The sequence below is a fragment of the Microvirga sp. 3-52 genome, assembly GCF_018383585.1.
In the GTDB taxonomy this organism is placed as follows: Bacteria; Pseudomonadota; Alphaproteobacteria; order Rhizobiales; family Beijerinckiaceae; genus Microvirga.
The window spans coordinates 55,714-111,556 of the sequence record NZ_JAHAMK010000015.1 but is presented as its reverse complement, the minus strand read 5'-3'; the positions used below and the strand labels follow the sequence as shown (position 1 = coordinate 111,556).

Here is a 55,843-nt window from a genome sequence, read left to right as displayed (position 1 = left end):
TTCACCAAGGGCGTCGCCATTCCGGAGATGGTCTTCATCGCCTTCCAGCTCACCTTCGCGGCGATCACCCCGGCGCTGATCGTCGGCGCCTTCGCCGAGCGGATCAAGTTCTCGGCCGTGATGCTGTTCACGGGCCTGTGGGTCACCTTCGTGTATTTCCCCATCGCCCACATGGTGTGGTTCTCGGAAGGCTATCTCTTCGGCCTCGGCGCTCTCGACTTCGCGGGCGGCACCGTCGTCCACATCAACTCCGGCGTGGCCGGCCTCGTCGGCGCCCTCATGATCGGCAAGCGCATCGGCTATGGCCGCGACCTGCTCGCCCCGCACTCCCTGACGCTCACGTTCGTCGGCGCCTGCATGCTGTGGGTCGGCTGGTTCGGCTTCAACGCAGGCTCGAACCTCGAGGCCACCGGGGGTGCTGCTCTTGCGCTCCTCAACACCATCGTGGCGCCCGCCGCCGCCGGCCTCGCCTGGATGACCGTGGAAGCCATGGCCAAGGGCAAGGCCTCGCTGCTCGGCATCGCGTCGGGGGCGGTCGCGGGCCTCGTGGCCATCACCCCGGCGGCTGGCCTCGCCGGACCGATGGGCTCCATCGTGCTCGGCCTGGTCGCCGGCGCAGTCTGCTACTACGCGGTCACGGCGGTGAAGAACGCGCTCGGCTATGACGACGCGCTGGACGTGTTCGGCATCCACGGCGTCGGCGGCATCATCGGGGCCATCGGCACCGGCATCGTGGCGGCACCGTCGCTCGGCGGCTACGGCGTCGGCGAGTACTCGATCGGCGGCCAGGTCTGGACGCAGATCATCGCGGTGGTCGTCACCCTGGTGTGGACCGGCATCGGGTCCGTGGTGCTCTACAAGATCACCGACCTGATCGTCGGCCTGCGCGTCACGCAGGATCAGGAGCGCGAAGGCCTCGACCTCGCGGACCACGGCGAGCGCGCCTATAACTACTGAGCCGAACCCTGCAGCGCCCGAGGGAACGTCGAGACCCCAGCTCGGGTGCAGCAGCAACGAAGCCTTCCAGAGGCTCGAACGGAGAAGCCCCGGTCCTCACGGCCGGGGCTTTTCTTTGCGTTCGATTGGATGAACTCACCTCGTCATGACCGGGCGTGTCCCGGCCGTCCCGATCATGAAAAGCGCAGCGCCCCCAGCAATCGGGATCACCGGCGCAAGGCCGGTGATGACGTCGAGAGAGGGAGGATTCACCTCACCCGTTCTTGATCAACTGCCTCAGCTTCGCCCGCCGGGTCTCCTCCGGCTCCTGGAAGTTGGACGTGCCGTAGAACTCGCCCTTGCCGTCCATGAGGAACAGGGTCGCCGAATGATCCATGGTGTAGTCCTGGCCCTCCGTCGGGACCTTGCGGTAATAGATCTTGTAGGCGCGGGCGGCCGCCGCGATCTCCTCCTCGGTCCCCGACAGGCCGACGATGCGCGGATCGAAGGACGCCAGGTAGGTCTTCATCAGCTCCGGCGTGTCGCGCGCCGGATCCACGGTGATGAAGGCCGCCTGTAGTTTCTCGGCATCCTTGCCTAAGGCCGCCATGTCCTGCGTGAGGTCGTAGAGGGTGGTCGGGCAGACCTCGGGGCAATGGGTGAAGCCGAAGAACACCACGAAGGGCTTGCCCTTCAGGTTCTCCTCCGTAAACGGCTTGCCCTCATGGCTTACGAGCTTGAACGGTCCGCCGATCGGCACCTTGCCGGCGCTCTGCTGCTGTTGAGAAGGGAACAGTAGCAGGCCCGCCGTCACCACCAGCACCAGGAGACCGGTGGTGAAGACGAGGAGCGGCACGAGGAGACGTTTGAGATTCATCACCGGGCTCCCGTTCTAGTGCTTGTGCTCGGCCGGCGCCGCGCCGCCCATGCCGCGCACCGCGTATTCCACCTCGACGGAACCCGCCTTCTCGAAGACGAGCGTGCCCTTGACGCTCTGGCCTTCCTTCAGCGGCTCCTTCAGGTCCATGAACATGAGATGATACCCGCCCGGCTTCAATTCCACGGTGGCGCCCGGCTTGATCTCGAGCCCGCCCTCGACCGGCTTCATGCGCATGACGTCGCCCTCCATGCGCATCTCATGCACCTCGACCTTGGAGGCGAGCGGAAACGAGCCGCCGATCAGCCGGTCGGAATCGGCTCCGGTATTGGTGATGCGCAGATATCCGCCGCCGACCTTGGCGCCGCCGGGCGTCGCCCGCGACCAGGGCTGTTCGAGATTCAGCGGACCAGCCTTCACGGGCTGCGCCGCGGTGGCAATTCCTGCGACCCGCACGCCGGGCGCCGGCGATTTCAGGCCGTGCGGATCCTCGCCCGCGGCCGGCACCTGGGTCCATTCCTCGGTCGCGCCGTCGCATTCCTGCACCACGGGGAAATAGACCGTCGCCCCCGGCTGATAGGCGGCGGTGAAGCGGGCCTGGAACACGAACTCGTCGTAATGGGCATCGTCGAGGGAGCCCGTCCAAACGATGTCCGTCACGCCCTCGGATACCGCCTCGCCTTTGACCTGGTAGGCCTTCACATAGGAGCCCTTGGTGGTCTCCAGCTTCCAGCCGGCCTTCGGCATGGGCTTGACGGCCACGATGCCTTCCGGGATGCGGACGCGCACCTTGAGGGTCGCCTTGCCGTCGCAGCCATGGGGGATGCGTAAGGTCGCCTTGTAGGTGGAATTGGGCGCCGCCTGCCCGTTCTCGAAGGTGACATGGGCGAAGGCGGGCGAGGAAATCAGAAGAGCGGCAGCGGTCAGAGCGCCGCCGAAGCGTGACGAAGTCATCAGGAACGTCCTTGGGAGATGCTGTGGGATCGAATCGAACGGCAATCAGCCGAGGCGCGGCGGCGCGCGCGATCCCAGGGGCAGGACGTCGGAGGTGAGACGCAGGTGCGGTGGACCGGCCGGCCGCTGGTTCGCGACGGCAACGGGCGCGAACCGGTCGAGAAGGGACGTCAACGGAACCGGCTCGGCCACGCCCGAACCGTGACAGCTCAAGGTGCAGCAGAGGGTCTCGTGGGCTTTCTTCGGCCCGTGGTCCGGTGCGGAGAGGCCGTCGGAAGAACCATCCTGGACGCAGATGATCCCCTGCGCCTCGGCCGCCGCTGCCGCATGGAACGCGCCCCCGACGGAGAGAAGCAGGGCCTGCAGGACGAACGCATAGGCCATCACCGCCACGATGGCGGCGCGCGTCCAACCGGTCCGGGGCCCTTTGCGTGTCATGGCCGGGACACTGGTCTTTTGAAAGCTGAAGGTCAACAGCGGAAAAAAGCCCGAGGGCCTCGGAGGCGGCATCTGATCCCAGGCACGAGCCGCCTCTGCACGCCGGCACCGGCACGAGGCCGGCCATGACGGGACGGTTCGACCCGGTCGCACCACCCGCCGCCCTCCCCGCGACGGGAAGGGGCGGCGGGTGGCTTCGATGATGGAGCGGAGTCTCAGGATGAGGTCGGAGCCGCATGAGCCGGCATCCCGGCCCCACTTTTCCCGCACGATGCACTTACGGTTAAAGGACCCTTAACCCGGCTTCGCTAGCATCGGGCAACATTGTCCCGTCCTATGGTTTTTAGAGTGGTTTGATGCGTACGGCCCGCCGTTCTTCTTCCGCCTATGATGGCCTCTTCAGCGCCTTCCGAGCCTTCCTGGCCCGCCGGGCGCAAGAGCTGACGGGCCTGTGCCTGATCGCCGTTTCCGGAGCGGTCGCGGTGGCGCTCGCCACCTGGTCGGTCGACGATCCGAGCCTCAACAACGCCACCGATCTTCCCGTCCGCAACCTTCTCGGCTGGCCCGGTGCCATCGTGGCCGACCTGCTGATGCAGCTGCTGGGGCTCGGCGCCATCGCGGCCGTGCTGCCCCTGGCCCTGTGGGGCTGGCGGCTCATGAAATCGGGCGATCTCGGCCGCCTGCAGCTCCGCCTGGCCCTCTGGGTCATCGGCGCGGGTGCCGCGACGGCCCTTGCCGGCGCCCTGCCTCCGACGCAGAGCTGGCCGCTGCCGACGGGCCTCGGCGGCGTGGTCGGCGATGCAATCCTGGCCGGGGCGAAGGCCATCACGGGTCTCTCCAGCGGCTCCGCCAGCGCCGTGCTCGGCTTCCTGTTCGCCGGCATCGCGATCTTCAGCCTCACGGCCGCCTGCGGTCTCGGCGCGGCGGAGGAGCGGCACCACGAGGAGCCGGAGGAATTCGAGGACCGCCAGCCCGTCAGGCGGCGCAGGATCCAGGATTGGGACGAGGCCGAGGAAATCACCCAGGACGAGCCGGGCTGGGGCATCGTCTCGCTGGGCGCCCTCGCCCATGGCGTCATGAGCCTGCGCGCCAGTGCCCGGCGCTGGAAGGAAAACCGCCGCTCCGCCCTCGACGAGGACTGCGAGGACATGCCCGCCCAGGCGAAGCGCTCGTCCCGCCAGCCCGGCCTGCGGCGCGAGCCCGTTCTCGAGGGCGCCCCCGCCCGCCCGCGGCCCGCGCCGGCTTCCGTACCGATGCATGACGAGGACGAAGCCGGCTGGGACGGGGACGACGTCGCCCTGCCCTCACTGCGCCCGGCGGCCCGGCCCGAGCCGATGCCGGCGCGCGTCGGACCGGCGCATGCGGCACCGAAGCCCGGCAAGCGCATGGCCCGCGAGGCGCAGCCTTCGATGCTCGACGAAGAGAATTACCAGCTGCCCCAGCTCAACCTCCTGGCCGAGCCGAAACGGCCATCCGTCCCGACGATCTCGGCCGAGGCGCTGGAGCAGAACGCCGCTCTGCTCGAAGGCACCCTGGAAGATTTCGGCGTCCGGGGCGCCATCACCAAGGTCAATCCCGGTCCGGTTGTGACGTTGTATGAGCTGGAGCCGGCGCCTGGGACGAAGTCGTCGCGGGTGATCTCGCTGGCGGACGACATCGCGCGCTCGATGAGCGCGGTCTCGGCCCGCGTGGCCGTGGTGCAGGGCCGCAACGCCATCGGCATCGAGCTGCCCAACCACAAGCGCGANGAGCTGGAGCCGGCGCCTGGGACGAAGTCGTCGCGGGTGATCTCGCTGGCGGACGACATCGCGCGCTCGATGAGCGCGGTCTCGGCCCGCGTGGCCGTGGTGCAGGGCCGCAACGCCATCGGCATCGAGCTGCCCAACCACAAGCGCGAGACCGTGTTCCTGCGCGAGCTGCTCGCCTCCCAGGACTTCGAGACCTCGAAGCAGAAGCTCGCCCTGTGCCTGGGCAAGACCATCGGGGGCGAGCCCGTCATCGCCGATCTCGCCCGCATGCCGCACCTCTTGGTCGCCGGCACCACCGGGTCGGGCAAGTCGGTGGCGATCAACACCATGATCCTGTCCCTGGTCTACCGGCTCTCGCCGGCCGAGTGCCGCCTGATCATGGTCGACCCGAAGATGCTCGAGCTCTCGGTCTACGACGGCATCCCGCACCTGCTCACGCCCGTGGTCACCGACCCCAAGAAGGCGGTCGTCGCGCTCAAATGGGCGGTGCGCGAGATGGAGGACCGCTACCGCAAGATGTCCAAGCTCGGCGTGCGCAACATCGACGGCTTCAACGCCCGCGTGGTCGAGGCCAAGGCGCGGGCCGAGACCATCACCCGCACGGTGCAGACCGGCTTCGACCGCGAGACCGGCGAGGCGATCTACGAGGACGAGGTGATGGATCTCGATCCTCTGCCCTACATCGTGGTGATCGTCGACGAGATGGCCGACCTGATGATGGTGGCCGGCAAGGAGATCGAAGGCGCGATCCAGCGCCTGGCCCAGATGGCCCGAGCGGCCGGCATCCACGTGATCCTGGCGACGCAGCGGCCGTCCGTGGACGTGATCACCGGCACGATCAAGGCGAACTTCCCGACCCGGATCTCGTTCCAGGTCACGTCGAAGATCGACAGCCGCACGATCTTAGGCGAGATGGGNGTGATCCTGGCGACGCAGCGGCCGTCCGTGGACGTGATCACCGGCACGATCAAGGCGAACTTCCCGACCCGGATCTCGTTCCAGGTCACGTCGAAGATCGACAGCCGCACGATCTTAGGCGAGATGGGCGCCGAGCAGCTTCTGGGGCAGGGCGACATGCTGTACATGGCCGGCGGCGGGCGCATCACCCGGGTGCACGGGCCGTTCTGCTCGGACGAGGAGGTGGAGAAGGTGGTGGCGCATCTCAAGCGCCAGGGCCGGCCGCAATATCTCGAGGCGGTCACGGCCGAGGAGGACGAGGGCGGCGGGGCCGGGGCGGATGCGCCGGTGTTCGACCAGGGCGAGTTCGGCTCCCCCAGTGGCGACCTGTACGACCAGGCGGTGGCGGTGGTGCTGCGCGACAAGAAGGCGTCGACGAGCTACATCCAGCGCCGGCTGCAGATCGGCTACAACCGCGCCGCCTCGCTCATGGAGCGCATGGAGCACGAGGGCATCGTCGGTCCCGCAAACCACGCCGGAAAACGCGAGATNGAAGGCGTCGACGAGCTACATCCAGCGCCGGCTGCAGATCGGCTACAACCGCGCCGCCTCGCTCATGGAGCGCATGGAGCACGAGGGCATCGTCGGTCCCGCAAACCACGCCGGAAAACGCGAGATTCTGCTTGAAACCCCCGGGATGGGAGACGATTAAGGCTTCGTCGGAACCTTGGCCTCTGCCCTGCGTCATCAGTGACCGCTGCTTGGCCATTGGACATGGCCCAAGATGGTTCCGAAGGAGATCGAATCGGATGCGTCCCATCCCTCTTGCCAGCCTGGTGACGGCCCTCTGCGCGGGTGCCCTGCCGGCCATGGCCCAGACGCTTCCGATCGAGATGATCCTGGCTCCCGCCCGCCCCGCTGCCGCCCAAATCTTCACCGCTTCGCCGCCTCACCTGCCGACCTCCTTCTTTCATCGTGCCACGTCCCCGTCGGCCACTGCCCCGTCGTCCCGGCCGGTCATTCCCAGGCCGGCCAATGCGGAGCAGGTCCTGGCCGCGACCGCGCCCCTCCCGCCGAGCCGCGCCGCCATGGCGGAGGCTCGCGAAGCGCCCGAACCGGAACCCATCGCCATCGCGCCCAGGCCCATCGTGACCGCCGCCGTGGAGCCCGTGGCCCTGCGCCAGCCGCTTTCGAACAACGCGGTGGTGGAGCGGGCCAATGCCTATTTCACGAACCTGAGCACCCTGGTGGCCGATTTCACGCAGGTGGGCGGCGACGGCCGACGGCAGGGCGGCACCCTCTACCTCCAGCGTCCCGGCAAGGTGCGGTTCGAATACGATCCGCCGGCCGCCCTCCAGGTGATTGCCGACGGCCGGTCAGTGGCCGTGCGCGATCGCAAGCTCGCCACCCAGGACCTCTATTCGATCTCCCAGACGCCGCTGAAATTCCTCCTGCGCGAACAGGTCAATCTCGGCCAGGACATCAGGATCACGGGCATCGTCAACGATGGCGATTCGGTGCGAATCAGCCTGGAGGACTCCTCGACGCTGGGCGGCACCTCCCGCATCACCCTCTATTTCGACGGCCAGGTGGAAAACCTGAACCAGTGGCGCATCATCGATGCGCAGGGCTTCCAGACAATGGTGGTGCTGGGCAGGAGCGAACGCGGCCGCCGGATCGACCAGGATCTGTTCAAGATCCAGTACGACATCCTCGTCGGCGGGAATAAGTGAGAGCGTGGGATAGGCTTATCCGTGGCCGCGAATGCCTTAAAGGATACCACGGCCACCACATCATGGCCGGCCTCGTGCCGGCCATCCGGATGAAGAGAAGCGCGGCGCCTCACCGATCGAGATCACCGGCACAAGGCCGGTGATGACGGGGGGAGAGTGGGAAGCCGAGGGCTTCCCTCCTGTCGAGAGTGAGAGACGACAGCAACGCCCTTCCCTCCGGCGAAAATCTGTCGTAGCCGGAAGGGATTTTCCGAGGGCCTTCCCGTGCAACTGACCGTCTCGACCTGGAACATCAATTCCGTTCGCCTGCGCATCGACCAGGTGGGCCGTTTCCTGAAGGAGCGGCGTCCCGATATCCTGTGCCTGCAGGAAACCAAATGCCCGAACGACAAGCTGCCCCTGAAGGAACTGCAGGCCTTCGGTTACCCCTTCGTCGTCCATATGGGCCAGAAGGGCTATAACGGTGTTGCCATCCTGTCCCGCTATCCGTTCACGGAAACCGGCGTGATGGAGATGTGCGGCCGCCAGGATGCGCGCCACATCACCGTCACCTTGAGCCGGGAGGCCAAGGCCGCGGCAGGCCTGACGATTCATAATTTCTATGTCCCCGCCGGCGGCGATATCCCCGATCCGGGGCTCAACGAGAAGTTCAGGCACAAGCTCGACTTCATGGCCGAGATGCGCAGCTGGGGCGGCCGCTCGAAGCCCACCTCGGCGCCCGCGATCCTGGTCGGCGATCTCAACGTGGCCCCGCTCGAACACGACGTCTGGAGCCACAAGCAGCTCCTCGACGTGGTGAGCCATACGCCGGTCGAGACGGAAGCGCTCGAGGAGCTGCGCCAGGAGGCGGAATGGATCGACGCCATGCGGGTCCTGCGCCCGGAGCCGGAGAAGATCTACTCCTGGTGGAGCTACCGCTCGCCGGACTGGGCCGCCGCCGACAAGGGCCGACGGCTCGATCACATCTGGCTGTCGAAGGACATGAAGGACACCCTGCGGTCGATCGACGTCACCCGCGAGACCCGCGGCTGGGAGCGCCCCTCCGACCACGCGCCCGTCACGGCGGTGCTGGAACTGTAAGCCGGCCGGCCGGCAAGGATCCTCTTGCGGAAAGAACGCTCATGCATGGCATCGGGATTGTCGGGCTCGGCACGATGGGCCGGCGGCTCGCGGAAGGTTTCAACGCGAATGCCGCCTTCAGGATCGTCGGGGCCTACGATCCGGCGGCCACCGAAACGACGGTTCCGATGGTCGACAGCCTTGCCGGGCTCGTCACCGATCCATCCGTTCAATGCGTCTATGTGGCGACACCTCCTCTGACCCACGAGGATATCGTCAGATCGGTTGCGCGTGCCGGAAAGGCTCTCTTCTGCGAGGAGCCCCTGGCGGCCGCACCGGGAGCAGCCCGCGCCTGCGTCGACGTCGTGACCCAGGCGGGCATTCCGGCCGCGGTCAATTTTCCCTTTGCAACGGCTCCGGCGGCGGTTCGTCTCAAGGAACTGGTCGAGACCGGAACGCTCGGCGACGATCTCTCGGCCCATTTGACCCTGCGCTTCCGGCAATGGCCGAGGGGGTGGCAGCAGGGCGCGACCACGTGGCTGGCACGACCCGAGCAAGGCGGCTTCACGCGTGAGGTCGTCTCTCATTTCGTCTTCCTGGCCCTGCGCCTGTTCGGCCCGGGGCGGCTGATCGAATGCTCTGTCGAACGGGGAGAAACCGGGACGGAGACCCGCGTCCATGCGGTGCTTCGATTTGCGGCCGCGACCATGACCATCGACGGCGCCGTGGCCGGCAGCGAAGACGAGTTCAATCGCTTCGAGGTCAGAGGCTCCAGGAGTTCGGCCGTCATGAGCGAATGGTACCGCCTGACTCATGAGAGCGGGAATATCGCACCGTCGCGGGGAGATGCCGGGCAGATTGCGGAACTCGGCCTGCTCCTGGAAGGCCGCGCCAACCGGCTGGCCACCTTCGAAGAAGCCGCTCAGGTGGTTCTGCTCATCGAAGAGATGTTGGCATCCTAGAGCATCGGACCCAAAAGCGGACTGGCACTTTTGGGATCCATTCCGATGCTCATCCGTCTGAACGGGCGCATCGTGCGGACCCCGAGGGCCGCATCAGCGAAAACCGGGTCCGCACGATGCGCTAAACACCGACTAACCTTTATTCATTCGTCGCTCGACGTAAAAACTCTGCGCTGCTTTGACACGGGATGGGCAAGGCGAGTGTTCTATACTTGAAAATCTCTGCTATGGTCTTCCCATGACACAAGGGAATGCCGCCGCTCGCAACGAGCCGGCCACAGAGCAGGACGAGAGCGCGGTGGTCGAGGCGGTCGGCCGTATCGATGCGGTCTCCTCCATTCTGGAACTCGTGCTGGACAGCACCGGCCTCGGTTTCGGGGCCGTGGCCCGGGTAACCGAGACCTCCTGGACGGCCTGCGCGGTGCTCGACCGGATCGGCTTCGGCCTTCCCGTGGGCGGAACGCTGGAGGTCGCGACCACCTTCTGCTCGGAGATCCGCGCCTCCAGCACACCCATCGTGATTGATCAGGCCAGCACGGACCAGGTCTATTGTACGCACCGGACGCCCAGGATGTACGGCTTCGAAAGCTACATCGCGGTTCCAATCATCCTGCGCTCAGGCGAAATCTTCGGCACCATCTGCGCGCTCGATCCCAAGCCGGCCAAGCTGTCCGACCCCAAGACCCTGAAGACCCTGCGGCTCTTCGCCGAGCTGATCGGCTCGCAGCTCGAGCTCGACGAGACCCTGGCCGATCTCCGGTCGGAGCGGGAGCACCTGCACACCCTGTTCCGGCAGATGCCGAGCATGATGAGCGTCGTCCGCGGGCCCGATCATGTGCTGGAAATGGCCAATGACGCCTATCGCCGCTTCGTGGGCGAGGAGCGGGCACGGATCGGCCATTCCATGCGGGAGACCCTGCCGGAACTCGCGGGCCAGGGCTTCTTCGAGCTGCGGGACCAGGTTTACCGGACCGGGCGGCCGCATATCGGCCGCGGCCAGCGCGTGCTGCTGTCCAACGGCACCGACGGTTCTCCCGAAGAACATTTCCTCGACTTCATCTATCAGCCGATGAAGGACGCCGAGGGCCGTGTGATCGGAATCTTCAGCGAGGCCATCGACATCACCGATCACAAGCGGGCGCTCGACCACCAGGGCCTGCTGATCAACGAGCTGAACCACCGGGTGAAGAACACCCTGGCGACCGTGCAGTCCATCGCGTTCCAGTCGCTCAAGAACGCCGAGACCTTGGACCATGCCCAGGAGAGGCTGGAGAGCCGGCTGATGGCGCTCGCGCGGGTTCACGACGTGCTGACGCTGGAGAGCTGGGACAGCGCCGAGCTGCGCACCATCGTGCATCAGGCGATCTCTCCCTTCGAGAGCGTGGATCTGCAGCGCTTCGCCCTGTCCGGCCCCGCGATCAAGCTGCCTCCGCGCCAGGTGCTGCCCCTGTCGATGGCGGTCCACGAGCTTTTGACGAACGCGCTGAAATACGGTGCGCTTTCGGTGCCGTCCGGCTGGATCTCGATCTCGTGGGACCTCGCCGCGGACGGCAAGGAGGTGACGCTTCGCTGGGACGAGAATGGCGGGCCGACCGTACAGCCGCCATCCGCCCGCGGCTTCGGCACCCGTCTGATCGAGCGCGGCCTGGCTCAGGAACTCGGCGGATCCGTCCGGATCGACTTCGACCCGTCCGGGGTGATTTGCACCATCGCGTTTCCGCTCGCCGACGAGCGGGCATGAGGCGCGGGTCTGCTCCTTCGGGAATCGTCCTGGAACGGTAAAAGAGGCTCTTCTCCACGGCTTTTGACGGGTTGTTAACCGGTTTTTGCGAAGGCTTCCGCACGAATTTCCCTAAGGTAAATAACCGTGCAGTTCCTCGCCCATCGGAAGCTTTCCCACCTCACCACGGCCGCCATGGTGGCGTTCGTCGTGATGACCGCCGCCTCTCTCTTCGCGGTCGTGTCTCTTCAGACCCGTTCGGACGTCGAGACCAAGGCGCTGGCGCAGCTGCAATCCAATGTGCGCACCTTCGTGGGCATCCTGCGCGGCTCCATCGACAATCTTGCGGTGAAGAAGGATGCCGCGGGCGCCGTCACCGGGATCACCGTGAACGACGACGCGGTGTTCTACAGCGACGAGCTCGCCGACCGGATCGCCGAGGCGACGCAGGCTCCGGCGACCCTGTTCGTGAAGGACAGGACGAGCGGAAACTTCGTTCGCCGTGCCACCAACATGCGCAATCCGGACGGTTCCCGCGCCGTCGGCACCGCCATGGACCGCAACGGCGTCATCTTCCCCATCGTGTCGGCGGGCGGAACCTATGTGGGCAAGGCCAAGATTCTCGGTAACGACTATCTCCTGGTGAACCTGCCCGTCTTCGGCCAGAGCGGACAGGTTCTGGGCGTCCTCGGCAGCGGGTTCCAGGTCACGGCCCTCGAGGCCTCGGCGAGCCGCCTCCTGTGGCAGATGGGGATGGTCTCCCTCGCCGCCGTCCTCGTGCTGACCCTCGCGGCGATCCTGTCGGCCCGGATGCTGTTCCGGTCGATTCCGAAGCTGGCAGGCACCATGCAAAGCCTGGCCCACGGAGAGACCGCGCTGACGGTTCCTTACCTCGCCTGGAAGAACGAGATCGGCGAGATGGCCCGCGCGGTGGAAATCTTCCGCGAGAACACGGCTGAACGTCAGCGGCTCGCCGTCGAGCAGGCCAGCGAGAGCGACGCGAAGCTGCAGCGCGCCATGAAGCTCGACGCGCTGACGCGCCAGTTCGAAGCCAATGTCTCGGCCCTGACCCAGGGGTTGGCCGCCGCGGCCTCGGAAATGGAGGCGACCGCCCGGACCATGACCACCACGGCCGACCGGACCAACCGGCAATCCGTCAGCGTGGCGGCAGCAGCCGAGCAGACCTCGAGCAGCGTGCAGACCGTCGCCGCAGCCACGGAAGAGATGTCGATCTCGATCCGGGAGATCGCCCGGCAGATCACCCAGTCGTCCCAGATCTCGTTCGAGGCCGTCGAGAGCGCCAAGCGGACCAACGGCATCGTGCAGGCCCTGTCGAGCAGCGCCGAGCGCATCGGCGACGTGATCACGCTGATCAACAATCTGGCCGCCCAGACCAACCTGCTGGCGCTCAACGCCACCATCGAGGCGGCCCGCGCCGGCGAGGCCGGCAAGGGCTTCGCGGTGGTCGCCTCCGAGGTGAAGACCCTGGCGACCCAGACTGCCAAGGCCACCGAGGAGATCGGCTCGCAGATCGCCCAGATCCAGGGTGCCACCCAGGAAGCCGTCGGCGCGATCCACGGCATCCAGACCGTCATCGACCAGATCTCCTCCATTTCGACCGGAATCGCCGCCGCGATGGAAGAACAAGGCGCCACCACGGGCGAGATCTCGCGCAGCGTCCAGGAGGCCGCCCGGGGCACCGGCCAGGTGACGGAGAGCATCGAGAGCGTGAAGCACGGGGCCGGAGAGACGGGTGCCGCGGCAACCCAGGTGCTTGACGCGGCGCAGGAGCTCGCCCGCTACGCCGAGAACCTCAGCCGCGAGGTCGACGTCTTCCTGACCGACGTGAAGGCCGCGTGAGGAGCTTGCTCCTCACGCCTCATCCGGCGGCACGGCCGGGAGTTCCCCGCCGTCGATGGCGATGAGCTGCTGGCGGACCCGCTCCAGACCTTCCGTGAGTCGGGTCAGTTCTTCCGCCATGGCCTCGTGGATGGAAGCGGCGGCGTCCGGAAATTCCTCCAGCACCCGGCGCATCAGGCTCGGGGTCACGCGGATGATGCCGGAGGGCTCGCGGGCGGTGGCCGTCGCGCGGCGCTCGATGCGGGCGAACAGGGCCGCCTGCCCGATGAGGGAGCCCGGACCGGCCAGGAACGTCTCCGGCGAGCCGTCATCCTTGGCATCGAGCGCGATGGCGCCGCGGCTCACCACATAGCCGCCGTCGGAGCGGTCGCCTTTCTTGAACAGCACGTCGCCTTCCCGGTAGGTCCGGCTCTCCGACGCGAAGGCCACGAGGCGCAGGGCGTCCCGCTCCAGCAGGTTGAACAGGGGCGCCTGGCTTAAGACCGCGATGTCGTCGTCGAGCGCCATGATGCTCTTACGGGATCAGCTTGTAGCCACCGGGCTCGGTGACTAGGATGCTGGCATTGGACGGATCGGACTCGATCTTCTGACGCAGGCGGTAGATATGCGTCTCGAGGGTGTGCGTGGTGACGTTGGAATTGTAGCCCCAGACCTCGGTGAGCAGGGTGTCGCGCCCGACCACCGCCTGACCGGCGCGGTAGAGATAGCGCAGGATCGCCGTTTCCTTCTCGGTGAGCTTGAGCTTGGAGCCCTTGTCGGTGGTGAGCAGCTTCGAGCCCGGGCGGAAGATGTACGGCCCGATCTGGAACACCGCATCCTCGCTCGCCTCGTATTGGCGCAGCTGCGCCCGGATGCGGGCGAGCAGCACGGCGAACTTGAACGGCTTGACCACATAGTCGTTCGCCCCCGCCTCCAGGCCCATCACCGTATCGGTATCGGAGCCTTGGGCGGTGAGCATGATGATCGGGCTGCGGAAGCCGTTCTGGCGCATGACCTTGACGGCCTCGCGCCCGTCCATGTCGGGCAGGCCCACATCCATGATGGCGAGATCGATCCGGTCCCCCTTCACCGCGTCGATGGCGCCCGTGGCGGTCTCGGCGGTCGCAACCTGAAACTCGTCATAGAATCCGAGCTGTTCGGCTAGGGTGTCGCGCAGGTCCTGATCGTCATCGACGACGAGGAGGCGGCTGGCATTCGACATCTCAAACCCTTCGACACGATGAACTGCAAAAGTCGCATAAGCGGCCTTCGAGAAGCGGGCCCCTCTTGACCTCAGGCCGGTTCGCCCGCCCTCTTATCGCCGCGCACGATCCCGGACCGAAAATCGCCGCCTGGCCTTCGGCCGGCGCGAGCCTTGAGCTTTGGATCATGCCCGATGCATAAGAGTAGTCATTCCCAGCTTGACAACAAGAGGGACCTTCCATCCCTTCCACTGCCCATGAAACTCTCTCGCGTCAATGTCATCCGTGTCTTTCGCTCGCCGCTAGACCACAGGCGCGGGCGTCTTACGGCGGGCAACCTCGTCATTCCCTGCGCGCTGGGACGCTCCGGGACGGCCTGCGCCAAGCGCGAGGGTGACGGCGCCTCGCCGGTCGGGCGCTTCAGGATCCTGCAGGCATTCTACCGTCCCGACCATGGTCCCCGTCCCCGGACGGGCCTGAAGGTGAGGCCGATCCGTCCGACGGACGGGTGGTCCGACGACGTGAGGGATCGCCGGTACAACCGCCTCGTCCCGCTGCCCTGCCCCACCGGTCATGAAAAAATGTGGCGGGACGATCACCTCTACGACGTGGTGCTCGACATCGCCTGGAACCGCGGCCCGGTCAGGCGAGGCCGCGGCAGCGCCATCTTCCTGCATCTGGCCCGCCCGGGCTTCCTGCCGACGGAAGGCTGCGTCGCCGTCGACAGACGCATGATCCGCCGCCTGCTGGAACGGATCGGGCCGAACACGCGGATCGAGATCGTGGGGTGACCATGAGCCCTCATTCCCCTCGCGTCATGGCCGGGCTTGTCCCGGCCATCCCGATGAGGAAAAGCTCAGTGCCTCATCTCATCGCGATCACCGGCACGAGGCCGGCCATGACGTCTTTCACTCAATTTCACTTCCGCACCTAAATCAAGCGCGGCTCTCGTCCCTCACCCGACCACGCTGTCGTAGAACGTCTCCGGCCCGTCGATCTCGCGCATCCGGCCCTTGTCGATGAGCAGGAAGCGGGTACCGATGGTTTTCACGAAGCTGCGGTCGTGGGACACGACGATGCAGGTGGCTTGCGCGTCGAGGACTTCCGATTCCAGCTGCTCGCGGCCGGGTATGTCCACGTGGTTGGTGGGCTCGTCCATGAGATAGAAGTTCGGCTCGGACAGGCGCAAGGCGAGCAGGCCGAGCCGTGCCCTCTGACCCGGCGACAGTTTTGCGATGGGAAGCCCCTGCCTCTCGATGGAAAAGCCCGCTTCCGCCAGGACCGCGCGGCTGCGCTGATCGCCGAGGCGAAACTCCGACAGGATGAAATCGTGCGCAGTGGCCTGCCGAGGCAGTTGCTGCATGTCCTGATCCACATAGCCGAGGGCGAGGCTCGGGCTCATCCGGATGCCGGGCATACCCTCGGGCAACCTCATCGCCTCGTGCAGCAGGCGGACGAGTTGCGACTTGCCCGCGCCGTTGCGTCCGAGCACCACGATGCGGTCGCCCTGGCCCACGTCGAGCCTTGGAATCGCAAAGAGCTTTCGCCCGTCCGGCGTCTGCACGGTGACATTCTCCAGCGCCACGAGCACCCGCGCATGGGTGCCGCGATTGCCCAGCCGGATCTCGCCCGGCCGTTCCCTGTGCACGGCGCGCGCGCTCTGCTCCAGGGCATCGGCGCGGCGCTTGATCTGCGCGGATTTGATCTGCGCCGCATCGCTGCCGCTGTTGATGCCGACATTGCGCAATTCCTGCGCGCTCTGGCGCAGGCGCTTCACCTCGCGCAGGGTTTTCTCGCGCTGCGTCTGCGCGGCTGAATCATGCGCGTCGAGCAGCACGCGGGCGCGGCGATAGGGATGCGCGAAGGAGACGGATTCCTCCGGCCGCAGGAAAAGGGTTTTCGTCGTGCAGGCATCGAGGAAATCGCGGTCGTGGCTCGCCACCACGATGGGCGCGGTATAGCCCGCCGCGTTGACCCACGCCTCCAGCTTGAAGAGCTTTTCGAGATCGAGATGGTTCGTGGGCTCGTCGAGAAGAAGCAGATCGGGCTGCGTGATCCACGCGCGTGCGATCAGCGCCAGCCGCTGCCAGCCGCCGCTGAGCGCGCGCATCGGGAGGCTGCGCAGGTCGGCGGGCGTTTCGAATTCGTCGAGCACCATGTCGACCCGCCATTCCTGCCCCTCGCGCTCACCTGGTGGCAGCGCCCGATGCAGCACGTCGTGGAGGGAAAGGTCGAGCAGGTTCGCGGGAACGTCCTGCTCCACGAGGGCCACGCGCAGGCCTCGCGCGCGGATGATGTCTCCCTCGGTCGGTTCGGCAAGGCCGGCAAGGCATTTCAGAAGAGTCGATTTCCCGGCGCCGTTGGCCGCGACGAGGCCGAGGCGGTCGCCCTCGCCGATGACGAGGCTCAGGTTCCGGAACAGGGGTGTGTGGGCAATGACGCCGACATTGCGAAGGCTCAGGGATGCCATTGAAAAATCTCACTGGTGCAGCGCGCTCGGGCAATGGCCTCAAGGGAGCGCGAAAAATCTGGAACGTGTCAGACGCGCTGGATCCTTGCGGAGCCGCAGGCGCGATTGAGCCGTTCAGAGCTGACCAGAATGAGATGGAGACAGAGTGAAAGCTGTCAGATCCGTTCGATGGCCGGCCCTGCAACAAGCTGCTGCAGGGCGTTCCAGGGTCCGAACTTGTGTTGATGCACAGCTTCAAACATGCAGCCCTCCCTGGTTCGAATGGTGATCCGGATGAGAGGCTTAGCCGGAAACCGCCACGGATGCAACGACGCCCGTGCCGGGATCGGGCCTGCGCTTGATGAAATCCACGAAGGCGCGCAGGGGCGCGGGCATGTGGCGGCGGCTCGGATAGTAGAGGAAGGGCCCGGAGAAGGGCTGCTGCCAATCCTCCAGCACCGGCTCCAGGGCGCCGCTCTTCAATTCCTGCTCGATGAATCCCGCAAAGGTGGCGATCAGGCCGAGCCCCTGGATCGCGGCGGCGACCTCCAGGTCGATGCTGTTGGCGATCACCCGGGCCGTGGGGGTGATCCTCACGATCTCGCCGTCGCGCTCGAACTCCCAGGGGTGCATCACGCCGCTGGCGAAGCGATGGCGGATGCAGGCGTGGTTCAGAAGGTCCTTCGGATGCGTTGGACGGCTGTGGGCCGCGAAATAAGCCGGCGCGCCGGCGACCATGAAGCGCTGCACGCGCGGGCCGATGGGCACGGCGATCATGTCCTTCTCGAGCCGCTCGTCATAGCGGATGCCCGCGTCGAATCCGGCCGCCAGAACATCGACGAAGCTGTCCTCGGTGATCACCTCCACGGCGATGCCCGGATGGGCCGCCAGGAACGGTCCGATGATCGGCGGCAGCACCAGGCGGGACACGGCCGTCGGTACGTTGAGCCGCAGCGTCCCGGTCGGCGAATCGCGAAAGCCGTTCACCGCATCGAGCGCGGCGGCGACCTCGCTCAAAGCAGGGCTCAGACGTTCCAGCAGCCGCTGCCCGGCTTCCGTCGGCGTCACGCTGCGGGTGGTCCGGTTCAGAAGCCGCACCCCGAGCCGGGCCTCCAGCCGGCGCAGCGCCTCGCTCAAGGACGAGGCCGAGACGCCGCGCACGCGGGCCGCGCTGCGGAAGGAGCGTGCCCGCGCCACCGCCGCGAAGGATTCGAGATCCGCGAGATCCACATCGCTCATTGTTCGATTATCCAAACAGCCTGTTCTGGTTATGCCGGATTATCGTACGAACAGGAAGCGGGCATGATCCGTTGATGCCGGCGAAAGGTCGCCGGCAGAGATTTTTCGGGAGATCATCGGATGCAACACCGCCGCCTGGGACAAACCGGTCCCGCCGTATCCGCCCTCGGGCTCGGCTGCATGGGCATGTCGGGCATGTACGGGCCGGCTGACAGGCCCGAGAGCATCGCCACCCTCCATGCGGCCCTGGAGGCCGGCATCACCCTGCTCGATACGGGCGATTTCTACGGCATGGGCCATAACGAGATGCTGATCGGCGAAGCGCTCCAGAGCCGCGACCGGGATCGGGCCGTGATCAGCGTCAAATTCGGCGCCATGCGCGATCCGGCCGGAGCCTGGCTCGGCTACGACGCCCGGCCGCAGGCCGTCAAAAGCTTCCTCGCCTATACCCTGCAGCGCCTGAGGATCGATCACATCGACATCTACCGCCCGGCGCGGCTCGATCCGAATGTCCCGATCGAGGACACCGTCGGGGCCATCGCCGACATGGTGAAGGCGGGTTATGTGCGCCATATCGGGCTGTCCGAGGTCGGCCCCGAGACCATCCGCCGGGCCGCCGCCGTGCACCCGATCTGCGACCTGCAGATCGAGTATTCCCTGATCTCGCGTAGGCCAGAGGACGCCATCCTGCCCGTCTGCCGCGAACTCGGCATCGCCATCACGGCCTATGGGGTGCTCTCGCGCGGGCTGATCAGCGGCCATTGGCAGGGCGAGACCGCCGGCCCGGGCGATTTCCGCACCCATAGCCCCCGCTTCCAGGAGGGCAATGTCGAGAAGAACCTCGCGCTGGTCGAAGGTCTCCGGCGTCTGGCCGAGGCCAAGGGCGTCAGTGTTGCCCAGATCGCCATCGCTTGGGTGGCGGCGCAGGGAGACAGCATCATCCCCCTCGTCGGCGCCCGCCGCCGCGACCGACTCAGCGAGGCTCTCGCTGCGCTCGACGTGAGGCTGACGGAGAAGGATCTCGCGGCCATCGACCGGATCGTCCCCAAGGGCGCAGCGGCCGGCGACCGCTATCCGGCAGCGCAGATGGGCATGCTGGACAGCGAGCGGGGTTGAGACGAGCGAAGAAACCGTCCCTTCATCAACCTCATCCTGAGGAGGCCGCGAAGCGGCCGTCTCGAAGGAGGATCCAGTACTCTCTGGAAGCTCCTTCGAGACGCAGACTGCGTCTGCTCCTCAGGATGAGGGCCGAGAAATGAGCCGGTTCTATTTCGACGGTCGAGACCTTGCCCCGAAAATCGCGCTGCCGACCCGCACATGGGTGGCGCCAAGCTGAATCGCGGCGTCGAAATCGGCGCTCATGCCCATGGAGAGCATGGGGAGGCCGTGACGCCCGGCGATCGTGTTGAGCAGGGCGAAATGGGGCGACGGCGGGTCCTCCGCCGGCGGGATGCACATGAGGCCTTCGATCTGCAGGCCGTACCTGCTGTGGCAGGCCTCGAGAAAGGCATCGATCTCGGTCGGGATCACGCCGCCCTTCTGCGGCTCCTCGCCGGTGTTCACCTGCACGAGCAGGCACGGTTTCCTGGCGGATCTGGCGATCTCCTTCGCCAGCGCCTCGGCGAGCGACGGACGGTCGAGGGTGTGGATCACGTCGAAGAGCTCCACCGCCTCCCTGGCCTTGTTGGACTGGAGCGGGCCGATCATGTGGAGCTCCGCGTCGGGAAAGCGCTCGCGCAAGCGCGGCCATTTGGCCTTGGCCTCCTGCACGTAGTTCTCGCCGAAGACCCGCTGGCCGGCGGCGAGCACCGGCTCGATTTCTTCCGCCGGAAAGGTCTTCGAGACCGCCACGAGGGTGATCCCGGACGGGTCGCGGCCATGATCGGAGGCGGCGCGCCGGATGCTTTCCTGCACCTGTTTCAAGCCTTCGACCGCACTGTACTCGCTCATGGAATCCTCTCTCGCTCCGCACTGTCATCCCCGGCCGGAGATGGCGAACGCCATCATGCGAGAAGGGGGTCCATGGTCAGGCACACCGCGCTGGATCCCCTTCCCGGCCCTCGGAGCCGCCGGGATGACACAGAGCACCGAATCTTGACCGTTTCCCTCGCGCGAAACCGTTGACCGCGCGGGAGAGCTGTGTCCTAGTCCGCGCCAACGCTGCGGCGCAAGCCGCTTGAATCGCTAAATGACGGATGTGTTGAGAAAAATGAGGCCCGAGCGCTACAACGCCAAGGAAGCCGAGCTGAAATGGCGGAAGGTCTGGAACGACCGCGACCTGTTCAAGACGAACAACGACGACCCGCGTCCGAAATACTATGTGCTCGAGATGTTCCCCTATCCGTCGGGGCGCATCCATATGGGCCACGTGCGCAACTACACCATGGGCGACGTGGTGGCGCGCTACAAGCGCGCCCGCGGCTTCAACGTGCTCCACCCCATGGGCTGGGATGCCTTCGGCATGCCGGCGGAGAACGCCGCCATGCAGAACAAGGTCCATCCCAAGGAATGGACCTATGCCAACATCGCGACCATGCGCTCCCAGCTGCAATCGATGGGCCTGGCCATCGACTGGAGCCGTGAGATCGCGACCTGCGATCCAAGCTATTACAAGCATCAGCAGCGCATGTTCCTGGACTTTCTGGAAGCAGGCCTCGTCGACCGCAAGACCGCCAAGGTGAACTGGGATCCGGTCGATCACACGGTGCTCGCCAACGAGCAGGTGATCGACGGCCGCGGCTGGCGCTCGGGCGCCCTGGTCGAGCAGCGCGAGCTGACCCAGTGGTTCCTGAAGATCACCGATTTCGCCGAGGACCTGAACGACCGCCTCGACACCCTGGACCGCTGGCCCGAGAAGGTGCGCCTGATGCAGCGCAACTGGATCGGCCGCTCCGAGGGCCTGCTGGTGCGCTTTGCCCTGAAGCCGGAGACGGTGCCCAACGGCGAGACCGAGCTGCAGATCTATACCACGCGCCCCGACACCCTGTTCGGCGCGAAGTTCATGGCGGTTGCGCCCGATCATCCGCTGGCGAAGGCCGCCGCCGAGAAGAACCCGGAACTGGCCGCCTTCATCGAGGAAGCCAAGCGCATGGGCACGGCCCAGGAGGCCATCGACAAGGCCGAGAAGCTCGGCTTCGACACGGGCGTCCGGGCCGAGCATCCCTTCGACCCGAATTGGACGCTGCCGGTCTACGTGGCGAACTTCATCCTGATGGAATACGGCACCGGCGCCATCTTCGGCTGCCCGGCGCACGACCAGCGCGACCTGGATTTCGTCAACAAGTACGGCCTCGGCAACACGCCGGTGGTCTGCCCGCCGGACGTGGATCCGTCGGCCTTCGTCATCACCGACGAGGCCTATGACGGCGAGGGCCGGATGATCAATTCCCGCTTCCTCGACGGCATGACCATTGCGGAAGCGAAGGAAGAGGTCGCCCGCCGGTTGGAATCGCAGACCCGCGGCAACCGTCCGGTGGCCGAGCGCAAGGTCAATTTCCGCCTGCGCGACTGGGGCATCTCGCGCCAGCGCTACTGGGGCTGCCCGATCCCGATCATCCATTGCGATGCCTGCGGCGTGGTGCCGGTGCCCAAGGACCAGCTGCCCGTGGTGCTGCCGGAGGACGTGTCCTTCGACGTGCCGGGCAACCCGCTCGATCGTCACCCGACCTGGAAGCACGTGGATTGCCCGCAATGCGGAGGCAAGGCCCGGCGCGAGACGGACACCATGGACACCTTCGTGGATTCGTCCTGGTACTTCGCGCGCTTCACGGACCCAACCCTGACGGACAAGCCGACGGATCGCGCGACCGTGGACCATTGGCTACCGGTCGACCAGTATATCGGCGGCATCGAGCATGCGATCCTGCACCTGCTCTACTCGCGCTTCTTCACCCGCGCGATGAAGAAGACGGGACATGCCGGCATCGACGAGCCCTTCGCGGGCCTGTTCACGCAGGGCATGGTGGTGCACGAGACCTACAAGGATGCCGGCGGCTGGGTGCTGCCCTCCGATGTGCGCTTCGAGACGCAAGGCTCGACGCGCAAGGCCTTCCATGTGGAGACGGCTGAGCCGATCGAGATCGGCTCCATCGAGAAGATGTCGAAGTCGAAGAAGAACACGGTCGATCCGGACGAGATCATCGCGTCCTATGGCGCCGATACCGCGCGCTGGTTCATGCTGTCCGACTCTCCCCCCGAGCGCGACGTGATCTGGACTGAGGAGGGCGTGCAGGGCGCCGGCCGTTTCGTGCAGCGCGTCTGGCGCCTGGTGAACGAAATCGCCAGCGCTTACGAAGAGTATGAGGGTCGCTCCGAGGCAGATTGGGCTGCTTTGGAGGAAAGACTAGAAAAGATGAACTCTTTGTCGGAAGTGCAGCGTGTCCGTCGGGACGCGGCTCGCTATCTGGACCGGGTTGAGAAACAGATCGAAGAACTGCGCTTCAATAGCGCGGTTGCCAGCATATACACTTTGACGACGACGCTTGAAGTGTCGGCCAGAGGCGCGCGTGGGCAGGGTCTTTACGTTAAAGTACTGCGCGATAGCTTAAAAATACTCATCCAGATGATTGCTCCCATGATGCCTCACCTGGCCGAAGAATGCTGGGTGGCGCTAGGCGAGTCTGAATTGGTGGCCGCCAGTAATTGGCCGACGGTCGACCGGTCGCTCCTGGTGGAGGACACGGTCACCCTGCCGGTGCAGGTCAACGGCAAGAAGCGGGCCGACGTGACGGTTGCCCGCGATGCTGATCAGGCTACCATCGAGGCGGCTGTGCTCTCGCTCGACGCCGTGCAAAAGGCTATGGAAGGCAAGCCCGCCCGCAAGATCATCGTGGTTCCCCAAAGGATCGTGAATGTCGTCGTTTGAACTCAAGAGCCTCGCGCACGTCGTTGTCGTGGCAGGCCTGTCTCTCGGCCTGTCCGCCTGCTTTCGTCCGCTCCATGGCCCGACCGCCTCGGGCCAGTCGCTCCAGACGGTCCTGGCCTCCATCGACGTGCCCGAGCTGCAATGGCCGCCGGCACTCGCGAATACGGGGCATTACCTGCGCAGTGAGTTGATCTATGCCCTCAACGGGTCGGGATCGGACACGCCGAAGCGCTATTCGCTGAGGATGACTCTGAGCGAAAGCCAGTCCAGCCCTGTCGTGGATATCGAGACCGGCACGGCCAGCTCCGTCATCGTCGGCGGCACCCTGACCTATACGCTGACGAGCCTGGACGGGAAGACCGTGGTCACGCAGGGGACGGCGACGTCGGCCACGAGCTTCGACCGGTTCCCGCAGCGCTTCGCCAATATACGGGCGGGCCGCGACGCGGAAATCAGGCTCGCCAAGGATCTGGCACAGCAGGTGAGGACCCGCTTGTCGGCGACGCTCGCAACCCAAAGCTGACGCGATGGTCGCCGTCAAAGCAGGTGACGTGGACGGAGCGCTGCGGCGCCCCGATCCGCGCATCGGCGTCTTCCTGTTCTACGGGCCCGACATGGGCCTGATCAACGAGCGTGCCCGCGCGGTCGCGGAGCGCTCGGTGGACGATCCCTCCGACCCGTTTCAGCTCATCCGCATCGACGGCGACGACATCGCCGCGGACCCGGGCCGCCTCGCCGACGAGGCCGGGACCATGGGCCTGTTCGGCGCCAAGCGCGCGATCTGGGTGAAATCGACCTCGCGCAACATTGCCCCGGCCGTCGATGCGGTTCTGAAGGGCGAGCTGCAGGACACGGTGATCGTCATCGAAGGGGGCGATCTTCAGAAGTCCTCGCCGCTGCGGACCTTGTGCGAGCGTTCGCAGAAGGCGCTCGCCCTGCCCTGCTATGCGGATACGGGCCGCGATCTCGGCACGGTCGTGGACGACGCTTTGAAAGCCAACGGATTTTCGATCCAGCGCGAGGCCAGAACGGCCCTCATCGCGAGCCTCGGCGGCGACCGGCTCGCCACCCGCGGCGAACTCGCCAAGCTCATGCTCTATGCCCATGGCCAGAACGAGATCACGCTGGCCGACGTGGACGCGATCATGAGCGACGTCTCGAGCCTCGCCATGGACGCGGTGGTCGATGCCGCCTTTGCCGGCGAGGGCACGGGCCTGGAGACAGGCTCCCGGCGCCTGGCCGCGGAAGGCGTGAACGCGTCCGTGCTGCTCGGCGCCGCGCTCCGCCATGCCCTGATGCTGCTGACGGCCCGTCTTTCCGTTGAGGAAGGCCGGGCCATTCCCGCCGTGATGGAAACCATGCGCAGCCTGCACTTCCGGCGCAAGCCCCTGGTCGAACGCCATCTCCAGCGCTGGACGAGCGGCAGCCTCAAGGATGCCATCGCGCTGCTTCAGACCAGCCTGCTGCAGACCCGCCGTCTCGCCGATCTCGCCGATACCGTCGCGGCGAAGACCCTGCTCGACATCGCGCGCGCGGCGCGGCGGTAGGCCCGGTCCCAGTAAAGCAAATGCTATCGTGTCATGGCCGTCCCCGGACTCGATCCGGGGATCGGTCCCGGCCATCTCGATCTGAAAAGTTCGGCGATCCATCAAGCGGGATCACCGGCACGAGGCCGGTGATGACGACAGAGCCAGAGTGGCGTGAAGAGCAACGCTCAGGGATTCAGCCGCCGGCACAGGCCGTCGAGCTGCTCCAGGGTCCTGTACTTGATCCGCAACTCGCCGCCCTTGCCCTTGTGGTCGATGCTGACGGTGAGGCCGAGCACGTCCTGCAGGGCCTTTTCGAGAGCGCGGGTGTCGGGGTCCTTCTCGGCCTTGGCGGGCTTCGCCGCCTTGGCTTCCGTCGTGGCGGGATCGGCGTTGTCGTTCTGCGCGATCTCTTCGACCTGGCGCACGCTCAGGCCTTCGTCGATGACGCGCTTGGCGACCTGAACCGGATCCTTCACGGACAGCAGGGCGCGGCCATGGCCGGCCGTGAGCTTGCGCTCCATCAGGAGCTTGCGCACCCCAGCGGGCAGATCGGCGAGGCGCAGCATGTTGGCGATATGGCTGCGGCTCTTGCCGATGATCTTCGAGAGGTTCTCCTGGGTATAGGAGAACTCGACCATCAGGCGGGAATAGCCCTCCGATTCCTCGATCGGGTTGAGGTCGGCCCGCTGCACGTTTTCGAGGATCGCGTATTCGAGCGAGGTCTTGTCGTCGATGGAGACGACGACCACCGGCACCTTGTGCAGGCCCGCCTTCTGTGCCGCGCGCCAGCGCCGCTCGCCGGCAACGATCTCATAATTCTCCGATCCGGGCATGACGGCGCGAACCACGATGGGCTGGATGATGCCGCGATCCTTGATCGACTGGGTCAGCTCCTGCAGATCCGCATCGTCGAACAGCTTGCGCGGGTTGCGCGGGTTCGGGCGCAGGAACTCCACCGGCACGTGGCGGGGGACAAAGCCCTTGCGCTCGAGGTTGCCCATTTCGTCCCCGACCTCGCCGATCAGGGCGGCCAATCCACGACCCAAGCGCGACTTACCTTCTTCTGCCATTGTCTCTCTCAAATGTTCTTAAGCCGCGCGCAGGGCGCGTTCACGCTGAATGACTTCGGATGCCAAACGGAGATAGGCCTGCGAGCCGGCGCATTTCAGATCATAGAGCAGGACCGGCTTGCCGTGTGACGGTGCCTCGGACACGCGGACGTTGCGCGGGATCATGGTCTCGTAAACCTTGGCTCCCATGAACTGGCGTACATCGGCAACAACCTGCCCCGACAGGTTGTTGCGGGGGTCGAACATGGTCAGCACGACGCCGTGGATCGAGAGATTCGGATTGAGCGCCGAACGGACCTGCTCGACCGTCTTGAGCAACTGGCTGAGGCCTTCCAGCGCAAAAAATTCGCACTGGAGGGGGACCAGAACCGCGTCAGCAGCGGTCAAGGCATTGATGGTCAAAAGATTGAGCGATGGCGGGCAATCGATCAAAATATAGGTAAAAGGTTCGCTTACCTCAGAGGCTGAAAGGCTCTGAATCGCGGAGCGGAGTCGATGCGACCGATTCCGCTCGCTGGCGATCTCCAGTTCGACGCCGAGCAGGTCGAGGGTCGAGGGCGCAACCGACAATCCGGGCACGACGGTCTCGGTGATGCTCTCGGCCAGCGACGCTTCGCCGGCAAGCACATGGTAGGTGGAGACCTGGCGGCTCTTGCGGTCGATGCCGAGGCCCGTTGAGGCGTTGCCCTGCGGGTCGAGATCGATGATCAGCACCCTCTCGCCGATGGCCGCCAAGGCGGTGCCGAGGTTGATCGCCGTCGTCGTCTTGCCGACGCCCCCCTTCTGGTTGGCGAGCACGAGAACGCGCGGGGTCACGCCACGCGCGCCTGCTTCGGGTCCGTTGCGGTCGGTCATCATGAATGGCTCTCGATGGAGGTTATGCGAAGAATCCTGGCCTCGGGATCGGTCTGGCTTGGCAGGATCTCCGCCTCGAATGTCCACTTTTTCCAGGCTTCGGTCAATTCAATCTCGGCGTCGCGTCCCTTGGGAAACAGGCCCATTGTCCCCGCTTTCAACAAGGGCTCGGTCCAATCCAGCAGCATGGCCAGCGAGGCCAGGGCGCGGGCCGAGACCACGTCGGCCTTGCCGATGAAGCCGGGCAGGACGGCTTCGAGCCGCGCTTCATGCACCTTGGCCGGGGCTCCGGTCAGCCGGACGATATGGCGGAGGAAAGCGCATTTGCGCGAATTGCTCTCGACCAAGTGAACGTTGAGCCCCCTCTCGGCTCCCGCAATGGCAAGCACGAGGCCGGGGAAACCCGCGCCGGATCCAAGATCGAGCCAGGTTCCGGCGTCGGGCGCGAGGTTCAGAAGCTGCAGGGAATCGACGATGTGGCGCTCCCAGATCTGGTCAAGCGTCGCCGGCCCGACCAGGTTCTTGATCGCCTGCCAGCGGCGAAGCTCGCGCTCCAGCAGTTCCAGTTTGTCGAATGTTTCACGTGAAACATTCAGATCCGATGCGGTGACCATGGCAGATCTCGTCACGACCGCGCCTCAGTCACGCGAGCATTTCGGCCCGGACTCTTGCGGGCGTGGGCGGCGAGCAGAGTCAGGGCCGCCGGGGTGATACCCTCGATCCGGGCAGCTTGCCCGAGGGTCTTGGGACGGACCAGATCGAGCTTGGCCTTGATCTCGTTCGACAGGCCGGGGAGTTCCTGAAAATCGATGCTCTCCTCCAGCACGACCCCCTCGTCGCGACGATAGGCGGCGATATCCGCCTGCTGACGGTCGAGATAGACCGCATAGGTGGCATCCGTCTCCAGACGTTCGCGCACAGGCGTGCTCACGGCGGACAAGTCCGGCCATACCCTGGTCAGATCGCTCCAGCCGACGCTCGGATAGGAAAGGAGCTGATAGGCGGAGCGGCGGATGCCGTCCTGGTTCAGTTCCAGGCCATGCCGGGAGGCTTCCTGAGGGGTCAGGGTGAGAGCCTGCAGGCGCTGCCTCGTCTCGCGGATCTCCTCTTGAGACCGGTGAAAATGCCTCTCGCGCTGCGAGCCGACGCAGCCGATCTCCATGCCCTTGCCGGTGAGGCGCTCGTCCACATTGTCGATGCGCAGGCTCAGGCGATACTCGGAGCGTGAGGTGAACATGCGGTAGGGCTCGCTCACGCCGCGGGTGATCAGGTCGTCGATCAGGACACCGATATAAGATTCGGACCGGTCGAAGACGATGCCGTCCTGGTCGGATGCCCGGCGGGCCGCGTTGAGCCCCGCCACCAGCCCCTGGGCCGCCGCCTCCTCATAACCGGTCGTGCCATTGATCTGGCCGGCCAGGAAGAGACCCCGCACCGCTTTGGTTTCGAGCGCGGCGGTGAGATTGCGCGGGTCGACGTAATCGTACTCGATGGCATAGGCGGGCTGGAGCATCCGCACCGCCTCGAGACCTGGAATGTGCTGCAGGAAAGCGAGCTGCACGTCCTCGGGAAGCGAGGTCGAGATGCCGTTCGGATAAACGGTGGTGTCGTCGAGGCCCTCGGGCTCCAGGAAGATCTGATGGCCGTCCCGGTCGCCGAAGCGCACCACCTTGTCCTCGATGGACGGACAATAGCGTGGGCCCGTGCCCTGGATCTCACCGGAATACATGGCCGAGCGGTGCAGGTTGTCTCGGATCAACTCGTGGACCTTGGTCGTGGTGCGGGTGATGCCGCACTCGATCTGCGGGTTCGCGATCCGGGTCGTGAGCAGGGAGAACGGCACCGGCTCGTCGTCGGCCGCCTGCTTGTCGACGCCGGCCCAGTCGATGGTTCCCCCATCGAGGCGGGGCGGCGTGCCGGTCTTCAAGCGTCCCAGGGTGAAGCCGAGCCGCGCAAAGGTCTTCGGCAGGCCGAGCGAGGGACGCTCGCCCATGCGACCGGCCGGGATCTTCTTCTCGCCGATATGGATCAGCCCCGACAGGAAGGTGCCGGTGGTAATCACCACAGCCCCGGTTGCGAGCACCTGTCCATCCGTGAGGAGAAGTCCGGAAACACAGCCCTCCTGCACGACGAGATCGTCCACCTCCCCCTCCACGACGGAGAGGTTCGGCGTCTGAAGCAGTTCGGCCTGCATGGCGCGGGCATAGAGCTTGCGGTCGGCCTGGGTGCGCGGCCCGCGCACCGCCGGTCCCTTGCGGCGGTTGAGCAGGCGGAACTGGATCCCGGCCCGGTCGGCAATGCGGGCCATGATGCCATCGAGGGCGTCGATCTCCCGCACCAGATGACCCTTGCCGAGGCCTCCAATGGCCGGGTTGCACGACATGGCGCCGACAGTCGCAAGCTTGTGCGTCACGAGGGCCGTCCGTGCGCCCATGCGCGCCGACGCGGCGGCCGCCTCGGACCCTGCGTGGCCACCGCCTACAACGATCACGTCGAACACCTGCCTCATGACTGTCTCCATGCCTGGGCATCGGACCGGGAAGTGGAAGCCACTTCGGGATCGATGCCGCATTTGCTGCCGGGCGCGTCGCCCGGCGCGAAAAACGACCACTTTATTGCGCGATGCGGTTGGGTCTACGTCCCGGCGCGCCGGAGGTCAAAAGGGCAAAATGTTTCACGTGAAACATTTTCGGCCGGACCCCGGTTCTGCACATTCCATTCACAGGCTGTGCCCCGCCGATTCAGCATTGTTCCACCGATTCGTGAACAGCTGAAAACTGGATTCGACCGTCTCGGTTCGAAGGTACCGCGCCGATCGATCACTTGCCGATACAGAAGCTTGAGAACAGGCGGTCGAGCACATCCTCGACGTCCACCCGGCCGGTGATCTCGCCGACGGCGCGGGCGGCCAGCCTCACCTCCTCGGCGGCCAGTTCCAGCGGTCCATGACCGGCGAGCATCGCGCGGGCACGCTCCAGATCTGCATGGGCGCGCTCCAGAGCGCTGCGATGACGCTCGCGGGTAAGGATGGCGTCGCCCTGCCCCATCAGCGCCGAGGCCTCCTCCTCCAGACGGGCAATCAGCGCCGGCAGCCCCTCGCCGGTCGAAGCCGCGATCATCAGGTCGCAATCGGGCCGGACCCGGTTCAGATCGGCTTTCGTCCCGACGCGCAGGAGACGTCGGGCCGGCGGCGGGGCACTCCGGTCGCCCTCCGGCGGCACGAGCCAGAGCACGAGATCCGCATCCTGCACCCGCGCCCGGGCCCGGGAGACGCCCTCCTGCTCGACCAGATCGCCGCTCTCCCGCAGGCCGGCCGTGTCGACGATGATCACCGGTAGGCCGCCGAGATCGCAATGGACCTCGATCACATCGCGGGTCGTGCCGGCAATGGGCGAGACGATGGCCACGTCCCGCCGGGCCAGAGCGTTCAGCAGGGTCGACTTGCCCGCATTGGGCGGACCGGCCAGCACGACGGTCAGTCCCTCGCGCAGGCGCTCGCCGCTGCGGTTCGCCATGGCCCGGCCGATCTCGTCCCGCACCCGGTCGATCATCTGGAGGATCTCCTCCTCCAGATCCTCCGGCACGTCACCCTCGTCGGAAAAATCGAGGCTCGCCTCGAGCAGAGCCAGAACCTGCAGCACGCTCTCGCGCCAGCCCTCGGCGGCGTTCCCGAGCCGTCCGCCGAGCTGACGCATGGCCTGCCGCCGCTGCGCCTCCGTCTCGGCATCGATGATATCGGCCAAGCCCTCCACTTGGGCGAGGTCCATGCGCCCGTTGAGGAAGGCCCGGCGGGTGAACTCGCCGGCTTCCGCCGGGCGGCAGTTCTCCACGGAGCCGAGCGCGCGCAGCACGGCGGTCCGGGTCGCCAGCCCGCCATGGATCTGGAGCTCGGCCTGATCCTCACCGGTAAAGCTCCCCGGTCCAGGCATCCACAGAACCAGAGCCTGATCGAGGGGTTCTCCGGTCGTCGGGTCCTTCAGCGTCCGCACGACTGCGCGCCGGGGCTCGGGCATCCTTCCTGTCATCCGCTTGAGCACGGTGCGGCTCCCCGGCCCGCTGATCCGGATCAGGCATACGGCGGCGCGGCCGTGACCGGAGGCAGTGGCGAAGATGGTGTCGTCCGAACGCATGAAGGTGAACCTCGGGATGAGAAGAGGATTTAAGGTTGATGAGGTCTTAAAACTTGAAGCGCGGTCAGGATCGGTTCTGATCCGAATCGAGCGAACGTGGAAGCCGTTGCCGGAGCAGAAACGATGAACCGCCTGAACGAGGCCAGTTCCCCCTACCTTCTGCAGCACAGGGACAACCCTGTCCATTGGTGGGAATGGGGTCCCGAGGCTCTGGCCGAGGCCAGACGGCTCAACAGGCCGATCCTGATCTCCATCGGCTACGCCGCCTGCCACTGGTGCCATGTGATGGCCCATGAGAGCTTCGAGGATCCGGACGTGGCCGCGGTCATGAACGAGCTCTACGTCAACATCAAGGTGGACCGCGAGGAGCGGCCCGACGTGGACCATGTCTATATGAGCGCCCTCCACCTGCTGGGCGAGCCCGGCGGGTGGCCCCTCACCATGTTCCTGACCCCGGACGGCGAACCGTTCTGGGGCGGCACCTATTTTCCGAAGGAGACGCGCTTCGGGCGGCCGGGCTTCGTCGGCGTGCTGCGGGAGGTCAGCCGCCTCTATCATACCGAGCCGGAGCGCATCCTCAAGAACCGGGATGCAATCAAGCAGCACCTCGCCAGGACCGAAAGCAGCGACGGCGGCACGCTGGGCCCCGACGATCTCGACCGCATGGGACTGCGGCTCTCGGAGCTCATCGACGGGGAGAACGGCGGGCTGCAGGGCGCGCCGAAATTCCCCAACCCGCCGATCCTCGAATATCTCTACCGCTATGCCCGCCGCGCCGGCGACGAGGACGCGAAGAGGCGCTTCCTCCTGACCCTGGAACGCATGGCGCTCGGCGGCATCCACGATCATCTCGGCGGCGGCTTCGCGCGCTACTCCGTCGACGAGCGCTGGCTCGTGCCGCATTTCGAGAAGATGCTCTACGACAACGCGCAGCTCCTGGAACTCTATGCGCTTGGCTTTGCGGAAACCGGCCGCGCCCTCTTCCGGGACGTGGCGGAGGGTATCGTCGCCTGGCTCGATCGGGAGATGACCACGCCTGAGGGCGCCTTCGCGTCGAGCCTCGATGCGGATTCGGAAGGCGAGGAAGGCCGCTTCTATGTCTGGAGCCTTGCCGAGATCCGCGAAGTTCTGGGCCACGAGGATGCCGCCTTCTTCGCCCGTGTCTACGACATCTCCCAGGAGGGTAACTGGGAAGGGACCAACATCCCGAACCGGCTCGTCTCCGGCGAGGCTCCGCCCGCCGTGGCGGAACGGCTCGCGGCTATGCGCGAAAAACTTTTGGAGCGGCGGGCCTCGCGGGTCAGGCCCGGCCTCGACGACAAAGTGCTGGCGGACTGGAACGGGCTGATGATCTCCGGCCTCGTGCGCGCCTCTCCCCTCCTCGGCCGGCCGGACTGGATCGGCCTCGCAGCCCGAGCCTATCGTTTCGTGTCCGGATCGATGAGCCGCCACGGCCGGCTCGGCCATTCCTGGCGCGGCGGCGCATTGATCTTCCCCGGCTTCGCCCTCGACCAGGCCGCCATGATGCGGGCATCGCTCGCCCTCTACGAGGCAACCTCCGAACCCGCCTATCTAGGAGATGCGCAGACCTGGCGCGATGGGCTGCTCTCGGAATTCCTGATCGAGGAGACCGGCTGTCTCGCCATGACCGCCCGGGGCGCGGACCCCCTGGTCGTCCGGCCCCAGCCGACCCATGACGATGCGGTGCCCAACGCCAACGGGGTCTTCGCCGAAGCCCTGGTCCGGCTGGCACAGATCACCGAGACGGAGGGCGACGTCCAGCGGGCCTCCGACGTCCTGAGCCGTCTCGTGGGCGTCGCCCGCTCGGCGCCGCTGGGCCATACCTCGATCCTCAACGCACTCGACCTGCACCTGCGGGGCCTGAGCATCCTCGTCACGGGAAACGAGGCAGACGCCCTGTTCGAGTCCGCCCTGAAAGTCCCATACCCCGACCGCAGCGTCCGCCGGCTGCGCGCGACCGAGACTCTCGACGAACATCATCCAGCCGCCGCCCTCGCCTCTTCGGGCAAGGACGCGGCCCAGGCCCTTGTCTGCGCCGGCATGCGCTGCTCGCTCCCGGTGACGGATGCGGAAGCGTTGAAGGCGCAGGTCGCGGAGATGCTGATGCCGGTGCAAGGGCCCACCAGTCCTCCTTGAACATAACTCGGACGCCATGGCCGGCCTTGTGCCGGCCATCCCGATGCTGCGAAGCGTCGCGCTCTTCTTTATCGAGATCACCGGGGCAAGCGCGGTGATGCCGTAGAGGAGGTGACGACGTGGAGGCAGGAGTGGAAGGCTGCGGCTCATCCGTCGTCGTCCATCATCCAGGTGCACCCCTCCTCCTGCCGTCATGGCCGGGCTTGACCCGGCCATCCCGATGCTGAGAGGCGTGGTGCTTCAATCCATCGGGATCACCGGCACAAGGCCGGTGATGACGAACAGGTGAATGCCCAACCTGACCCCGGCCTGGACCGAAGCGTTGTGAGGAGCCTCAACAATCCGGCTCGCGTCCCTCCGCATCCCGCCTGAGATGCGTCAGAGGCAGGGCCGCGTCGGATTTCACCCGTGTGAGGGCGAAGTTGGAACGGATGTCGCCAATCATCGGCAGGACGAGGAGCTTTTCGGTCAGGAGCCTCTCGTAGGCCTTGAGATTGGCCACAACGATCTCGACGATGAAATCGGCCGTGCCGGATACCATGTGGCAGGCCACCACCTCCGGCATGGCGGCGAGCGCCTGCTGGAGCGCCTGTGCATTGTCGCGGGAATGTTTTTCGACCTTGATCTCGACGAAGACGGTCAGGCCGAGGCCCACCGACTCGCGCTCGAGCACCGCCCGGTAGGTGCGGATGAAGCCGTCGCGCTCCAGGCGTCTGACCCGCCGCAGGCAGGGCGAGGGCGAGAGGCCGACCTGGTCGGCCAGTTCCTGGTTGGTCAAGCGCCCGTCGGACTGAAGCGCGTTCAGGATCCGCAGATCGATGGCGTCGAGATTGATATAAAGCATGGCAGCGCGAAACCTCGATATCACGCAATTTTCTGCCAAGAACACGCAATCATCAAGCACAACTTCGCAAGGACATGCCTGACCCTGGAAGCTTATGCTCGGGACCTCAAGGAGACCCATCATGTCCGATCTTGCCCGTTCCGCGCCTCGGGTCCGAACCCGCCCTGCCCCGATCGGCTGGCTCGCGGCCTTTGCCACCGTGACGATCTGGGCCGTCTGGGCGGTCGGCACCCGCCATGCGGTCACGCATGATCTGCCGCCGGCCGCAATCGGCCTGCTGCGGTTCGGGGTGCCCGCCCTCCTGCTGCTCCCGATCAGTTGGCGAACCGGCCTGTTTCCGAAGGGGCTCGGATTCCTGAAAGGCCTCGGGCTCCTCGGGTCCGGTGCCCCGTTCTTCCTCATCGTCGTCTTCGGCATGCAGTTTGCCCCGGCGGCCGAGATCGGGCCGCTGCTGCCGGGCACCATGCCGCTCTTCGTGGCCCTGATCGGCTGGCTCGTCTTCGGCGAGCGGCTCGGACGGATCAGGGTCGCGGGCTTCGCCCTGATCCTGATCGGCGTCGCCTGCATCGGGGGCTATGGCCTGCTCTATGCCGGCAACGATGCCTGGCGCGGGCATCTTCTGTTGCTCACCGGGGCCTGCCTGTGGGGGATCTACACCCATGCCTATCGCCGCAGCGGGTTGTCCGCCCTGCAGGCCGCGGCGCTCATCGGCTTGTGGTCCTTCCTGATCCTCCTGCCCTTCGGCGCTCCGTCTCTGGTCGATGCCATCGGTGACGGGCTGGCCGGACCCGTGGTCCTGCAGGCCGTGCTTCAGGGTCTCCTGTCGGGCGTCGCCGGGATCGTTCTGTACGGGATGGCCGTCGATCGTCTCGGCGCCTCGCGGGCCGCTGCCGTCTCGCCCCTGTCGATCGTGCTCGCGGGTCTGATCGCCATCCCGGTCCTGGGCGAGATCCCGGATGCCGCCGCTCGTGTCGGGATAATTCTGGCGACCCTGGGCGTTGTGCTGGCGAGCGGCGTCTTCAGCCAGCCTGCGTCGGACGCATCGACGAGGACTTGAGGAGAGACCGTGTTCGACAGGGCGCAGGAGCGGCGATGTTCTTTTTCTTCTCGAACCGGCTGGGCTGCGCAGGCTCGCTCCTGATCTCCGCCGTGCTGACCCTGATCGTGCTCGCGCTCATGGGGGCGTTCTGACGTTGGGCGAGGTCGGAGCATCCTTCCGGACATGACAGGCACGACGTCATCACCGGGACAAGCCCGGTGATGACGAGGGAAGCCAATCCCCGACTGCATCGTCAGGAGCCGCAAAGCGACCGTCTCCAAAAACCGATTTTCTCGAAGGAGGGTCCGGTCTGCACCGGAAGCCCCCAAACAAAAGCCCCACCCTCCGGGTCGGAGGATGGGGCCAATGATTGGAGCCGGACGGTCCAGCCGCCTCAGGTGTTCATCGAGTCGAAGAACTCGCTGTTCGACTTGGTCTGGCGCAGCTTGTCGAGCAGGAACTCGATGGCGTCGACCGTGCCCATCGGGTTGAGGATGCGGCGCAGCACGTACATCTTCTTGAGCGTGTCGCTCGGCACCAGCAGCTCTTCCTTACGGGTGCCGGAGCGGGTGATGTCGATGGCCGGGAACGTGCGCTTGTCAGCGACCTTGCGGTCGAGGATGATTTCCGAGTTGCCCGTGCCCTTGAACTCTTCGAAGATCACCTCGTCCATGCGCGAGCCGGTGTCGATGAGCGCGGTCGCGATGATGGTGAGCGAACCGCCCTCCTCGATGTTGCGCGCCGCACCGAAGAAGCGCTTCGGGCGCTGCAGGGCGTTGGCGTCGACACCGCCGGTGAGCACCTTGCCGGAGGAAGGCACCACCGTGTTGTAGGCGCGGCCCAGGCGCGTAATCGAGTCGAGCAGAATGACCACGTCGCGGCCATGCTCCACGAGGCGCTTGGCCTTCTCGATCACCATCTCGGCCACCTGCACGTGGCGGGTCGCCGGCTCGTCGAAGGTGGAGGCCACGACCTCGCCCTTCACCGAGCGCTGCATGTCGGTCACCTCCTCCGGGCGCTCGTCAATGAGCAGCACGATGAGGTAGCATTCGGGATGGTTGGTGGTGATCGACTGCGCCACGTTCTGCATCAGCACGGTCTTGCCGGTGCGCGGCGGCGCCACGATGAGCGCGCGCTGGCCCTTGCCGATGGGCGACACGATGTCGATGATCCGCGGCGAGAAGTCCTTGCGCGTCGGATCGGCGATCTCGAGATTGAAGCGCTCGTGCGGGAAGAGCGGCGTCAGGTTGTCGAAATGGACCTTGTGCCGGATCTTCTCGGGATCCTCGAAATTGATCGTGTTGACCTTGAGCAAGGCGAAATAGCGCTCGCCCTCCTTCGGGCCGCGGATCGGGCCGTCCACGGTGTCGCCGGTGCGCAGGCCGAATTTGCGGATCTGGCTGGGCGAGACATAGATGTCGTCGGGCCCGGGCAGGTAGTTCGAATCGGCCGAGCGCAGGAAGCCGAAGCCGTCCTGCAGCACCTCGACGACGCCTGCGCCGATGATTTCCACCTCGCGGGCCGCCAGCTGCTTGAGGATGGCGAACATGAGCTCCTGCTTGCGCATGGTGCTGGCGTTCTCGACCTCGAGCTCTTCGGCGAAGGTGATGAGTTCGGTGGCGGATTTGGATTTCAGGTCTTGAAGCTTGATTTCCCTCATCGGGGAACACTCTCGGGGTAAAGGCGCGGGCAGATGGGGCTGTACGCGGGGGAGATTAAGGGAAACGTTCGACAGGGCCGCCCAGTTCACGAGAGTGACTTGAGAGAGCCGTGGAGGCCCCGTGCAGCGCACCTGTCTTTGAGGAAGAGGACTCCTGTTTAGCCTTATTCGCGCCAGGGCTCAAGGGGGTTTGGAAAACAACCTCGTGAGCGCCGCCCTGGGCGGACCATGACCCCCGTCATCACCGGCCCTGTGCCGGTGATCCCGATCCGAAAAGCTCGGCGCTCTTCCCGTCGGGATGGCCGGGACAGACCCGGCCATGACGAGTCAGAGCCTGACATGACGCAATCTCGAAATCAGAACGGCTTCACGATCACCAGGATCACGATGCCGATCATGAGAACCGTCGGGACCTCGTTGATCATCCGGTAGAATTTCGCCGGGCGCACATTCGCGTCGGCCGCGAAAACCTTCACGGTCTTCGACAGGAACCCGTGCACTCCGGACAGGATCAGCACCAGCAGCACCTTCGCGTGCAGCCAGCCGGAGGTGTACCAGCCGCCCTGCCAGATCAGGATCAGGCCGAGGATCCAGGTGAGGCCCATGGCCGGGTTGATGATGGCCTTGAGCAGGCGCCGCTCCATGATCTTGAACGTCTCGGACTGGATCGAGCCCTTCGGTACCTCGCAATGATAGACGAAAAGCCGCGGCAGGTAGAGCATTCCGGCCATCCACGCGATGATGGCGATCACGTGGAACGCCTTGATCCAGAGATACAACATGTCATGCCCCCCGCACGCGAGCGATGAGCTGCTCGACGTGCTCGACCGGTGTCTCCGGCAGGATGCCGTGCCCGAGATTGAAGATGTGCGGGCGTCCGCGGACCGCGTTCAGGACATGGTCGACACCCCGTGTCAGCGCCTCGCCTCCGGCGATCAGCGCCAGCGGATCGAGATTGCCCTGGGTCGCCACATGAGCGGGAAGACCCGGCAGCACGTTCACGGGATCGAGCGTCCAGTCGAGGGCGAGCCCGTCGCCGATGCCGGCGGCCGCGAAGCGGTGGAGATGCGCACCGCCGCCGCGCACGAACACGATGACCTTCGCCTGTGGCCGCGCGCTTTTCAGGCCTTCGACCATCCTGCGGATCGGGTTCAGGGACAGCCGGTCGAAAAGGGCGGGCGGCAGGGCCGACCCGAAGCTCTCGAAGATCTGGACCGCTTCGGCGCCCGCATCGATCTGGCGGATGAGATAGGCCGTGGAGGCCCGCACCAAGCGGTCGATCAGCGCATCCATGAAAACCGGATCGCGATAGGCGGTGAGCCGGGCCGGCGCCTGGTCGGGCGTGCCCTTCCCGGCGATCATGTAGCTCGCCACGGTCCAGGGCGCACCGCAGAAGCCGAGAAGCGTCGTCTCCTTGGGAAGGGACTGGCGCAGGCGGTCCAGGGTCTCGAAGACCGGTTCGAGCCGCTCCAGGGGCAGCTCCTCGGCCAGCCGGGCCAGCTCCGTCTGCGAGGTGACCGGATCGAGCTTGGGACCCTCGTTCTCGACAAAGCGCACGTTCTGGCCGAGCGCATGGGGAATGACCAGGATATCGGAGAACAGGATCGAGGCATCGAAGCCGAAGCGGCGGATCGGCTGAAGCGTCACCTCCTCGGCAAGCCTCGGATTGTAGCAGAGATCGAGGAAGGAGCCGGCCTGCTTCCGGGTCTCGCGGTATTCCGGCAGATAGCGGCCGGCCTGGCGCATGATCCAGATCGGCAGCGGCCAGACCGGCTCGCCGTTCAGCACGCGCAAAATCGCTTTGGTGGGACGCTCGCTCACAGGCCCTCTCTAATAAAATAGAATCTTTGAATCTTAGAATCTGATGTTTCTCTTGGGCCGTGAATCACGAAGCCGCAACCCCGTCCACAGACGGTCCACACGGGCGGTGTCGTTAACCGCTCATTAACGGATGGGGCAGGCGTGCCACAATCCTTTCCGAATTCTTAAACCTTAACAGCCCGTTAACGAAGCTTAACCAAACCTGAATCGAAAACTTGCCGCTGATTCGTGCCGGATTCTCCCAATTCGACACTTCCCATGTCGCACAACAGGCAGCCCTGTTGATGATCCGAGGCGAATCCCACAGGCCTCTCCCCTGGACCTCCCGACCCGGGCGCTTTATCCACACTCATCGACTCCTTGAGCACCGGACTCAGAGGCGCCACCTCCTGTCGGGATTCATCCGATGCTCTATTATTCAAGCAGCGTATCGTTCCGGGCGGATCTCCGGTTGCGCATGATGCCCTTGTCCGTGGAGACCTGATCCGTGGGACGCAGCTATTTCCATCTCCATCTCGTCTCGGATTCGACCGGCGAAACGCTGATCACCGTGGCCCGCGCGGTGGTGGCGCAATACGAGGGCGTGGCCGCCATCGAGCACGTCTATCCGCTCGTGCGCTCCAACACGCAGCTCGAGCGCGTGATCAGCGAAATCGAGACCGCGCCCGGCATCGTGCTCTATACCCTGGTGGAGCAGGATCTGGCGCAACGGCTCGAGGAGGTCTGCCGCAACACGGGCTCGCCGCATCTCTCCGTGCTCGAACCGGTGCACGCCCTGCTCTCCTCCTATCTCGGTACCCATTCGACCGCGCGGCCCGGCGCGCAGCACATGCTGAACGCGGAATATTTCAAGCGCATCGACGCAATGAACTTCACCCTTCTCCACGACGACGGGCACCTGCCGCACGATCTCGACGAGGCCGACGCGATCCTGGTGGGCGTGAGCCGCACCTCAAAGACGCCGACTGCCATCTATCTCGCCAATCGCGGCCTGAAAACGGCGAATATTCCTCTCGTTCCCGGCGTGCCGCCGCCGGCGGTTCTGGGCACGGCCCGGAAAGCGCTGATCGTCGGCCTCGTCGCAACGCCGGAACGCATCGTGCAGATCAGGCAGAACCGTCTCCTCAGCCTCAACGCGGACGACGACACCTCCTATGTGGATCGCGACGCGGTGGCCGAGGAACTCGCAGCCTCCAGGCGGCTTTTCGCCCGCAACGGCTGGCCGGTGATCGACGTGACCCGCCGGTCCATCGAGGAGACCGCAGCGGCGATCATCGATCTCTACCGCGACCACCGTCTGCGCTTCATCGCGGAATAAAGGCATGCCGGCGCTCTGGACCCATTCCGAAAAGCTGCTTCTCGCCTCCACGAGCGCGACCCGGCTCACGCTGCTCGTGAGTGCGGGTCTTCCCGTCGAGACGCAGAATTCGAATATCGATGAGCGGGCCGTCGAAGAGGCGGCCGCCCATGAGGGGCTCGGACCGCCGGCGCTGGCCGGACGCCTCGCGGCGGAAAAGGCGCTCGCCGTCAGCCGCCGCCATCCGGAACGGGTCGTGCTCGGCGCCGATCAGGTACTCGACAGCGAAGGCGAGGTGTTTCACAAGCCTGCCGACCGTCCGGCGGCGCGGGCGCAGCTGCTGCGGCTGTCCGGACGGCGTCACGCCCTTCATGCGGCCGGCGCCCTCGCCATCGGCGGGCAGGTGGTCGAGCGCTTCTCGGGCAGTGCCCATCTCGCCATGCGGCCTTTGACCGAGGAGGCGGTCGATCTTTATCTCGACCTCGCCGGGCCCGATGTGCTGAAAAGCGTCGGCGTTTACCAGCTCGAAGGATTCGGGGTGCATCTCTTCGAGACGGTCGAGGGAGATCATTCGACGATCCTGGGGCTCCCTCTCCTTCCGCTTCTCGCCGCCCTGCGCCGTCTCGGCTGCCTGGCTCTTTAAGGACTGTCTCTGAATGACGAAGGCCTTCGTCGTCGGCCATCCGATCAAGCATTCCCGCTCGCCCCTGATCCACGGGTATTGGCTCGATCGATACGGGCTCGACGGCTCCTATGAGCGCATCGATGTAGCGCCTGTGAATTTCGGGGATTTCCTGAAGAGTGTCCGATCCCAGGGCTTCGCCGGCGGCAATGTCACCATTCCCCACAAGGAGATGGCTTTCTTAAGCGTCGAGCGCCGCACCGCGCAGGCGGAGCGCGTGGGCGCCGTGAACACCCTCTGGTTCGAGGGCGGCCTGCTCTGGGGCGACAACACCGACGTCACCGGCTTCATGGCCCATCTGGATGCGAGCCTGGGGACGGGCTGGGAACGGGATGTGGAAACGGCGCTCGTGCTCGGCGCCGGCGGAGCCGCCCGGGCCGTGGTGGCGGGTCTCCAGAACCGGCCTTGCAAGCGCATCTTCGTGGCGAACCGCACCCTGTCGAAGGCCGAGGACCTTGTCCGCGATCTCAGGCCTGCCAGCCCTGTCGGTCTGGAGACCTCGGCCTGGGAGGCCCTCGGGCGGGTGCTCCCGCACGCCCAGCTCATCGTCAACACCACCTCGCTCGGCATGGCCGGGCAGCCGCCGCTTGCCCTCGATCTGGCCAAGGCGCCGCGCAACGCCGCCGTTGCGGACATCGTCTATGTTCCGCTCGAGACCCCCCTTCTCGCCGCCGCGGCCGCGCATAACCTGAGGACTGTCGACGGCCTCGGCATGCTGCTGCATCAGGCGGTGCCGGGTTTCCGGCGCTGGTTCGGCGTGACGCCGGAGGTGACGCCCGAGCTGCGGGCGTTGATTCTGGCCGACATCGAGGCCCGGACATGACCTTCGTGCTCGGCCTCACCGGCTCCATCGGCATGGGAAAATCGGCCACCGCCGACCTCTTCCGCCGGCTCGGCGTTCCAGTCCACGATGCCGACGCCACCGTGCACAGGCTCTATCGCGGCCGCGCCGCGCCGCTGATCGAAAAGGCTTTTCCAGGTACTGTCATCGATAGAGCCGTCGACCGGGCCCGCTTAGGCGCTGCCGTCCTGGACAAGCCTGAGCGCATGAAGCAATTGGAGGCGATCGTGCATCCGCTCGTGCGGGAGGAGGAGGAAAGCTTTCTCGAGAGCGTCGCGGCCCTTTCGCCGGTGGCGGTGCTGGACATCCCGCTTCTGTTCGAGACCGGCGGCGAGGCGCGCTGCGATGCGGTTCTCGTCGTCACCGCGCCTGCGGCTGTGCAGCGCGCCAGGGTGCTCGCCCGTCCGGGCATGACGGAGGCGAAATTCCATGCCATTCTGGCCCGGCAGATGAGGGACGAGGACAAGCGCGCCCGCGCCCATTTCCTGGTCGATACCAGCCGCGGCTTTGCCTCCGCCGAAGCCCAGGTGCGATCGATCCTCGCCTGTCTCGCCGGCCGCCCGGGCCGACGCCGCCATTTTTGAATGAAGAGTTTCGTGATGTTGCGTGAAATCGTTCTGGATACCGAAACCACCGGCACGGATCATGCCAAGGGCGACCGGGTGATCGAAATCGGCTGCGTCGAGCTTCTCAACCACATCCCGACAGGCAAGAGCTATCACGTCTACATCAACCCGGAATGTCCGGTCTCGCCCGGCGCCTTCGCGGTGCACGGGCTCTCCGACGAGTTTCTCAAGGACAAGCCCGTCTTCGCAGCCGTCGCGGACGAGTTCGCCGAGTTCGTCCGCGATGCGCGGCTCGTCATTCATAACGCCGCCTTCGACATCGGCTTCCTCAATGCGGAATTCGCCCGCACCGGGCACACGCAGTTCAACCTCTCCGATGCGATCGATACGCTCAGCATGGCCCGGCGCAAGCATCCGGGTGCGGCGAACAACCTCGATGCGCTCTGCACGCGCTACGGGATCGACAATTCCCGGCGCACCAAGCACGGGGCGCTCCTCGACGCGGAAATCCTGGCCGAGGTCTATATCGAACTGATCGGCGGCCGGCAGGTCGGCTTCGACCTGTCGCTGCGGCCCGCCGCACGGAGCCGTGCTGCGCAGGGTCAGATTGCGGCGCAAGATGCCCGTCCGCGGACCCTGATCTCGCGGCTGACCGAAGCCGAGCGCGCGGCGCACGAGGCCTTCATCCAGTCGCTGGGACCCAACACCCTCTGGCGCGAATATCTCGGCGAGACCACGCCCGAGGCGTCTTAAGGACAATCATCCCGCAGCCTCATCCTGAGGAGCGCTGCCGCCTTGAACCTCTCACCCGTCATGGCCGGGCTTGTCCCGGCCATCCCGATGCTGTGAGGCGCTGCGCTCGTCCGATTGGGATCACCGGCACAGGGCCGGTGATGACGTGGAGGGTGAATGGCCGGCCAGTCTCTGAAGAGGTCTGCGCACATAAAAATCGGGCGAGACGGAAACCGCCTCGCCCGATCGGAAATCCGAAATGTAGCCGGTCGCTTACGACAGGGTCTGGCCGCCGTTCGGCTGACCCTGCACCTCGGCCGCGCGCTGGCGGTAGAGGGCCACGAAATCGATCGGGTCGATGTAGAGGGGCGGGAAGCCGCCGTTGCGCACCGCATCGGCCACCATCTGGCGGGCGAAGGGGAACAGCAGGCGCGGGCACTCGATCATCACCACCGGGTGCAGCTGCTCCTGCGGGATGTTCTGGATCCGGAACACGCCCGAATAGGTCAGCTCGAAGGCGAACAGCACGTCCTTGCCGCCGATCTTGGCATCCCCCTCGAGGGTGAGGTCGACCTCGAAATCGGCCTCGGCCAGCTGCTTGGCGTTCACATTGACCTGCAGGTTGATCTGCGGGCCTTCCGATTGCTGCTGCAGGGAGCGGGGGGCGTTGGGGTTCTCGAAGGAGAAGTCCTTGCAGTACTGCGCGAGGGCGTTGAGCGCGGGCGCTCCGTTGGTTGCCGGATTCTCGGCCATGGGTTCTATGCTCCCTTAGGGGTGTCTTGTCGGGCCCGGACGAAACACGTCGTCAGGCAAAGCGCCGGCTCGCTTCGGGCCATGGGTCTTCGCGCTATCAGCTTCTCCTACACGAAGCAAGATTTGAGCCGACTCATTCGCTTGTCGGGGGCAGAGGTGGATGTTACGACCTCAGGACCCCATATGCGAAGGATGACACCTTCGCCTCCTCGACACAACGCCCGGCGACAACCGGGCGCGGGCAGGCTCACAACGGATCGACGATGCAGGATTCCTTCGACATCACGACCCTCATTTTTATTGTACTGGCCGTTTTCGTGATCTGGCGTCTGCGCTCCGTTCTGGGGCAGAAGACCGGCAGCGAGCAGCCGCCTTTCGACCCGATGTCGCGCCGGGATGCGCCTCTTCGTCCCGGCAACGCGCCGGCCGAGCCGGATCACAATGTGGTGCGCCTGCCCGGCGCCAACGGCGCCCGTCCGGCCGCCGAGGTGCCCTCGGCCGAGCGCTGGAAAGGCATCGCCGAGCCCGGGACGCCCATGGCCCAGGCCCTCGACGGCATTGCCCGTGCCGAGCCGAACTTCAACCCGGCCGAGTTCCTGGAAGGCGCCAAATCCGCCTATGAAATGATCGTCACCGCCTTCGCGCAGGGTGACCGCAAGATCCTCAAGGATCTTCTCGCGAGGGAGGTCTACGAAGGCTTCGAGCGAGCGATCTCCGAGCGGGAGCGCCGGGGCGAGACGGTGGAAACCACCTTCGTGTCCATCGACAAGGCCGAGATGGCCGGGGCCGAGCTCCAGGGCAAGACGGCCCAGATCGTGGTGCGCTTCCTCTCCAAGCTCATCACGGCGACCCGCGATGCCTCCGGCACCGTGGTCGACGGCAGCCCTGAGACCGTGGCCGACGTCACCGATGTATGGACGTTCGCCCGCGCGCTCGGCAGCCGCGATCCCAACTGGCAGCTCGTGGCCACCGAAGCGGGGCAATGAGGCATGCCGGGCGGGTCCTTCTCGCTTGCTCTCTCGTCTGGGCGCTGAGCGTGTCCCCCGGAGCGGCATCGGCCCTGAAGGATCTGGCGCGCCTCGAACCCCTGCCCTTCCAGAGCCTTGCCGGGTGGGAGACGGACGATCACGCCGCTGCCTTCCAGGCCTTTCTGCGCTCCTGCCGGGCGCTCGATGCCGGTGCCGCGGCGCTGCGGCCGGCTCAGGCGCTTCAGGGAGACCTCCTGGCCATCTGCCGCGAGGCCTTGAAGACGCCTGGTCCGAACAAGCTCGAGGCCCGGCGCTTCTTCGAGACGCATTTTCAACCTGTCGCCGTCATGCCCCATTCCGGCAACGGCTTTCTCACCGGCTATTACGAGCCCGAATTCCAGGGTTCGCGCACGCCCGACGCCACCTATCGCGTCCCCCTGCTCGACCAGCCCGAGGACCTCGTCACGGTTCCACAGGGCGACACCCTACCCGGCCTCGACAAGGGCCTCCAGGCCGCCCGGCGCACCGGGCAAGGCTACGAACCCTATCCCGACCGCGCCGCCATCGAAGAGGGAGCCTTGGGCTCTCTTGCCAAGCCGATCGTTTACCTGCGCGAGCCGGGCGAGGCCTTCATCATCCATGTCCAGGGCTCGGCCCGCATCCGCCTCGACGACGGCTCGGTGATGCGCGTGGCCTATGCCGGCCGCAACGGGCGGCCCTACACCTCCATCGGCCGCCTCCTGGTGCAGCGGGGCGAGATGGATCTGGAGACCATGACGCTCGAAAAGCTCATAGGCTGGCTGAAAAGCCATCCCGAGCCCGCCAAGGCCCTCATGCACCAGAACCAATCCTACATCTTCTTCCGCGAGGCGAGCGAGCTCGCCCCCGAGGACGGGCCCATCGGCGGCGCGGGCACGCCGCTCGTGCCCGGCCGGAGCCTTGCGGTCGACCGTTCCCTCTGGGCCTATGGGCTGCCCGTCTGGCTCGACGGGCAATTGCCGCTCACGCTCGCCCGGACCGAGCCCCTGCGGCGGCTGATGATCGCGCAGGATACGGGCTCGGCCATCGTCGGCCCGGCGCGGGGCGATTTCTTCTTCGGCAGCGGCGAGGAGGCGGGGCGCCGGGCCGGCCTCCTGCGCCATGCCGTGCGCTTCGTGGTTCTGCAGCCCAAACCCCGTTCATGACCAAGAGAAGCCGAACCCGCCAGCTCAGCTCCGAGGAGAAGCGGCTCTGGTCCCATGTGGCCAGGCACGTGAAGCCCATGAAGGGCAAGCGCCTGCCGCCCGAGCCGGAACAGGGGGACAAGCCCGCCACGGCCCCTGCCCCGCCCGCCGCGCCGACCCTCGTCCTGCCCCCGCTCCCACCCCCGGCGAAACCGGCCCTGCCCCCGCTCGCGCCCGTGGAGCGCAGGACGCTCCAGGCCCTCCGGCGCGGCCGCAGGGACGTGGACAGCGTCATCGACCTGCACGGGATGCGCCAGGAGGAGGCCCATTTCGCCCTCCTGCATTTCCTGCATCGGGCGCAAAGCTCCGGACATGGGCTCGTTCTGATCATCACCGGCAAGGGCGGCGCGGCCGTCGGCAGCGGCATGTTCGAGGAACGAGGGGTGCTCCGGCGCATGGTGCCCCATTGGCTTCGCCTGCCCGATCTTCGCCCCCTGGTGATCGGCTTCGAGGAAGCCTCTGCCCAGCATGGCGGATCCGGTGCACTCTATGTCAGGCTCCGCCGGGGGCGGGGCGCGGGATGAGGACATGACCCCCTTCGGCGAACGGGTGCGGCAGCTGCGTCGCGAGCGCGGGCGGATGTTGAAGGACATGGCCGCTCATCTGGGCGTGTCGAGCGCCTATCTCTCGGCGCTGGAGCGCGGCGAGCGCGGCAAACCCACCTGGGCCCTGATTCAGGGGGTCCTGCAATATTTTCACATCATCTGGGACGAGGCCGACGAGCTCGCCCGCCTTGCGGACCTGTCCGATCCGAAGGTGAAGATCGACACGGCCAACACCGATCCCGCGGCGACCCTTCTTGCCAACCGCCTGGCCCGGGAGATCCGCGGGCTCACGCCCGAGGAACTCGATCAGATGATCGCCGTCCTCGATCAGGCTCAGGAGCGCGAGCGCAAGGCGGCTTGTGCCATTCCAGGCGACGCCCAGGCACCCGTCTCACCCCGGTAGGAGCTTGACCTCCCTCACCGTGGATGCGAAAGCGCCCCGTCTTTCCCCAATTCCGGTGGCTCATGTCCCAAACCCGTATCGACGTCCTCACCCTCGGCAACGCCATCGTTGACGTGCTCGCCCACACGGACGAGGCCTTCCTCATCCAGAAGAAGGTCCATAAGGGCGCCATGCAGCTCATCGACGAGGCCCGCGCGGAGGAGCTTTACGGCGACATGGGTCCGGCGATCATCGTGTCGGGCGGCTCGGGTGCCAACACGGCCGCGGGCGTGGCCTCCTTCGGGGTCAAGGCGGGCTTCATCGGCAAGGTCAAGAACGACGAGACGGGCAAGCTCTTCGCCCACGACCTCAAGGCCATCGACGTGCATTACGACGTCGCCCTGGCCCAGGACGGTCCGGCCACGGCGCGCAGCTTCATTCTGGTGACGCCGGACGGCGAGCGCACCATGAACACCTATCTCGGCGCCTGCCAGAACCTGACCCCCGACGACGTGAACCCGGATACCGTGCGCGCCTCCTCGATCGTCTACCTCGAAGGCTATCTCTGGGACCCGCCGGCTGCCAAGGAGGCCTTCCGCAAGGCCGTGAGGATCGCCCACGAGGCCGGCAACAAGGTGGCGCTGACCCTCTCGGACGCCTTCTGCGTCGACCGCTACCGCGACGAATTCCTCGGCCTCATGCGCGACGGCAGCCTCGACATCCTCTTCGCCAATATCCACGAATTGCAGAGCCTCTACGGCACCTCCGATGCCGACACCGCATTGGCTGCCTTCCGCGAGGAGAACGTGCTCGGCGCGATCACCCGCTCGGCGGACGGGGCGCTGATCGTCAGCCGCGGCGAAACCAGGGCCGTGCCGGCCTTCCCCGTGGAGCGCGTGGTCGACACCACCGGCGCCGGCGATCTCTTCGCCTCCGGCTTCCTCGCGGGCCTCGTCAAGAACCTCGACCTCACCGACTGCGCCCGCCTCGGAGGTCTGGCCGCTGCCGAGATCATCAGCCACCTGGGCGCCCGCCCGCAGATGAACCTGCGCGAGATGGCGCAGCAGGAAGGGCTGCTCTCGTAAGGATCGCCCTCGCCGTCATGGCCGGCCCTGTGCCGGCCATCCTGATCGGAAAAGCACGGCGCTTCAATCGATCGAGATCACCGGCACGAGGCCGGTGATGAGGACCGGGCGCTCAATCCCCGCCCGTCTGCCCGAACCACAGCCCGAACAGGGCCGCGAGCGAGACGAGCGCGAGAAAGCCGTTGAACAGAACGAGCAGGAATGGCGGAATCCTCTGCACGTCCGGATGAGGGGGCTGCGAGCCCGTGAAGATCTGACGCCAGACGGCGGAGGCGAAGCAGAAGGCGCTGAAGAGGATCAGGACCGAGCCGGTGGAGAGGATCATCCAATCCGGCACCACGCCCTCCAAGAGCTTCTTCGCGCCGATGCCGGAGGCGAGCGAAGCGAGCCCTGTCCGGACCCAGGCCGCATAGGTGCGCTCGGCGGCAAAGACCGTGCGGTTGGCGGCCAGCTCCGTGCGCCGGTCGGCGCTGTCCTTCATCTGCACGCTGGCCGTGGCCGTGGTCTTGGCTGCAGCCTGGGTGTGTTCGGCGGCCTCCTGCGTCTGCTCGGCGGCTTCCTGGCTCTGGGTTGCCGCTTCCTTGGCGTGCTCGGCGCTGCGCTTGAGCTTTTCCTCGACCGGCTGCGTGGCCATGTGTCCTCCATTCCTCTGAAGGCACAACGCCCAAGGTTATGAAATGGTTGGGGACACCTAAAACGCCGGACCTATCAGCGGATTCACTTTTGGAAATCAGTGCCGATGCACCTTCTCTCGACTGGCGCATCATTGAGCGCGGACTTTCGGTCCCACCGTGACGGCCTTTGCGCCTTAAGACTCTGTTGACGTTCACCGGCGCGTTCCGTCCGCTGCGGCAGATCGCTTCCGCCAAGGGGGTTGTGTTCCGCCACCTGCCATAGAAAGGTGATACCAGGGGGCTCTGGAAGAGGATCGGCCAATGCGGGTGGTCGCCTTCGTCGCTTGCCTTGCCATCCTGGGCGCGGTTCTGCGCCCTGAGACATCCCTGGCGCAACCGAGCGGACCATCGGAACTCCGCCCCATGGCCCGAGCAAAGGGGCAATCTGCGAGAACGCCGGCGGTCGCGGCCGGCACGGCTATGCCGACCACGCAAGCGAGTCTCGGAGCAGCTCCGGTCCCTCCGACATTCTACTCATTCAGCCAGCTGGGCGATCATCTGCATGCGATCCGGTGGGAGCTGGCCCTCGTTGGAGCAGGATTTGCCGTCGTCGGATTCAAGGACTGGGACTGGGGCAACACTTCCGGGTTTCAGACCATCGAAGAGGGATGGTTTTCCAAGAACACGCGCCACGGCGGAATGGACAAGATCGGCCACTCCTTCTCGACTTATGTCATCGCCGACCTCCTGACAGACAGGATTCGCGCCAATGCGTCGAATCCCATGGGCGCCCCGATCACAGCCGCACTCGTCGCATTCAGCATCATGGGCCTTGCCGAAACGATGGACGGCTTCACCGGCCGGCACCGCTTCTCGCGCGAGGACATCGTGGCCAACGGCGTCGGTGCGCTCTTCTCCGTGTTCCGGAATACCATTCCCGGGCTGCGGGAGAAGCTGGACTGGCGCTTTATGTACACGCCCGCAAGCTATGAACGTCCCGGCATCACAGGAGAGAACGGCATCCTCCCGCCATACGAGCGCCAGCGCTACATCATGGCTCTGAAGGGCAGCGGATTCGAAACACTCAAGAACACGCCGCTGCGCTATGCCGAATTGCACGCCGGTTTCGATGCGCGCGGTTTCGAGGAGAAGGAGCGGGCGCTCGGCTATCCGATCGAGCGATCCTTCTATGTCGGGATCGGGCTGAATCTCAACGAGGTGCTCTTCGGAACGGGCCCCAATCCGAATTTCGCCCGGTACAGGGACACGCTTCCCGGCTGGGCAGCCCGCAAGACGCTCGAATATGTCCAGGTGCCCTACACGTCCGTTTACGCCAAGAGCCGCTTCTCGACGGTGCGCCGCGTGGGCACGACCCTCCAGGACTAGCGCATCATGTAAGCTTTGGACCCGATGCTCAGAGCCGTCTCAGCGCCACCGTCTCGATCCGATGGCTCGGGCCCTTCTTCAGGATCAGGCTCGCCCGCTGGCGGGTCGGAACGATGTTTTCCTGCAGGTTCACCAGGTTGATGCGGTTCCACAGCCCGTCCGCGATGGCGATGGCCTCCGCCTCCGCGAGTTCCGCATAACGCCGGAAATAGGACAGCGGATCACGGAAGGCCGTGTGGCGCAGGCGCAGGAACCGGTTCACGTACCAGCGGTGCAGGTCCTCCTCGTCGGCGTCGATATAGACCGAGAAGTCGAAGAAATCGGACACGAAGGGAATGGCCGTGCCGTCCTTGGGCATGCGCGCGGGCTGGAGCACGTTCAGCCCTTCGACGATCAGGATGTCCGGCCGGTCGACCGTCGTCTCCTCGCCGGGCACCACGTCATAGACCAGGTGGGAATAGAGCGGCGCCTTCACGTTTCGCTTGCCGGCCTTGATGTCGGCGAGGAAGTGCAGGAGCTTTCCCGTGTCGTAGCTCTCCGGAAAACCCTTGCGCTCCATCAACCCGAGCCGCGTCAGCTCCGCATTGGGCAGGAGAAAGCCGTCCGTGGTGACGAGGTCGACCTTCGGCGTGTTGGGCCAGCGGGCGAGAAGCGCCTTGAGCACGCGGGCCGTGGTGGATTTGCCGACCGCGACCGAGCCCGCCACGCCGATGATGTAGGGCACCTTCTCCTGATGCTCCGCGAGGAGGAAGCGCTGGGTCGCCTTGAACAGGCCTTGCGTGGCCGCGACGTAGAGGGACAGGAGGCGCGAGAGCGGCAGGTAGATCGCCGCCACCTCGTCGATGGAGATCGGATCGTTGAGGGATTGCAGCCGCATGACCTCGTCGGCGGTCAGCGTCATCGGCGCGTCGGCCCGCAGCTTGGCCCATTCGTCGCGCGAGAAGGTGCGATAGGGCGAGAGGCCATCGTCGTCCTCGGCGGTGGACATCAGGTTAGGCTGGTCCATGCGAACCACCTCTTTCCATTTTTAAGTCTTGCGCGCGGCCTTCTCCGCAAGACCCGACTGCGCCGTGCGGCGCTCCAGTTCGGCCATGACGTCACTTAGCGGAATGTTCGCGCCCTGCAACACGACCAAAAGATGATACAGCACGTCCGCGACTTCCGCCGTGAGATTCCGCCGGTCGCCCTCGACGGCCGCGATGGCGGCTTCCACCGCCTCCTCGCCCAGCTTCTTGGCCGCTTTGGCCGGCCCGCCCGCGATCAGCTTGGCCGTATAGGATTCGGTCGCCGGCGCTGCGGCGCGTTCGGCCACGATGCGGGCGAGGTCGTCGAGGGTGAACGTGGTCATGATCGCATCATCCCGGCAGGGTCAAGACGAGGGGGCCATTGCGGGTTGCAACGACCGTGTGTTCATACTGGACCGTGAGCGCGCGAGGCTGGCTGAGCAGGGTCCAGGAATCGTCACCGTCCTCGGCCCATTCCGCCCCCAGGGACAGGAACGGCTCGACGGTGAAGACGAGCCCCTCCTCCATGATCCGGTGCTCCGAGCGGTCGGGCCAGGTGGCGATCTCCTTCGGCTCCTCATGCAGGGAATGGCCGATACCATGGCTCGCCAGGTTGCGGACGAGGGTATAGCCGTTCTTCTGCGCAAATTTTCCGATGGCTTCGCCGATTCCGGCCATCGGCCTGCTGGAGCCGACCTGGCGCAAACCGATCCACATGGCGCGGCGCCCGTCCCGGCACAGGCGCCTGATGGCATTGGAGATCGGCGGCACCGCAAAGGAAGCGCCGGTATCGGCATAAACCCCATTCTTTTCCGCCGAGATATCGATATTGACGAGATCGCCCGCCTCGATCCTGCGAGATCCGGGAATACCATGGGCGATCTGCTCATTCACGCTGATGCAGGTCGCGCCAGGGAAGCCGTAAGCCAGTTCGGGGCCAGGTATGGCGCCGGCTTCCTCAAGAAGTCGACGGCCGATTGCGTCGAGTTCAGCGGTCGTCATTCCCGATTCCAGCGCCGCACCCATGGCCTCAAGGGTATTGGCGACGATCCTGCCGATTTCCTGCAGCTTGATGAGGTCTTCGTCACTGGAAACGGTCAATATCCTGATGCTTTCTTGTTTGATGCATCCTTGGGTTCGGAAACAACGCTTCTACGACAAGGTCATGCCCGTTGCTCGGGCCGAAGCATTCTGCGCCGGCTCGTCGAGCCGCATCTTCAGGCCCTTGTCGGCCATGTAGCCCTTGGCCTCGCCGATCGTGTGCGTGCCGAAGTGGAAGATCGAGGCGGCGAGCACGGCGCTGGCATGGCCCTTCTCGACGCCGTCGACCAGGTGGTCGAGATTGCCGACGCCGCCGGACGCGATGACCGGCACGGAGACCGCATCTGCGATGGCGCGCACGAGGGCGAGGTCATAGCCGCCCTTGGTGCCGTCCCGGTCCATGGAGGTGACCAGAAGCTCCCCTGCCCCGCGTTCCGCCACCTGCCTGGCGAACGCGATGGCGTCGAGGCCGGTGGCATTGCGCCCGCCATGGGTGAAGATCTCCCAGCGCGGCTCTTCACTTGTCGCCGAGACCTTCTTGGCGTCGATGGCGACGACGATGCATTGGTTGCCGAATTTTTCGGAAGCCTCGCGCACGAAATCCGGGTTCTTCACCGCGGCGGTGTTGATCGAGACCTTGTCGGCCCCGGCGAGCAGGAGCCTGCGGATATCCTCCACCGTGCGGACGCCGCCGCCGACGGTGAGCGGCATGAAGCAGGCCTCCGCCGTACGCTGCACCACGTCGAGCAGAATCCCCCTCGCCTCGTGGCTCGCGGTGATGTCGAGAAAGCACAGCTCGTCGGCCCCGGCGGCATCGTAGGCCTTCGCAGCTTCCACCGGATCGCCCGCATCGACGAGGTCGACGAACTGCACGCCCTTCACGACGCGCCCGTCCTTCACATCCAGGCAGGGAATGAGACGCACTTTGAGCATCAGGCAGGTTCCTTGCGCACGGAGCGGAGCAGCGCCAGCGCTTCTTCCGGATCGATGCGTCCGTCATAGAGGGCACGGCCGGAGATGGCGCCGTCGAGGACGGCGCAATCGGGTTGGGTCAGGCGCTCGATATCGGCCATGGAGGCAAGGCCTCCCGAGGCGATGACCGGGATCGAAACGGCGCGGGCGAGCCCCAAGGTCATCGGGAAGTTGAGGCCTTTGAGAATGCCGTCGCGGGCGATGTCGGTGTAGATGATGGCGGCGACGCCCGCATCCTCGAACCGGCGGCCGAGCTCTTCCGCCGACAGGGTCGAGGTCTGGGCCCAGCCCTCGACGGCGACCAGCCCGTCCTTGGCGTCGATGCCGACCGCGATCTTGCCCGGATGGAGGCGGGCGGCCTCCCGCACGAAGGCGGGATCGCGCACGGCGGCCGTGCCGATGATCACCCGGGACACGCCCTTCCCGAGCCAGCCCTCCACGGTCTTCATGTCGCGGATGCCGCCGCCGAGCTGCACGGGAATTTTCACCCGCTTCAAGATTTCCTCGACGGCCGCCGCATTCATCGGCTTGCCGGCGAAGGCGCCGTCGAGATCGACCACGTGCAGCCACTCGAAGCCCTGAGCCTCGAAGGTGGCGGCCTGGTCGGCCGGGTCGTCGTTGAATACGGTGGCCTGGTCCATGTCGCCCTGGACAAGGCGGACGCAGCGGCCCTCTTTGAGATCGATGGCAGGATAAAGGATCACGGGCGCCACCTCAAAAAATTGGCGATGAGCTTGAGGCCGAGCGCCTGGCTCTTTTCCGGATGAAACTGGGTGCCGACGAGATTGTCCCGTCCGACGATAGCCGTGACCGGGCCGCCGTAATCGGCAGTGGCGACCACGTTGGCCGGATCTGTCGGGGAGAGCGCATAGGAATGCACGAAATAGGCGTGCAATCCGTCCGGCCCGGTCGGGATGCCGTCGAGCAATGGATGCGGCTTGACCTGGGTCAGCGTATTCCAGCCCATATGGGGGATCTTCAGGTGAGGATCGCTCGGCTGGATGGGCTTTACGTCGCCGTGGATCCAGTCGAGGCCGTAGCTCGTGGTGTGCTCGAGACCCCGTGTGGCCATGAGCTGCATGCCGACGCAGATGCCGAAGAACGGACGCTTGTCCTCGTGGACGCGCCGCTGCAGCACTTCCACCATGCCGTGCACGGAATCGAGGCCGCGGCGGCAATCGGCGAAGGCGCCGACGCCCGGCAGCACGATCCGGTCGGCCGTGGCGACGAGGGTCGGGTCGGACGAGACCGAGATGGCAAGGTCGAGCTCCGCCTCCCGGGCCGCCCGCTCGAAGGCCTTGGCGGCGGAGTGCAGGTTGCCGGACCCGTAATCGATGATGACGACGCTCACCGGGGACGCTCCGCATCGGGGAAGAGACCGATCACCGGCTCGGACCTTCGTGGGATGGGCAGGACGCCTGAGGGCGCCGGGTTGCGGGGCAGGGAGGGCGGCCTGGCCTCGAGCCAGCGGGCAAAGGCCTTGGCCTCCGCCTCGTCCTGGTCGGCACCCGCCACTGCATCGACCGCCGGGCGGCCATGGCGCGCGAGCGTCCAGCGCCGCAGGCTGTTGGCCTCAAGGCCGATCAGGCTCTGCAGCAGAAGCTGAGCCACGGTGCCGGCGAGCGGATGCACGTCGAGTACGGCCAGGATGCCGCCGAAGGCGAAAACGAGGATCAGAACGGCAAAGCCCGCAAGCCACAGCCGGTGAAAGAAGAACCACAGGAAGGTGAAGAAGAAGGCTCCCCAGGAGAAGGCGTCCTTCACGAGCTCGGATTCATCCAAAGCGCTCGGGTCACCCGGCCGCGCATCGCGCGGGAGGTGCAGGGTATAGGTGGTCATGGCGACGTTTCCTCGGACCTTACCGATGAGGTGACGCTGGCGTACCCGCCGGACAAGGCTTCTTGAACGGATTTAGAGCGTACCCTTGGTGGAGGGAATGCGGCCCTCTTCCCCCGGGTCCAGTGCCACCGCCTGACGCAAGGCCCGTGCCAAGCCCTTGAAGCAGCTCTCGGCAATATGGTGGCTGTTCTCGCCGTAGAGCGTTTCCACGTGCAGGGTCAGGCCCGCATTGATGGCAAACGCCTGATGGAACTCGCGCACCAGTTCGGTGTCGAAAACGCCGATCTTCTCCGTCGGGAAGGTGGTCCGGAACACCAGGAAGGGGCGGCCCGATATGTCGAGGGCGACGCGCGTCAAGGTCTCGTCCATCGGACAATGGATGTCCGCATAGCGCGAGATGCCCTTTTTATCGCCAAGCGCCTGCAGGATGGCCTGCCCGAGCGCGATCCCGGTATCCTCGGTCGTATGATGCTGGTCCACATGCAGGTCGCCGGTCACCTTCACGGTGAGGTCGAAGAGACCGTGTCGGGCAAACAGTTCGAGCATATGGTCGAGGAAGCCGACCCCCGTGGAGATCTCGGCCTTGCCGGTGCCGTCCAGGGCAATCGACAGGGCGACATCGGTCTCGGCGGTGCGACGGCTGACGCTCGCGGAGCGCATCATCAAAATCCTTTGCGGAACAAGAGACCGGGCCTTCTAGCAAGCCACGGCGAGAAATACCACCCGCGTTGCTTTTGGCCGATCAGTGATTAAGTCAGGCCTTGAAACGGCCCTGACCGCCCCCGATTCTGCCCGCCCGCCGGAGTTTGACCCTCGTGTCCGAAGACGCTACCCCCCGCATGCATGCCACTACGATCCTCATGGTCCGCAAAGGCGGCCGCGTCGTCATCGGCGGCGATGGTCAGGTCAGCCTCGGCCAGACCGTCGTCAAGGGCAACGCGCGAAAAGTCCGCCGCCTCGCCAAGGGCGGCGTGATCGGCGGCTTTGCCGGCTCCACGGCCGATGCCTTCACCCTGTTCGAGCGCCTCGAGGCCAAGCTCGAGCAATATCCCGGGCAGCTCACCCGGGCCTGCGTCGAGCTTACCAAGGACTGGCGTACCGACCGGTACCTGCGCCGCCTGGAGGCGATGATGCTCGTCGCCGACAAGGAGGTGGGCCTGCTGCTCTCCGGCGCCGGTGACGTGCTGGAGCCCGAAAACGGCATCATGGCCATCGGCTCCGGCGGCAATTATGCCTTGGCTGCCGCACGCGCCCTGGCCGATGCCGAGATGGATGCGGAAGCCATCGTGCGCCGGTCCCTCGCCATCGCGGCAGAGATCTGCGTCTACACCAACTCGAATATTGTCATTGAGACTTTGGACATCGAATGACCACGTTTTCTCCCCGCGAAATCGTTTCCGAACTCGACCGCTACATCGTCGGCCAGAACGACGCCAAGCGTGCGGTCGCCATCGCGTTGCGCAACCGCTGGCGCCGGCAACAGCTCGAAGGTAGCTTACGTGAGGAAGTCGCGCCGAAGAACATTCTGATGATCGGCCCGACCGGCTGCGGCAAGACCGAGATCTCGCGGCGCCTCGCCAAGCTCGCGGGTGCGCCGTTCATCAAGATCGAGGCGACCAAGTTCACGGAGGTCGGCTATGTCGGTCGCGACGTGGAGCAGATCGTGCGCGATCTCGTGGAGATTGGCATCGGCCTCGTGAAGGACGAACGCCGCCGTCAGGTTCAGGCCAAGGCGCATGTGGCGGCGGAGGAGCGCGTGCTCGATGCGCTCGTCGGCTCCACGTCCAGCGCGGCAACCCGCGATTCCTTCCGCCGCAAGCTGCGTGCCAACGAACTCGACGACAAGGAGATCGAAGTCGAGCTGCAATCGGGCGGAGGGCAGGGGATGCCG

Annotated in this window: 54 protein-coding genes and 2 pseudogenes (2 of these 56 running past the window's edge); 29 read left to right on the top strand and 27 right to left on the bottom strand. The window is 65.8% G+C overall.

Annotated elements, in window-relative coordinates; all coding sequences use genetic code 11:
* On the top strand, positions 1 to 957 hold the 3' portion of the coding sequence (locus KHP60_RS13595) for an ammonium transporter (RefSeq protein WP_213564850.1). Its footprint begins 387 nt before the window's first position; 957 of the gene's 1,344 nt are visible here — the last part of the coding sequence; its start codon lies off the left edge, out of view; it ends in the stop codon at positions 955 to 957.
* Positions 958 to 1,210: 253 nt separating this feature from the next.
* Here KHP60_RS13595 and KHP60_RS13590 read toward each other — a convergent pair whose 3' ends face one another.
* Genes KHP60_RS13590 through KHP60_RS13580 form a run of 3 tightly spaced genes read right to left on the bottom strand, consistent with a single transcriptional unit; the run spans position 1,211 to position 3,205 of the window.
* Positions 1,211 to 1,813, bottom strand: coding sequence for an SCO family protein (locus tag KHP60_RS13590; protein ID WP_213564848.1), 603 nt, complete (start codon positions 1,811 to 1,813; stop codon positions 1,211 to 1,213).
* Positions 1,814 to 1,828: 15 nt separating this feature from the next.
* Positions 1,829 to 2,767 carry a DUF1775 domain-containing protein gene (locus KHP60_RS13585; protein ID WP_213564846.1) on the bottom strand — a complete coding sequence of 313 codons (939 nt, stop codon included), beginning with the start codon at positions 2,765 to 2,767 and terminating at the stop codon, positions 1,829 to 1,831.
* Positions 2,768 to 2,812: 45 nt separating this feature from the next.
* Entirely contained in the window at positions 2,813 to 3,205 is a 393-nt protein-coding gene (locus KHP60_RS13580) for a DUF2946 family protein (RefSeq protein WP_213564844.1), read from the bottom strand.
* Between the two features lie 356 nt (positions 3,206 to 3,561).
* Between KHP60_RS13580 and KHP60_RS25855 the strand changes: the two are divergent.
* The 8 genes and pseudogenes from KHP60_RS25855 to KHP60_RS13545 form a co-directional block, all read left to right on the top strand.
* Positions 3,562 to 4,089, top strand: a pseudogene (locus KHP60_RS25855) (DNA translocase FtsK 4TM domain-containing protein); the annotation flags it as partial.
* Between the two features lie 489 nt (positions 4,090 to 4,578).
* Positions 4,579 to 6,399, top strand: a pseudogene (locus KHP60_RS25850) (DNA translocase FtsK); the annotation flags it as partial.
* Positions 6,400 to 6,421: 22 nt separating this feature from the next.
* Entirely contained in the window at positions 6,422 to 6,562 is a 141-nt protein-coding gene (locus tag KHP60_RS25845; protein ID WP_213564871.1) for a DNA translocase FtsK, read from the top strand.
* A gap of 97 nt (positions 6,563 to 6,659) precedes the next feature.
* Positions 6,660 to 7,583: an outer-membrane lipoprotein carrier protein LolA gene (locus KHP60_RS13565; RefSeq protein ID WP_213564842.1), complete on the top strand. Its 924-nt coding sequence runs from the start codon at positions 6,660 to 6,662 to the stop codon at positions 7,581 to 7,583.
* Between the two features lie 264 nt (positions 7,584 to 7,847).
* The gene (gene xth, locus KHP60_RS13560; RefSeq protein WP_213564840.1) at positions 7,848 to 8,663 is read left to right on the top strand and encodes an exodeoxyribonuclease III; all 816 of its coding nucleotides are present in this window, start codon (positions 7,848 to 7,850) and stop codon (positions 8,661 to 8,663) included.
* A 41-nt stretch (positions 8,664 to 8,704) separates the two neighbouring features.
* The gene (locus tag KHP60_RS13555) at positions 8,705 to 9,604 is read left to right on the top strand and encodes a Gfo/Idh/MocA family protein (RefSeq protein ID WP_213564838.1); all 900 of its coding nucleotides are present in this window, start codon (positions 8,705 to 8,707) and stop codon (positions 9,602 to 9,604) included.
* Positions 9,605 to 9,842: 238 nt separating this feature from the next.
* Positions 9,843 to 11,345, top strand: a complete 1,503-nt coding sequence (locus KHP60_RS13550) for an HWE histidine kinase domain-containing protein (protein ID WP_213564836.1) — start codon at positions 9,843 to 9,845, stop codon at positions 11,343 to 11,345.
* 126 nt (positions 11,346 to 11,471) lie between these two features.
* Entirely contained in the window at positions 11,472 to 13,184 is a 1,713-nt protein-coding gene (locus KHP60_RS13545; protein WP_213564834.1) for a methyl-accepting chemotaxis protein, read from the top strand.
* A gap of 12 nt (positions 13,185 to 13,196) precedes the next feature.
* On the opposite strand, the gene KHP60_RS13540 is transcribed toward KHP60_RS13545, so the two are convergent.
* Both KHP60_RS13540 and KHP60_RS13535 read right to left on the bottom strand, forming a co-directional pair.
* Positions 13,197 to 13,691 (bottom strand): cyclic nucleotide-binding domain-containing protein, encoded by a 495-nt coding sequence (locus tag KHP60_RS13540; protein WP_213564833.1) that lies wholly within the window; start codon positions 13,689 to 13,691, stop codon positions 13,197 to 13,199.
* 7 nt (positions 13,692 to 13,698) lie between these two features.
* Positions 13,699 to 14,385, bottom strand: a complete 687-nt coding sequence (locus tag KHP60_RS13535; RefSeq protein ID WP_213564832.1) for a response regulator transcription factor — start codon at positions 14,383 to 14,385, stop codon at positions 13,699 to 13,701.
* Positions 14,386 to 14,622: 237 nt separating this feature from the next.
* Here KHP60_RS13535 and KHP60_RS13530 point away from each other — a divergent pair, with 237 nt between their 5' ends.
* A complete protein-coding gene (locus KHP60_RS13530; protein WP_213564831.1) occupies positions 14,623 to 15,156 on the top strand; it encodes a L,D-transpeptidase in 534 nt (177 codons plus the stop codon).
* A 164-nt stretch (positions 15,157 to 15,320) separates the two neighbouring features.
* Here the strand turns inward: KHP60_RS13530 and KHP60_RS13525 are convergent, their stop codons facing one another.
* Entirely contained in the window at positions 15,321 to 16,835 is a 1,515-nt protein-coding gene (locus tag KHP60_RS13525; protein ID WP_213564830.1) for an ABC-F family ATP-binding cassette domain-containing protein, read from the bottom strand.
* A 282-nt stretch (positions 16,836 to 17,117) separates the two neighbouring features.
* Positions 17,118 to 18,053: a LysR family transcriptional regulator gene (locus KHP60_RS13520; RefSeq protein ID WP_213564829.1), complete on the bottom strand. Its 936-nt coding sequence runs from the start codon at positions 18,051 to 18,053 to the stop codon at positions 17,118 to 17,120.
* A 120-nt stretch (positions 18,054 to 18,173) separates the two neighbouring features.
* Between KHP60_RS13520 and KHP60_RS13515 the strand changes: the two genes are divergently transcribed.
* Complete coding sequence (locus KHP60_RS13515) at positions 18,174 to 19,169, top strand: aldo/keto reductase (protein ID WP_213564828.1); 996 nt, start codon at positions 18,174 to 18,176, stop codon at positions 19,167 to 19,169.
* A 150-nt stretch (positions 19,170 to 19,319) separates the two neighbouring features.
* Here KHP60_RS13515 and KHP60_RS13510 read toward each other — a convergent pair whose 3' ends face one another.
* Positions 19,320 to 20,003 (bottom strand): YggS family pyridoxal phosphate-dependent enzyme, encoded by a 684-nt coding sequence (locus KHP60_RS13510; RefSeq protein WP_213564827.1) that lies wholly within the window; start codon positions 20,001 to 20,003, stop codon positions 19,320 to 19,322.
* Positions 20,004 to 20,241: 238 nt separating this feature from the next.
* On the opposite strand from KHP60_RS13510, the gene leuS reads away from it, so the two are divergent.
* From leuS to holA, 3 genes are read left to right on the top strand one after another with little or no spacing between them, the layout of a single operon-like run.
* Positions 20,242 to 22,917, top strand: coding sequence for a leucine--tRNA ligase (gene leuS, locus KHP60_RS13505; protein ID WP_409366286.1), 2,676 nt, complete (start codon positions 20,242 to 20,244; stop codon positions 22,915 to 22,917).
* Positions 22,904 to 23,440: an LPS assembly lipoprotein LptE gene (gene lptE / locus KHP60_RS13500; RefSeq protein WP_213564825.1), complete on the top strand. Its 537-nt coding sequence runs from the start codon at positions 22,904 to 22,906 to the stop codon at positions 23,438 to 23,440. The genes leuS and lptE overlap by 14 nt, the downstream gene beginning before the upstream one ends.
* Before the next feature lie 4 nt (positions 23,441 to 23,444).
* The gene (holA, locus tag KHP60_RS13495; protein WP_213564823.1) at positions 23,445 to 24,464 is read left to right on the top strand and encodes a DNA polymerase III subunit delta; all 1,020 of its coding nucleotides are present in this window, start codon (positions 23,445 to 23,447) and stop codon (positions 24,462 to 24,464) included.
* 167 nt (positions 24,465 to 24,631) lie between these two features.
* Here holA and KHP60_RS13490 read toward each other — a convergent pair whose 3' ends face one another.
* The 5 genes from KHP60_RS13490 to mnmE form a co-directional block, all read right to left on the bottom strand.
* Positions 24,632 to 25,516 carry a ParB/RepB/Spo0J family partition protein gene (locus KHP60_RS13490; protein WP_213564821.1) on the bottom strand — a complete coding sequence of 295 codons (885 nt, stop codon included), beginning with the start codon at positions 25,514 to 25,516 and terminating at the stop codon, positions 24,632 to 24,634.
* Between the two features lie 18 nt (positions 25,517 to 25,534).
* Entirely contained in the window at positions 25,535 to 26,374 is an 840-nt protein-coding gene (locus KHP60_RS13485; protein WP_213564819.1) for a ParA family protein, read from the bottom strand.
* Complete coding sequence (gene rsmG / locus KHP60_RS13480) at positions 26,371 to 26,985, bottom strand: 16S rRNA (guanine(527)-N(7))-methyltransferase RsmG (protein WP_213564817.1); 615 nt, start codon at positions 26,983 to 26,985, stop codon at positions 26,371 to 26,373. Before rsmG ends, KHP60_RS13485 begins: the two co-directional genes overlap by 4 nt.
* 11 nt (positions 26,986 to 26,996) lie before the next feature.
* On the bottom strand, positions 26,997 to 28,880 hold the full coding sequence (gene mnmG / locus KHP60_RS13475) for a tRNA uridine-5-carboxymethylaminomethyl(34) synthesis enzyme MnmG (RefSeq protein WP_249688754.1): 1,884 nt from the start codon (positions 28,878 to 28,880) through the stop codon (positions 26,997 to 26,999).
* Positions 28,881 to 29,190: 310 nt separating this feature from the next.
* Positions 29,191 to 30,501, bottom strand: a complete 1,311-nt coding sequence (gene mnmE / locus KHP60_RS13470) for a tRNA uridine-5-carboxymethylaminomethyl(34) synthesis GTPase MnmE (RefSeq protein WP_213564814.1) — start codon at positions 30,499 to 30,501, stop codon at positions 29,191 to 29,193.
* A gap of 123 nt (positions 30,502 to 30,624) precedes the next feature.
* On the opposite strand from mnmE, the gene KHP60_RS13465 reads away from it, so the two are divergent.
* Positions 30,625 to 32,658, top strand: a complete 2,034-nt coding sequence (locus tag KHP60_RS13465; protein WP_213564813.1) for a thioredoxin domain-containing protein — start codon at positions 30,625 to 30,627, stop codon at positions 32,656 to 32,658.
* A 334-nt stretch (positions 32,659 to 32,992) separates the two neighbouring features.
* Here KHP60_RS13465 and KHP60_RS13460 read toward each other — a convergent pair whose 3' ends face one another.
* A complete protein-coding gene (locus KHP60_RS13460; protein ID WP_213564812.1) occupies positions 32,993 to 33,502 on the bottom strand; it encodes an Lrp/AsnC family transcriptional regulator in 510 nt (169 codons plus the stop codon).
* A gap of 121 nt (positions 33,503 to 33,623) precedes the next feature.
* Between KHP60_RS13460 and KHP60_RS13455 the strand changes: the two genes are divergently transcribed.
* Entirely contained in the window at positions 33,624 to 34,559 is a 936-nt protein-coding gene (locus KHP60_RS13455) for a DMT family transporter (RefSeq protein ID WP_213564811.1), read from the top strand.
* Between the two features lie 376 nt (positions 34,560 to 34,935).
* On the opposite strand, the gene rho is transcribed toward KHP60_RS13455, so the two are convergent.
* The 3 genes from rho to hemE all read right to left on the bottom strand — a co-directional run bounded on the left by rho (position 34,936) and on the right by hemE (position 38,022).
* Positions 34,936 to 36,201 (bottom strand): transcription termination factor Rho, encoded by a 1,266-nt coding sequence (gene rho / locus KHP60_RS13450; RefSeq protein ID WP_213564810.1) that lies wholly within the window; start codon positions 36,199 to 36,201, stop codon positions 34,936 to 34,938.
* A gap of 356 nt (positions 36,202 to 36,557) precedes the next feature.
* Entirely contained in the window at positions 36,558 to 36,983 is a 426-nt protein-coding gene (hemJ, locus tag KHP60_RS13445) for a protoporphyrinogen oxidase HemJ (protein ID WP_213564809.1), read from the bottom strand.
* A gap of 1 nt (position 36,984) precedes the next feature.
* Entirely contained in the window at positions 36,985 to 38,022 is a 1,038-nt protein-coding gene (gene hemE / locus KHP60_RS13440; protein WP_311925032.1) for a uroporphyrinogen decarboxylase, read from the bottom strand.
* 487 nt (positions 38,023 to 38,509) lie between these two features.
* On the opposite strand from hemE, the gene KHP60_RS13435 reads away from it, so the two are divergent.
* The 5 genes from KHP60_RS13435 to dnaQ are packed head-to-tail and all read left to right on the top strand — an operon-like array spanning position 38,510 to position 42,161.
* Positions 38,510 to 39,340, top strand: a complete 831-nt coding sequence (locus tag KHP60_RS13435; protein ID WP_213564807.1) for a pyruvate, water dikinase regulatory protein — start codon at positions 38,510 to 38,512, stop codon at positions 39,338 to 39,340.
* A gap of 4 nt (positions 39,341 to 39,344) precedes the next feature.
* The gene (locus tag KHP60_RS13430) at positions 39,345 to 39,962 is read left to right on the top strand and encodes a Maf family protein (RefSeq protein ID WP_213564805.1); all 618 of its coding nucleotides are present in this window, start codon (positions 39,345 to 39,347) and stop codon (positions 39,960 to 39,962) included.
* Positions 39,963 to 39,975: 13 nt separating this feature from the next.
* Positions 39,976 to 40,824, top strand: a complete 849-nt coding sequence (locus tag KHP60_RS13425; protein ID WP_213564802.1) for a shikimate dehydrogenase — start codon at positions 39,976 to 39,978, stop codon at positions 40,822 to 40,824.
* Positions 40,821 to 41,426: a dephospho-CoA kinase gene (gene coaE, locus KHP60_RS13420; RefSeq protein ID WP_213564801.1), complete on the top strand. Its 606-nt coding sequence runs from the start codon at positions 40,821 to 40,823 to the stop codon at positions 41,424 to 41,426. Before KHP60_RS13425 ends, coaE begins: the two co-directional genes overlap by 4 nt.
* A 15-nt stretch (positions 41,427 to 41,441) precedes the next feature.
* Entirely contained in the window at positions 41,442 to 42,161 is a 720-nt protein-coding gene (gene dnaQ, locus KHP60_RS13415) for a DNA polymerase III subunit epsilon (RefSeq protein ID WP_213564799.1), read from the top strand.
* 252 nt (positions 42,162 to 42,413) lie between these two features.
* Here the strand turns inward: dnaQ and secB are convergent, their stop codons facing one another.
* Positions 42,414 to 42,893: a protein-export chaperone SecB gene (gene secB / locus KHP60_RS13410; RefSeq protein ID WP_213564798.1), complete on the bottom strand. Its 480-nt coding sequence runs from the start codon at positions 42,891 to 42,893 to the stop codon at positions 42,414 to 42,416.
* Positions 42,894 to 43,156: 263 nt separating this feature from the next.
* Here secB and KHP60_RS13405 point away from each other — a divergent pair, with 263 nt between their 5' ends.
* From KHP60_RS13405 to KHP60_RS13385, 5 genes are all read left to right on the top strand, one after another.
* Entirely contained in the window at positions 43,157 to 43,879 is a 723-nt protein-coding gene (locus KHP60_RS13405) for a Tim44/TimA family putative adaptor protein (protein WP_213564797.1), read from the top strand.
* Positions 43,876 to 45,045 (top strand): murein transglycosylase A, encoded by a 1,170-nt coding sequence (locus KHP60_RS13400; RefSeq protein WP_213564796.1) that lies wholly within the window; start codon positions 43,876 to 43,878, stop codon positions 45,043 to 45,045. The genes KHP60_RS13405 and KHP60_RS13400 overlap by 4 nt, the downstream gene beginning before the upstream one ends.
* Entirely contained in the window at positions 45,042 to 45,608 is a 567-nt protein-coding gene (locus KHP60_RS13395; protein ID WP_213564795.1) for a Smr/MutS family protein, read from the top strand. The genes KHP60_RS13400 and KHP60_RS13395 overlap by 4 nt, the downstream gene beginning before the upstream one ends.
* 4 nt (positions 45,609 to 45,612) lie before the next feature.
* The gene (locus tag KHP60_RS13390; RefSeq protein WP_213564794.1) at positions 45,613 to 46,032 is read left to right on the top strand and encodes a helix-turn-helix domain-containing protein; all 420 of its coding nucleotides are present in this window, start codon (positions 45,613 to 45,615) and stop codon (positions 46,030 to 46,032) included.
* 62 nt (positions 46,033 to 46,094) lie between these two features.
* Positions 46,095 to 47,096, top strand: a complete 1,002-nt coding sequence (locus KHP60_RS13385; RefSeq protein WP_213564793.1) for an adenosine kinase — start codon at positions 46,095 to 46,097, stop codon at positions 47,094 to 47,096.
* 112 nt (positions 47,097 to 47,208) lie between these two features.
* On the opposite strand, the gene KHP60_RS13380 is transcribed toward KHP60_RS13385, so the two are convergent.
* Positions 47,209 to 47,730 carry a YidH family protein gene (locus KHP60_RS13380; protein ID WP_213564791.1) on the bottom strand — a complete coding sequence of 174 codons (522 nt, stop codon included), beginning with the start codon at positions 47,728 to 47,730 and terminating at the stop codon, positions 47,209 to 47,211.
* Between the two features lie 301 nt (positions 47,731 to 48,031).
* On the opposite strand from KHP60_RS13380, the gene KHP60_RS13375 reads away from it, so the two are divergent.
* Entirely contained in the window at positions 48,032 to 49,096 is a 1,065-nt protein-coding gene (locus KHP60_RS13375; RefSeq protein WP_213564790.1) for a DUF2279 domain-containing protein, read from the top strand.
* A 28-nt stretch (positions 49,097 to 49,124) separates the two neighbouring features.
* Here KHP60_RS13375 and coaA read toward each other — a convergent pair whose 3' ends face one another.
* From coaA to hisB, 8 genes are all read right to left on the bottom strand, one after another.
* Positions 49,125 to 50,102: a type I pantothenate kinase gene (gene coaA / locus KHP60_RS13370; protein WP_213564789.1), complete on the bottom strand. Its 978-nt coding sequence runs from the start codon at positions 50,100 to 50,102 to the stop codon at positions 49,125 to 49,127.
* Between the two features lie 21 nt (positions 50,103 to 50,123).
* Positions 50,124 to 50,444 (bottom strand): phosphoribosyl-ATP diphosphatase, encoded by a 321-nt coding sequence (locus tag KHP60_RS13365; RefSeq protein WP_213564788.1) that lies wholly within the window; start codon positions 50,442 to 50,444, stop codon positions 50,124 to 50,126.
* A 7-nt stretch (positions 50,445 to 50,451) separates the two neighbouring features.
* On the bottom strand, positions 50,452 to 51,201 hold the full coding sequence (gene map, locus KHP60_RS13360) for a type I methionyl aminopeptidase (RefSeq protein WP_213564787.1): 750 nt from the start codon (positions 51,199 to 51,201) through the stop codon (positions 50,452 to 50,454).
* A gap of 51 nt (positions 51,202 to 51,252) precedes the next feature.
* Positions 51,253 to 52,074 carry an imidazole glycerol phosphate synthase subunit HisF gene (gene hisF, locus KHP60_RS13355; RefSeq protein WP_213564786.1) on the bottom strand — a complete coding sequence of 274 codons (822 nt, stop codon included), beginning with the start codon at positions 52,072 to 52,074 and terminating at the stop codon, positions 51,253 to 51,255.
* Positions 52,074 to 52,826: a 1-(5-phosphoribosyl)-5-[(5-phosphoribosylamino)methylideneamino]imidazole-4-carboxamide isomerase gene (hisA, locus tag KHP60_RS13350; protein ID WP_213564785.1), complete on the bottom strand. Its 753-nt coding sequence runs from the start codon at positions 52,824 to 52,826 to the stop codon at positions 52,074 to 52,076. The genes hisF and hisA overlap by 1 nt, the downstream gene beginning before the upstream one ends.
* Positions 52,814 to 53,464, bottom strand: a complete 651-nt coding sequence (gene hisH / locus KHP60_RS13345; protein ID WP_213564783.1) for an imidazole glycerol phosphate synthase subunit HisH — start codon at positions 53,462 to 53,464, stop codon at positions 52,814 to 52,816. The genes hisA and hisH overlap by 13 nt, the downstream gene beginning before the upstream one ends.
* A complete protein-coding gene (locus tag KHP60_RS13340) occupies positions 53,461 to 53,952 on the bottom strand; it encodes a DUF2628 domain-containing protein (RefSeq protein WP_213564781.1) in 492 nt (163 codons plus the stop codon). Before KHP60_RS13340 ends, hisH begins: the two co-directional genes overlap by 4 nt.
* A gap of 72 nt (positions 53,953 to 54,024) precedes the next feature.
* Complete coding sequence (hisB, locus tag KHP60_RS13335) at positions 54,025 to 54,612, bottom strand: imidazoleglycerol-phosphate dehydratase HisB (RefSeq protein WP_213564780.1); 588 nt, start codon at positions 54,610 to 54,612, stop codon at positions 54,025 to 54,027.
* Between the two features lie 179 nt (positions 54,613 to 54,791).
* Between hisB and hslV the strand changes: the two genes are divergently transcribed.
* Both hslV and hslU read left to right on the top strand, forming a co-directional pair.
* Complete coding sequence (gene hslV / locus KHP60_RS13330) at positions 54,792 to 55,322, top strand: ATP-dependent protease subunit HslV (RefSeq protein WP_213564868.1); 531 nt, start codon at positions 54,792 to 54,794, stop codon at positions 55,320 to 55,322.
* On the top strand, positions 55,319 to 55,843 hold the 5' portion of the coding sequence (gene hslU / locus KHP60_RS13325) for an ATP-dependent protease ATPase subunit HslU (protein WP_213564779.1). 789 nt of this gene lie beyond the right edge of the window; 525 of the gene's 1,314 nt are visible here — the first part of the coding sequence; its start codon is at positions 55,319 to 55,321; its stop codon lies off the right edge, out of view. The genes hslV and hslU overlap by 4 nt, the downstream gene beginning before the upstream one ends.

Bases quoted from the DNA above. Each gene is read 5' to 3' on its own strand.
- KHP60_RS13590 (WP_213564848.1), bottom strand. From the start codon at position 1,813: ATGAATCTCAAACGTCTCCTCGTGCCGCTCCTCGTCTTCACCACCGGT.
- KHP60_RS13585 (WP_213564846.1), bottom strand. From the start codon at position 2,767: ATGACTTCGTCACGCTTCGGCGGCGCTCTGACCGCTGCCGCTCTTCTG.
- KHP60_RS13580 (WP_213564844.1), bottom strand. From the start codon at position 3,205: ATGACACGCAAAGGGCCCCGGACCGGTTGGACGCGCGCCGCCATCGTG.
- KHP60_RS13565 (WP_213564842.1), top strand. From the start codon at position 6,660: ATGCGTCCCATCCCTCTTGCCAGCCTGGTGACGGCCCTCTGCGCGGGT.
- KHP60_RS13555 (WP_213564838.1), top strand. From the start codon at position 8,705: ATGCATGGCATCGGGATTGTCGGGCTCGGCACGATGGGCCGGCGGCTC.
- KHP60_RS13550 (WP_213564836.1), top strand. From the start codon at position 9,843: ATGACACAAGGGAATGCCGCCGCTCGCAACGAGCCGGCCACAGAGCAG.
- KHP60_RS13540 (WP_213564833.1), bottom strand. From the start codon at position 13,691: ATGGCGCTCGACGACGACATCGCGGTCTTAAGCCAGGCGCCCCTGTTC.
- KHP60_RS13535 (WP_213564832.1), bottom strand. From the start codon at position 14,385: ATGTCGAATGCCAGCCGCCTCCTCGTCGTCGATGACGATCAGGACCTG.
- KHP60_RS13530 (WP_213564831.1), top strand. From the start codon at position 14,623: ATGAAACTCTCTCGCGTCAATGTCATCCGTGTCTTTCGCTCGCCGCTA.
- KHP60_RS13525 (WP_213564830.1), bottom strand. From the start codon at position 16,835: ATGGCATCCCTGAGCCTTCGCAATGTCGGCGTCATTGCCCACACACCC.
- KHP60_RS13520 (WP_213564829.1), bottom strand. From the start codon at position 18,053: ATGAGCGATGTGGATCTCGCGGATCTCGAATCCTTCGCGGCGGTGGCG.
- KHP60_RS13515 (WP_213564828.1), top strand. From the start codon at position 18,174: ATGCAACACCGCCGCCTGGGACAAACCGGTCCCGCCGTATCCGCCCTC.
- KHP60_RS13510 (WP_213564827.1), bottom strand. From the start codon at position 20,003: ATGAGCGAGTACAGTGCGGTCGAAGGCTTGAAACAGGTGCAGGAAAGC.
- leuS (WP_409366286.1), top strand. From the start codon at position 20,242: ATGACGGATGTGTTGAGAAAAATGAGGCCCGAGCGCTACAACGCCAAG.
- lptE (WP_213564825.1), top strand. From the start codon at position 22,904: ATGTCGTCGTTTGAACTCAAGAGCCTCGCGCACGTCGTTGTCGTGGCA.
- holA (WP_213564823.1), top strand. From the start codon at position 23,445: ATGGTCGCCGTCAAAGCAGGTGACGTGGACGGAGCGCTGCGGCGCCCC.
- KHP60_RS13490 (WP_213564821.1), bottom strand. From the start codon at position 25,516: ATGGCAGAAGAAGGTAAGTCGCGCTTGGGTCGTGGATTGGCCGCCCTG.
- KHP60_RS13485 (WP_213564819.1), bottom strand. From the start codon at position 26,374: ATGATGACCGACCGCAACGGACCCGAAGCAGGCGCGCGTGGCGTGACC.
- rsmG (WP_213564817.1), bottom strand. From the start codon at position 26,985: ATGGTCACCGCATCGGATCTGAATGTTTCACGTGAAACATTCGACAAA.
- mnmG (WP_249688754.1), bottom strand. From the start codon at position 28,880: ATGAGGCAGGTGTTCGACGTGATCGTTGTAGGCGGTGGCCACGCAGGG.
- mnmE (WP_213564814.1), bottom strand. From the start codon at position 30,501: ATGCGTTCGGACGACACCATCTTCGCCACTGCCTCCGGTCACGGCCGC.
- KHP60_RS13465 (WP_213564813.1), top strand. From the start codon at position 30,625: ATGAACCGCCTGAACGAGGCCAGTTCCCCCTACCTTCTGCAGCACAGG.
- KHP60_RS13460 (WP_213564812.1), bottom strand. From the start codon at position 33,502: ATGCTTTATATCAATCTCGACGCCATCGATCTGCGGATCCTGAACGCG.
- KHP60_RS13455 (WP_213564811.1), top strand. From the start codon at position 33,624: ATGTCCGATCTTGCCCGTTCCGCGCCTCGGGTCCGAACCCGCCCTGCC.
- rho (WP_213564810.1), bottom strand. From the start codon at position 36,201: ATGAGGGAAATCAAGCTTCAAGACCTGAAATCCAAATCCGCCACCGAA.
- hemJ (WP_213564809.1), bottom strand. From the start codon at position 36,983: ATGTTGTATCTCTGGATCAAGGCGTTCCACGTGATCGCCATCATCGCG.
- KHP60_RS13430 (WP_213564805.1), top strand. From the start codon at position 39,345: ATGCCGGCGCTCTGGACCCATTCCGAAAAGCTGCTTCTCGCCTCCACG.
- KHP60_RS13425 (WP_213564802.1), top strand. From the start codon at position 39,976: ATGACGAAGGCCTTCGTCGTCGGCCATCCGATCAAGCATTCCCGCTCG.
- coaE (WP_213564801.1), top strand. From the start codon at position 40,821: ATGACCTTCGTGCTCGGCCTCACCGGCTCCATCGGCATGGGAAAATCG.
- dnaQ (WP_213564799.1), top strand. From the start codon at position 41,442: ATGTTGCGTGAAATCGTTCTGGATACCGAAACCACCGGCACGGATCAT.
- secB (WP_213564798.1), bottom strand. From the start codon at position 42,893: ATGGCCGAGAATCCGGCAACCAACGGAGCGCCCGCGCTCAACGCCCTC.
- KHP60_RS13405 (WP_213564797.1), top strand. From the start codon at position 43,157: ATGCAGGATTCCTTCGACATCACGACCCTCATTTTTATTGTACTGGCC.
- KHP60_RS13400 (WP_213564796.1), top strand. From the start codon at position 43,876: ATGAGGCATGCCGGGCGGGTCCTTCTCGCTTGCTCTCTCGTCTGGGCG.
- KHP60_RS13395 (WP_213564795.1), top strand. From the start codon at position 45,042: ATGACCAAGAGAAGCCGAACCCGCCAGCTCAGCTCCGAGGAGAAGCGG.
- KHP60_RS13390 (WP_213564794.1), top strand. From the start codon at position 45,613: ATGACCCCCTTCGGCGAACGGGTGCGGCAGCTGCGTCGCGAGCGCGGG.
- KHP60_RS13385 (WP_213564793.1), top strand. From the start codon at position 46,095: ATGTCCCAAACCCGTATCGACGTCCTCACCCTCGGCAACGCCATCGTT.
- KHP60_RS13380 (WP_213564791.1), bottom strand. From the start codon at position 47,730: ATGGCCACGCAGCCGGTCGAGGAAAAGCTCAAGCGCAGCGCCGAGCAC.
- KHP60_RS13375 (WP_213564790.1), top strand. From the start codon at position 48,032: ATGCGGGTGGTCGCCTTCGTCGCTTGCCTTGCCATCCTGGGCGCGGTT.
- coaA (WP_213564789.1), bottom strand. From the start codon at position 50,102: ATGGACCAGCCTAACCTGATGTCCACCGCCGAGGACGACGATGGCCTC.
- KHP60_RS13365 (WP_213564788.1), bottom strand. From the start codon at position 50,444: ATGACCACGTTCACCCTCGACGACCTCGCCCGCATCGTGGCCGAACGC.
- hisF (WP_213564786.1), bottom strand. From the start codon at position 52,074: ATGCTCAAAGTGCGTCTCATTCCCTGCCTGGATGTGAAGGACGGGCGC.
- KHP60_RS13340 (WP_213564781.1), bottom strand. From the start codon at position 53,952: ATGACCACCTATACCCTGCACCTCCCGCGCGATGCGCGGCCGGGTGAC.
- hisB (WP_213564780.1), bottom strand. From the start codon at position 54,612: ATGCGCTCCGCGAGCGTCAGCCGTCGCACCGCCGAGACCGATGTCGCC.
- hslV (WP_213564868.1), top strand. From the start codon at position 54,792: ATGCATGCCACTACGATCCTCATGGTCCGCAAAGGCGGCCGCGTCGTC.